A 55,755-nucleotide genomic window follows, 5' to 3' on the forward strand; every position below is an offset into this window, starting at 1 on the left:
GGTGTGGTCGGTCAGACCTTCAAGGATCGCGATCCTCGAGCGACGCTTCGGGGACTCGGCCCGCGACGACGCACCGTATTCATCGCAACCGCCCGCATCGGCGATGTCCTCGAACTCGACGACACGACGGGCGTCCGCCAGCACCTCGGCGACCGGACGCGGCGCCGGCCGGTGCATGCTCGCGAGCAGACCGCGGTGCACGGCGTATCCAGTCACCTGCTCGGCGACCTCGTTCGGCACGATATAGAGCGGCACGCCGGGATCGGTGCCGACGAGCAGCTCGGCCGCATCCTCGACCCACTTCTGCTGCACGAGCACGGAGCGGGGGCGGTGCCCCGCCGCCAGTGCGCGCGCGAACACCTTCGCCGACTCCGCGATGTACAGTCCGCCTTCCGGTTCGACGGTCCGCCGCAGCGCCACATCGGTGAGGTCGCGGTAGTCGGACAGGCGCGGGTCGTCGGCGTCGTCGATCTCGTAGCGGATCATCGGACCATCGTCGCATCTGCCGCTCCCGGCACCGGCCGCGCACCTAGACTCGGCCGCGGGGGAACCGACCGACCACGGTCGACTCGGGTGGACCAGCAGAAGGAGCTCGCATGACTGCCGTGCAGCGGGGGCGCATCGCCCGTCTCGTCGGTCCCTACCTCGGCGACGAACGGTCCGCCCGCCTTGCGTGGGCACGCACGCTCGCCCTCAGCCACCTCGTGCTGGATGACCTCACCGGCGATCGCGACGACGAGGGCGTGCGCATCCTCTCCCACCAGCTGGCCCTCGCGGCCGTCATCACGCTCTCCTGCGGAGGAGACCTCGATGTCGCCGCCACTCATCACGACCGCCTCGCCGCGGACCTGGATGCCGTGCGTCCGGGAGAGGATGCCCGGAGCGCGCTCGGCAGCGCCGTGCTCGCCCATCGTCTCGCGGCGCAGATCTGCCGAGGCGACCTCGCGCGCCTGCGGCGGTTCGCCTCCCATCGCCGGGACGGCGAGGACTACGCCGCCGAGCTGGGGCTGCCGCCGGTTTGATCCTCGGGCGGCGTACGACCTCGAGGACGGAAGCGGGGCAGGGCTGATGTCGAGTCGCCGGAAACAATCCCGACACCTGCGACGTTTACGCTGAGGTGGAAGGGCTCGGAGGTGCCATGACGACGGTCGGCAGTGGATCGGTCGTGCTTCCCGAGCGCGACCGCGCGGCGCAGCCCGCGATCGACGAGGCGGTCGACCTCTTGCGCGGTCGCACCGTGGCGGTGCTCACCGGCGCCGGGGTCAGCACCGACTCCGGAATCCCCGACTACCGCGGCGAGGGCGCCCCGGTGCGCACGCCGATGACGTTCCAGCAGTTCCTCGCCGATGCGGACTACCGCCGCCGCTACTGGGCCGGCAGCCACCTCGGATGGCGCACCTTCAGCACGACCGAGCCGAACGTCGGGCACCGGATGCTCGCGGAGCTCGAGCAGGCGGGCGTCGTCAACGGCATCGCCACGCAGAACGTCGACGGCCTGCACCTGCGCGCGGGCTCCCGGCGTGTCGTCGACCTGCACGGCAGCATGGACCAGGTGCGCTGCCTCGAGTGCGGGCAGGTGTACGCCCGCGGCGGCATCGCCGAGCGCATCGAGCGCGAGAACCCGTGGCTCGACGACCCCGGCGCGGTCGAGCTCGCCCCCGACGGCGACGTCGAGGTCACCGATATCAGCCGGTTCGTGCCCCCGGTCTGCAGCGTCTGCGGCGGGGTACTCAAGCCCGACATCGTGTTCTTCGGGGAGTTCGTGCCGACCGAGAAGTTCGCCGAGGCGGCGGCGCTCGTGCGCTCGGCCGACGCGCTGCTCATCGCCGGCTCGTCCCTCGTGGTCAACTCCGGCATCCGGCTGCTCGAGCAGGCCCTGCGGCGCCGGCTGCCGGTGGTCATCCTCAACCGCGGTGTCACGAAGGGCGACGGTCGGGCGACGATTAAGATCGATGCGGGCACGTCGGAGACACTGACCGCGCTGCGAGACCGACTCGTCTGAGCCGTCGTCGCCCTTCCCCGGAAGGACACCATGACGTACCTGTACCTCGTGCGCCACGGCGAGACGGACTGGAACCGCGCGCGACGCATCCAGGGCGCCACCGACATCCCGCTCAACTCGACCGGCCGCGAGCAGGCGGCTGCGACCGGCCGGCTGCTGAGCCGCCGCCGCTGGAGCGCCATCGCCGCGAGCCCGCTCTCGCGGGCGGCCGACACGGCGCGACTCATCGCGCGGGAGATCGGACTCGGCGAGCCGGAACTCGTCGCCGACCTCGTGGAGCGGAACTACGGCGAGGCGGAGGGGCTCACCTGGCCGGAGGTCGAGGAGCGCTTCCCGCACGGGGCGACCGTGCGCGGGCGCGAGACGCGTGAGCAGGTCGCCGAACGCGTCGTGCCGGCGCTGCTCGGACTCGCCGCGGAGCACGAGGGCGAGTCGGTCGTCGTGGTGAGCCACGGCGGCGTCATCCGCGCGGTGCTCGACGCCGTCGAACCGGGTCGGCACACGGAGCCGATCAGCAACGGCTCGGTGCACAGCTTCCGGGTGGAGGACGGGACGCTGCGGCTGATCGCCTTCGACGACCCGATCGAGGAGAGGTCCGTGCTTCCCGGCGCCGACGACCTCGACGAGCAGAACGCGCTGGAGCGCCGGTGAGCGAGAAGGGCACCCGGCGCTTCCTCGACCGCGCCGCCGAGCTCGGTGTGGACGATCTCGACGTGCGCGTGCTCGACGACTCCGCGCACACGGCCGCCCAGGCCGCGACCGCCGTCGGCACCGAGGTCGACGCGATCGTGAAGAGCCTCCTGCTGCTCGTGGGCGGCTCCCCCACGCTCGCTCTCGTCTCCGGCGGTCACCGTCTCGACACGGCGGGCCTCGCCGCGACGCTCGGCGCGGAGGTCGCCCTCGCCGACGCGCGCACCGTGCGCGAGCACGCCGGCTACTCGATCGGCGGGGTGCCGCCGTTCGCCCACCCGGCGCCGCTGCCGACGCTGTTCGACGAGACGCTCCTGCGGTTCGACACGGTGTGGGCCGCGGCCGGCAGCGCCCACGCGGTCTTCCCCATCGCCGTCGACCGACTGCGGGCGATCACCGGCGCGCGCGTCGTGGCGCTGGCCGAGCGCTGACCTTCCGCAGCACGTCGAGCAGGATGTCCGCCGAGCGGTCCCAGTCGTAGAACTCCGCCCGGGCGCGGCTCGCGGCCGACCGCGCGGGCCAGTCCGCGTCGAGTTCACGGATGCGCGCGGCGAGCGCGTGCGCGTCGCCGGCGGGGAAGAATGCGGCGGCGGAGCCACCGATCTCACGGAAGATCGGGATGTCGGTCACGACCACCGGCGTGCCGTGCCCCATCGCCTCCACGAGCGGGATGCCGAACCCCTCGTCGCGTGACGCGCTCACGAGGGCCGTGGCGCGGGCCAGCAGCGCGCGGTACTCGTCGTCGGTGACGCCGTCGTGCACGACGATGCGGGCCTCCGGCGCGAGCGCGAGCAGACGGTCCCGTTCGGCGGGGGCGATGCGGCTGAGCAGGTGCAGCTCGTGGCCGGGCAGTTCCCGCATCGCCCGCACGACCGTGTCCACGTCCTTGTAGGGCATGAAGGAACCCATGTAGACGAGCACGCCGTCGGTCGGGCGGTCGCGCTCGACGCGCGGCGGCAGGTCGCTCGCGTTCGGCACCACGACGATGTCGCGCCGGGTGAGCCGGTGCTCGCGCATGAGCCGCTTCGTGGTCTCCGAGACGGTCACCACGAGGTCGGCACCGTTGAGCAGCAGACGTTGCGGCCACCACGCGCGGTGGTACAGGCGCCAGGCGACCCGCACGAACCAGGGCAGGTCACGCGGCGGCGTCGGGTGGGCGTAGTAGATGAGGTCGTGCAGGGTCGACACGAACCGGTACCGACGGCCGAGCGAACCCATGGTCTGCATCGGCGTGTAGACGACGTCGGGTTCGAGCCGGTTCACGTGCCGCGCGACGAACGGCTCCCCCGGGCTCGTCGGCGACGGGATGCGGTGCCACGGCAGCTCCGGCAGCTTCGTGAGCTGCCGTTCGTCGGAGATCAGCAGCTCGAGCCGCAGATCGGGCAGCTCGCGCGCCGCGAGGGCGGCGACGAGCGAGGCGGTGAATCGGCTGATGCCGTCGTGGTGCCCCACCCGCACATAACGGCAGTCGATGAGCACCTTCACGAGGGAAGGAACTCCGCGATCGCGTGGGCCGCCTCGACCGGCTTCTCGTAGTGGATGAGGTGGCCCACTCCCGTGAGCACCTCGAGTCGCGCATCCGGGAACCGCTTCAGCAGGGCGTGCTGCGCCTCGATCGGGGTGATGTCGTCGCGATCCGCCGCGACGAGCAGGGTGGGCACGGCGATGCGGGCGGCGAAGTGGCTGACGTCGCTCGACACCGAGGCACGGAACGCCTCGAGCACCACGCGGCGGTCGGCGAAACGGCTGAAGTAGCGGTCGTGCTGCCCGTGGATCCAGCGACGCAGGCGCGGTTCCCGGGTCTTGGCCATGGCGACGCTCATGATCCGCACGATCGCGCGGTTGCGCAGCAACGCGAAGCCGAGCCGCTCGGGAAGGAGCGCCGCGATCCGGTAGTAGAGCACCGCGAGGCGGGTGAGCACGCCCCGGGGTCCGGCGAGAGCCGGTGCGGCGATGGGGTTCACGAGCACGAGCCGCGGGGTCGCGAGCCCGTCGGCGACGGCACCCGAGGCGACGATGGAGCCGAAGGAGTGCCCGAGCACGACCGCACGTCCGGTGAGCCCGAGCGCCTCGACGAAGTCGCGCAGCCACCGCCCGTAGCCGGGCACGTCGTGACGGGTGCCGCTCATCGGCGTCGACTCGCCGAAGCCGGGCAGGTCGGGGGCGACGAACCGCACGTCGGGGAGGTAGGCGATCACGGGCTCGAGGCCGTGGTGCTCACCGCGGAATCCGTGCACCACGACGATCGTCGTCGCGGCGTCGGCGGGGCCGTACTCCCAGTATCGGGTGGTCGACCCGAGCACCTCGATCTCGCCCGCGCGAACCGGGCGATCGGCGAGTGCGGCGGCGTACGGCGAGGAGTCGTGCATCCGCACCAGTCTACGTCTGGGCAACCTCCCAGCCGCTGTGCCGAGCGCCCGCGACGCGACTCTAGACTTGCGTGCGTGACCTTCACCGCGCCGATCACCTTGCCCGGCCTCACGCTCGATCCGCAGTGGTACCGCCGCAGCGTCTTCTACGAGGTGATGATCCGTTCCTTCGTCGATTCCAACGGCGACGGCACGGGCGACCTCGGCGGGCTGATCTCGAAACTCGACTACCTGCAGTGGTTGGGTGTCGATGCGCTGTGGCTCCCGCCGTTCTACGCGTCGCCGATGCGCGACGGCGGCTACGACGTGTCGGACTTCCGCTCGATCCTGCCGGAGTTCGGCACCCTCGACGAGTTCCGCGAGCTCGTCACGAAGGCCCACGAGCGCAACATGCGCGTCATCATGGACTTCCCGCTCAACCACACCTCCGATCAGCACGAGTGGTTCCAGCAGTCCCGCAGCGACCCCGAGGGTCCCTACGGCGACTACTACGTGTGGAGCGACACGGACGAGAAGTACGAGAACATCCGCATCATCTTCGTCGACACCGAGGACTCGAACTGGACGTTCGACTCGGAGCGCCGGCAGTTCTTCTTCCACCGGTTCTTCTCCCACCAGCCCGACCTCAACTTCGAGAACCCGGCGGTGCAGGAGGAGATTTTCGACATCATCCGGCACTGGATGGACATGGGTGTCGACGGGATGCGCCTCGACGCGATCCCCTACCTGTTCGAGTCCGAGGAGGGCAACGGCGAGGGCGAGCCGCCCACCCACGAGTACATCAAGCGCATCCGCGAGATGGTCGACCGCGAGTACCCGGGCCGCATCCTGGTCGCCGAGGCGAACCAGTGGCCGCGTGAGGTCGCCGCGTTCTTCGGCACCGAGGAGGAGCCGGAGTGCCACATGGCGTTCGACTTCCCGGTGATGCCGCGCATCTTCTACTCGCTGCGGTCGCAGCGCGCCGACGAGCTCGTGCGCATCCTGTCGGAGACGACGGATGTGCCCGAAGGCGCCGCGTGGGGGGTCTTCCTGCGCAACCACGACGAGCTCACGCTCGAGATGGTGAGCGAGGAGTACCGCCAGGCGATGTACGGCTGGTACGCCTACGACCCGCGGATGCGGTCGAACATCGGCATCCGGCGCCGGCTCGCTCCCCTGCTCGACAACTCGCGTGCGGAACTCGAACTCGCGCACGCGCTGCTGTTCTCCCTGCCGGGCAGCCCGTTCCTCTACTACGGCGACGAGATCGGCATGGGCGACAACATCTGGCTGCCCGACCGCGACAGCTCGCGCACGCCGATGCAGTGGACCCCCGACCGCAACGCCGGCTTCTCGACGGCCGACCCGGGCAAGCTGTACCTGCCCGTCGTGCAGTCGCTCGTGTACCACTACAACCAGATCAATGTCGAGGCGCAGCTCGCGCAGTCGCGGTCGCTGCTGCACTGGGTGCGCAACGTCATCCACGTGCGCAAGGCGCACCCGGTCTTCGGCCTCGGTTCGCTGCGCGTGCTGAAGACCGACCACGATTCGGTGCTCGCGTTCGTGCGGGAGTATGAGGGTGAAGGCAGCCAGTTCGGCGATTCGCCCGAGAAGGTGCTCTGCGTGTTCAGCTTCGCCCACAACCCGGTGTCGGTCACGATCGACACCGAGGATCTGGGAACGTCGCCGCTGTACGACCTGTTCGGCGGCGGCGAGTTCCCGTCGGTCGGTGAGGACGGCAAGATCACCCTCACGCTCGCGACGCAGTCGTTCTATTGGTTGCACGTGGGCGAACCGCGCATCATCGTGGGGATCGTCTGAGCGACGCCTCCGGGATCCCGGCCCGCGAGGCGCGACGGCGTCGCGACGCCGACGCTGTCGAGCGGCTGCGCGCCGCCGGCTGCGTCTTCGCCGAGGACGAGGCGGCGCTCCTGGCCGCGGAAGCGCGCTCGGACGAGGAGTTCGAGCGGATGCTGCGCGAGCGTGTCGACGGACGCCCCCTCGAGATCGTGGTCGGCTGGGCCGGGTTCGACGGTCTGCGGGTGATCGTCGACGAGCAGGTGTTCGTGCCGCGGCGTCGCACCGAGCTGCTCGTCGAACTGGCGGCGGAGCACGGCGGTCGGGTCGTCGTCGACCTGTGCTGCGGCTCGGGCGCGATCGGTCTCGCCCTCGCCCGGCGGCTGCCCGGCCTCGAGCTGCACGCGGCCGACATCCATCCCGCGGCCGTCTCGACCGCCCGGCGCAACCTCGCGGGAATCGGCGAGGTGCACGAGGGCGATCTGTTTGACGCGCTCCCGCGCCGGTTGCGCGGCAAGATCGACCTGCTCGCCGTCAACGCCCCCTACGTGCCCACCCGGGCGATCGCCGACATGCCGCCCGAGGCGCGGAACCATGAGCCGCTCGTGACGCTCGACGGCGGAGCCGACGGGCTCGACCTGCACCGGCGTGTCGCCGCGGAAGCCGGGTCGTGGCTCGCCCCCGGCGCGGCGCTCCTCATCGAATGCGGGGAACCGCAGGCAGCCGCGTCGGCGGCCCTCTTCGCGGCGCGCGGCTTCACGGCTCGGATCGAGCACGACGAGGATCGCGCCGCGACCGTCGTCGTGGCGATCGCGCCCTGACCTGTCCGCGGGCACGCCGCGTCGCCTGCCCGCCCGTGTCGGACGGCCGGGATAGTTTGCCGTCATGCCCCGCCCCTGGTCACACGAGCTCGCGGTGTTCGATCTCGAGACCACCGGCATCGACGTCGAGACGGCGCGCATCGTCACCGCTCACGTGGGAATCCTCGACGGCACCGGCGCCGTGGTCGACCAGTGGCAGTGGCTCGCCGACCCCGGAGTGGAGATCCCGGAGGGCGCGAGCGCCATCCACGGCATCACCACCGAACGGGCGCGAGCCGAGGGCCGACCCGCCCGTGCGGTCGTCGGCGAGATCGTCGCCACGCTCGACACCCTCGTCGCCGCGGGCCTCCCGCTCGTGATCTACAACGCCCCGTACGACCTCACGGTGCTCGCACGCGAGTCCCGCCGTCACCGTGTGCGGCCGCTCGTCGAGCCCCGCCCCGTGATCGACCCTCTCGTCATCGACAAGCACGTGGACCGGTACCGGCGCGGCAAGCGCACCCTGTCGGTCACGAGCGAGTTCTACGGCGTGCGGCTCGACGCCGCCCACGACGCGAGCGCCGACGCCGTCGCGGCCGGACGTGTGGCACTCGCCCTCGCCGCCGCGTACGGAGACTGGCTCGGCGACGACGGCCACGCCCTGCACGACCGTCAAGCCCGCTGGTGCCGGGCCCAGGCCGCGAGTTTCCAGGAGTACATGCGTCGCGAGAAGGATCCGGAGTTCGTCGCGTGCGGCGAGTGGCCGGAGCGGATGCCGCCGGCGGTCGAACTCACCCCCCGGCTCGAGACCCCGGCGCCCGAAGTGGCCGACTCCCGCGACGTCGCCTGAGCATCCGAGACCGTTCGCCCGGCCGGAACTCCCGCGTGGCCCGGGCGATCCGGTGCCGCCAACGACGACGGGCGGCCCGCCGAAGCGGACCGCCCGTCAGAAGAAGCGTGGGATCAGGCGCCGAAGCCCTTGAAGCGCTGGTTGAACTTCTCGACACGACCGGCCGAGTCGAGGATGCGCTGCTTGCCCGTGTAGAACGGGTGCGACGCCGACGAGATCTCGACGTCGATGACGGGGTAGGTGACGCCGTCGAGCTCGATCGTCTTGTCGCTCGTCGCGGTCGACCGCGTGAGGAAGGTCTCGCCGGACGCCAGGTCGCGGAAGACCACCGGAGCGTACGTGGGGTGGATGTCAGTCTTCATGGGTGTGTCCTCAGGAGGTTTCCGGGGAGAGATCAAAGCGGATGGGCGCTCAGGCCCGACCATCGAGAATAGCACGGCGGAGGCCCGCAGCGCGGGACTTCACGCCGCGCGCGCCGTGAACCGGCCGTCGTCCTTGCCGACGACGAGTTCGAGACCGAAGGTCTCCCCCAGCCGCTCCGCCGTGATGACCTCGTCGACGGGACCCTGCGCCGTGACGCGACCGTCGGCGAGCAGGAGGGCGTGCGTGAAGCCCGTGGGGATCTCTTCGACGTGGTGCGTGACCATGACGATCGCGGGAGCCTCCGCAGCACTGGCGTAGCCGCCGAGCAGTTGCACAAGCTCCTCGCGGGCCCCGAGGTCGAGGCTCGCGGCGGGCTCGTCGAGCAGCAGGATCTCCGGGTCGGTCATGACCGAGCGGGCGATCTGCACGCGCTTCTGCTCGCCGTCGCTCAACCGGCCGAACGGCCGGTCGGCGAGGTGGTCGAGTTTCCACTCCGCGAGCACGCGCTGCGCGCGGCGCACGTCGATGTCCTCGTAGTCCTCGTTCCAGCGGCCGGTCACCGAGTACGCAGCGGTGAGCACGGCATCCAGCACCGTCTCCGCCGCGGGGATGCGCCGGGCGAGAGCCGTCGAGGCGAAGCCGATGCGGGTGCGCAGCTCGAACACGTCGACGCGACCGAGCGTGTTCTCGAGCACCGTCGCGGTGCCCGAGGTCGGGTGCATGTTCGCCGAGGCGATCTGCAACAGCGTGGTCTTGCCCGCCCCGTTCGGACCGAGGACGACCCAGCGCTGGTCGGGTTCCACCGCCCACGAGACGGAGTCCAGGATGGCGGTGCCGTCACGCACCACGGAGACGTCGGAGAGCTCGAGAACGCTGGCCATGATGGGCTCCAGCCTACGGCACCGGGTCAGGCGAGCAGGGACTCGTAGACCTCGCGCGTGCGTGTCGCGATCTGCGACCAGGCGAACTCCGCTTCGGCCCGGGCGCGGCCCTCCGCACCCATCCGGCGGGCCGTCTGCGGGTCGGTGACGACCTCGGTGAGCGCCGCTGCGAGGTCCGCGACGAAGCGCTCCTCGTCGAGCGGCGTGCCCGTGCCGTCGTCGGCCTGCTCGATCGGCACGAGGCGTCCCGTCACACCGTCGGCGACGACCTCGGGGATGCCGCCGGTCGCGGTCGCGACCACCGGCGCACCGCACGCCATCGCCTCGAGGTTCACGATGCCGAGCGGCTCGTAGACGCTCGGGCAGACGAAGGTCGTCGCGTGCGACAGCACAGCGGCGAGCTGATGCTGCTCGAGCAGTCGGTCGATCCACACGACACCACTGCGCTCCTCCTGCAGCGCGGCGACGCCGGCCTGCACCTCCGCGAGGATCTCCGGGGTGTCCGGCGCGCCCGCGCACAGCACGAGCTGCACGTCGGCGGGCAGTCGCGAGGCGGCGCGCAGCAGGTACGGCAGCCCCTTCTGCCGCGTGATCCGACCGACGAAAACGACGGAGGGCCGGTCGGGGTCCACCCCGAGAGAACGCACGAGCTCCGCATCCTCGCGGCGGGTCCACTTCTGCAGGTCGATGCCGTTGTGCACCACCTGCACGCGCGACTCGTCGAGCGAGGGATACGAGCGCAGGATGTCGCGACGCATGCCGTGGCTCACGGCGATGACCGCATCCGCCGATTCGAACGCGTCGCGCTCGATCCAGCTCGACACGCGGTATCCGCCGCCGAGCTGTTCGGCCTTCCACGGACGCAGCGGCTCGAGGCTGTGGGCGGTGACGACGTGCGGGATGTCGTGCAGCAGCGCCGCGAGGCGACCGGCGGCGTTCGCGTACCAGGTGTGCGAATGCACCAGGTCGGCACCGCCGGCATCCTGCGCCATCTGCAGGTCGACGCCGAGGGTCGCGAGGGCGGGATTGGCACCGGTGAGCTGAGCGGGCACGAGATATCCGTACACACCGGGCTCGTCGCGCGGGTTGCCGAAGCAGCGCACGAGCACGTCGATCTCGGTGCGCAACGCCTTCACGAGCTCGGCGACATGCACCCCGGCGCCTCCGTAGACGTCCGGCGGGTATTCACGGCTGAGAAGATCCACGCGCACGGGAGTCGACGCTACTCCATCGGATACCGTGGTCCCATGGCGTCAAAGAAGATCTTCGGCATCGTGTTGGCCGGTGGCGAGGGCAAGCGCCTCATGCCGCTCACCGCGGACCGGGCCAAGCCCGCCGTGCCGTTCGGGGGCGGATACCGACTCATCGACTTCGCCCTGTCGAACCTGGTCAACTCGGGACTGCGCCAGATCGTCGTGTTGACGCAGTACAAGTCGCACAGCCTCGACCGCCACGTGTCGCAGACGTGGCGCCTGTCCGGACTGCTGGGCTCCTACATCGCCTCGGTGCCCGCCCAGCAGCGGCTCGGCAAGCGCTGGTTCGCGGGCAGCGCCGACGCCATCCTGCAGAGCCTCAACCTGCTGCGCGACGAGAAGCCCGACATCGTGGTCGTGGTCGGCGCCGACCACGTCTACCGCATGGACTTCACCCAGATGATCGACGCCCACATCGCCTCCGGCGCGGGAGCGACCGTCGCCGCGATCCGGCAGCCGTTGTCGCTCGCCGACCAGTTCGGCGTCATCCAGATCGACGAGCAGAACCCCGACCGCATCGCCGCCTTCCTCGAGAAGCCGAAGGATGCGGTGGGCCTCGCCGACTCCCCCGACGAGATCCTCGCCTCGATGGGCAACTACGTCTTCGACGCCGACGTGCTCATCGAGGCCGTGCGCCGCGACGGGGAACGCTCCGATTCGAACCACGACATGGGCGGCGACATCATCCCCGACTTCGTGAAGCGGGGCGAGGCCGGCGTGTACGACCTCAACCGCAACCACGTGCCGGGCTCCACCGATCGCGACAAGTTCTACTGGCGTGACGTGGGGACCATCGAGTCGTTCTTCGACGCCCACCAGGATCTCGTCTCCGCGCTGCCGGTGTTCAACCTCTACAACCGCGAATGGCCGATCTTCAGCCAGCAGCTCAACTCCCCGCCGGCGAAGTTCGTGCGCGACGCCAACAACAACGTCGGCACCGCGATCGACTCGATCGTGTCGCTCGGCTGCGTCGTGCAGGGCTCGCACATCGAACGCAGTGTTCTCGGACCGTGGTCGATGATCGAGTCGGGAGCGAAGATCGTGAACTCGGTCGTGTTCGAGCGCGCCCACATCGGTGCGGGGGCCACGATCTCGATGGCTATCCTGGACAAGGATGTGGTCGTCGCGCCGGGAGCGACCGTCGGTGTCGACCACGACCTCGACCGCACCCGCGGGTTCACCGTCACCGACTCGGGCATCACCGTCGTCGGCAAGGGCGTGCGGGTCGACTGATCCCGTTCCCCGTTCCGAGGAGACGCGCGTGCCCCGGTTCCTCGTCGTGCTCGACGTCGACTCCACCCTCATCGAGGATGAGGCGATCGAGCTCCTCGCCGCCGAAGCGGGTTCGCTCGACCGGGTCGCCGACGTGACCGCGCGGGCGATGAACGGCGAGCTCGATTTCGCGTCGAGCCTGCGGGAACGCGTCGCCACGCTCGCGGGTCTGTCGACCGACGTCTTCGCCCGGGTGGGCGAGCGCATCCGCCTCACCGACGGCGTGCCCGAGCTGATCGCCGGCGTGCAGGGCGCCGGCGGCGCGGTCGCCGTCGTCTCCGGCGGGTTCCACGAGCTGCTCGATCCCCTCGCCTCCCGCCTGGGCCTCGACCGGTGGGAGGCCAACCGCCTGGAGACCGCCGGCGATGTGCTCACGGGCCGGGTGGACGGGCCCGTCGTCGACGCCCGCGCGAAGGCGACCGCGGTCGACCGGTGGCGCGCGGAGCTCGGCGCCACGACCGTCGTGGCGATCGGCGACGGCGCGAACGACCTGCTCATGATGGAGCGGGCCGAGCTCTCCATCGCGTTCGACGCGAAGGCGCCCGTGCGCGAGCGCGCCGACCTCGTGCTCGACGAACGCGACCTGTCGCGGGTGCTGCCGCTACTCGGACTCTGACCGGGAGGCCGGCGAGACGAGGAGCGCGTCGCCGAGGGCGGCGACGACACCCTTCCAGTGCCCGCGCTGCAACTCGCGCTCGGCCGCATCCGCGAGTCGTTCCTGGTGCACGGTGATCCGCGCACGACCGGCGCCCGCCGACCGCACGACGAGCTGGAGCGTGGTGTCGTGGTCCCAGTTCCGCGGGCGCCAGGTGAGACGCACCCGGTCGAGTTCGTGGAGGCTGCGTGTCTCGCCGCGCACCCCCGCGGTCGTCTCGAACGGCGAGCCACGATCGGGGATGCTCGCGACGCCCTCCCCCAGCCAGATCGCGATGCCGTCGGGCGACGTGAGAAAGCGCCACACCTCCTCGGCCGAGCGCTCCACCGTGCGGGAGACGCCGATCTGCCACCCGGCATCGCGGGTGAGTCCGACCGGACCGCTCATCGCATCACCGCGGCGACAGCGTTCACCTCGACGAGCGCACCGGGAACGGCGAGTCCCGCCACCCGAGCGACCGTGACGGTGGAGACCGCTCCGTCGAGCACCGCAGCGGCCTCGGCGTACGCCGCCCCGAGATCGACCCCGTCGACGACGAGGATGGTCATCGACACGATGTCCGCGACGCGCGCGTCGGCAGCCCGGAGGGCGACGAGGAGGTTCTCCATGACGCGGCGGGTCTGCGCGGCCGCATCGCCGGCGCCGATGAGACGCCCGTCGGCGTCCACCGCGTTCTGACCTCCGATGTAGACCGTGGTCGCTCCGGGCGGCACGACCGCGACGTGGCTGAAGGCGGGCGAGGTGACGAGACCCTCGGGGCGGAGCAGAGTGATGGTGTCCATGCCGTCAGGATCGCGCATGACCCGGTCGAATAGTGTCCGGGTCCAGCGGCAGAATGCGTGGCATGAGCACCGCACAACGCCGACTCGAGACGCTCGCGCTCCTGCAGTCACATCCGGGCGTCTCCGCGCCGCGCCTGGCGCGCATGCTCGGTGTCACCGAGCGCACCGCACGTCGGGACGTCGCGCACCTGCGAGAACTCGGCTACCGCATCGACGCCGAGGCGGGACCGGCCGGCGGGTACCGGCTCGCCCACGGCAGCACCATGCCGCCGCTGCTGCTGGATGCCGACGAGGTCGCGGCGGTCGCACTGGGCCTGCGGACCGCGGCGACCGCGGACGGCCTGGAGACGGCCGCGGTGACCGCGCTCGCGAAGCTCACCCAGGTGGTCCCCGCGCGGTGGAGGTCCCGACTGGACGCCTTCGTCGACGTGCAGGCGGCGGCGCCGCCACCGAGATGCCCGGGGCTCGACGTGCTCGTTGCGACGGCGCTCGCGTGCCGGGCTGAGGAGGCGCTCCGCATCCGCCATCGCCGCAGCGACACGGCGCCTGCCGTGCCGATCGACGTGCAACCGCATCGTCTCGTGGCGGTGCGTCGCCGCTGGTATCTGGTCGCTGCCCCTCGAAACGCCGACCAGTGGCACGTCTACGCGCTCGACCGCGTCGACTCGGTGCAGCCGCTCACCGCGCGGCTGCCCGCCCCCGAGGCGCCGCTCGATGCCACCGCGCTCGTGATCGACACACTCGCGAACGGCCCGTGGCGGTACCGGATCCGCGTCGCCGTGCACACCTCGGGCGACCTCGTGCGCGAACGGGTGGACCCGGCGGTCGCGACGGTCGTCAACGGTGAGGACGACGAATGCGAACTGCGGTTCAGCACCGACGACCTCGATTGGGCCGCCCGCTGGATCGCCCACCTCGAATTCGACATCGACGTCATCGAACCGGCCGCTCTCACCGAGCGTCTGCGGGCGCTCGGCCGGTGGTTGCTCGAGCGGTACTGATGCGATCGAGGGGTGTCAGTGCCCCATGCCGAGGCCGCCGTCGACCGGGATCACGGCGCCGGAGATGTACCCGGCGTCGTCGCTCGCGAGCCACGCGATGACTTTGGCGACCTCTTCGGGAGAGGCGAAACGGCCGGCCGGGATGCTCTTCTTGTACTCCGCCTGCTGCGCCTCCGGCAGCTCGGCGGTCATGTCGGTCTCGATGAAACCGGGCGCGACGACGTTCGCGGTGATGCCGCGGGCTCCGAGCTCGCGCGTGATCGAGCGGGCCATGCCGACGAGACCGGCCTTCGACGAGGAGTAGTTGACCTGTCCGGCGCCGCCGAGCAGACCGACGACGCTCGAGACGAGGATGACGCGCCCGAACCGGGCCTTCAGCATCCCCTTCGACGCGCGCTTGACCACACGGAAGGAGCCGCCGAGGTTGGTGTCCACGACCGTGTCGAAGTCGTCCTCGGACATCCGCATGAGCAGCATGTCGCGGGTGATGCCGGCGTTGGCGACCACGACCTCCACCGGTCCGAGCTGCTGCTCGACCTCGGTGAACGCCGCATCGATCGCCGCGGCGTCGGTGACGTCGGCACGCACGGTGAGTGCGCCCTCCGGCCCGGATCCGCTGCGCGCGGTGACCGCGACGCGGTGGCCCTGTGCGAGGAACTCCTGGGCGATGGCGAAGCCGATGCCGCGGTTTCCGCCGGTGATGAGAACGGTGCGTGGAGTGGTCACGATCCTCCAGCCTAACGCTCGGTTTCGCGGACGTAGGCTGGGACCCTCATGAACCATCCGGCCGACATCACCTCCCTCCCGGAATCACCGGTGGAGGAACGACGCCGCCGGATGATCCGCTACAGCGTCACGATGCTGATCCGACTGATCTGCCTCGCCGCGTGCTTCTTCGTCGAGGGCTGGTGGCTGCTGCTGCCCGCATCCGGCGCGGTGGTGCTGCCCTATATCGCCGTCGTGCTCGCCAACGCGGGCGACGGCAGCGCGCCCCGGCGGGTGACCCGACCCGGCTCGATCGTGCGATCCCGTCCCGAGGACCGTCCGTGACCGTCGACACCGAGTGCTCGCGCGCGGGCTGTCGTGAACGCGCGCCATGGGCCGTGAACTGGCGCAACCCCCGCATCCATGGTCCGGAGCGGGTGAAGATCTGGACGGCGTGCGACGAGCACCGGGACTGGCTGCGAGACTACCTCGCGACCCGCGGGTTCCCTGTCGTGGTCACGCCCGTCGACGCTCCGCTCGAGCGGCTCCCGGAGACCGCCGGATGAGCGGCGGCTGGCGCTTCGCCCTCTCGCGGCGCTGGGTCGGTTACCTCGCACTCACGGTCGTGTTCGCCGTGGCGTGCGCGCTGCTGGGCAACTGGCAATGGTCGCGCAACGAGCAACGCCTCGCCGAGATCGAGCTCGTCGAGCGCAACTACGACGCCCCGCCCGTGGACCTCGCGGATGCCCTCGCCGATCCGGCCGCGTTCGATGAGGACGAGGAATGGCAGCCGGTGCTGCTGCGCGGCCGCTACCTGACCGAGGAGCAGGTCGTCGTGCGGAACCGTCCGCGCTCGGGGAGCCCGGGTTTCGAGGTGCTCGTGCCGTTCCGTACCGACGACGGCGAGGTGTTCGTCGTCGACCGCGGCTGGGTGCCGGTGTCGGGCGACGACCAGAACCAGCCGGACGCGGTGCCCGAGGCGCCCACCGGCGACGTCGAGGTCGTCGCGCGGCTGAAGCCGGGCGAGCCGGAGATCGCCGGGCGCTCCGCGCCCGACGGGCAGCTCGCGACCATCCATCTGCCCGCTTTCGCCGACCGCATCCCGGGCGAGGTCTACACGGGCGCCTACGGACTGCTCGTCTCGGAGGACCCGGCGCCCGTCGAGCGTCCGTTGCCGAACTTCAAGCCGGAACCCGATCCCGGGCCTCACCTGTCGTACACGTTCCAGTGGTTCATCTTCGGCCTGCTCGCGTTCATCGGACTCGGCTGGGCGGTGCGCCAGGAGTACCGCGCCCGCAACGCGGACGACCCGGACGAGCAACGCCGCGCGGCCGAACGTGAACGCCGCCGCTCGACGAAGGTCGATGACGCCGACGTCGAGGACGCCCTGCTCGACCGCCGCTGACCCGCGCCGCGCGCCATCCGCGGTGCCGCGTCGGAAACTCAGGAGTTGCGCCCTCGAGGCGCGCGGTCGCCGCGCCGAGCACTCAGGAGTCCGCGCTCGGACGTTGCGCGCCATCCATGTCGGAAATTCAGGACTCGAGCGGTCGATCCAGCTATTCACCGCGCCGAACCCGCGGGATTCCGCGCTCCGCGGCGACCGATGCCGCTGCCTCTCCTGAATTTCCGACGATAGCGACGGCGTCAGTCGGTCAGGGCATCTCCTGGATGGTCGACGGCACTCGAGCGCGCCCGGGTGCGATCTCCTGAATTTCCGACGCCCGGACCGCGTCGGGAATGGCACGGGCGCCAGGCGCAGGGCGCCGGGGGTTCAGGCGAGGGAGATGAGGTCGGCGTAGTCCTTGTTCCAGTGGTCCTCGACGCCGTCGGGGAGGATCAGCACGCGCTCGGGGTTGAGCGCCTCGACCGCGCCCTCGTCGTGGCTGACGAGCACGACCGAGCCCGCGTAGTGGGCGAGGGCGTCGAGGATCTCCTCGCGGCTCGCCGGGTCGAGGTTGTTCGTCGGCTCGTCGAGCAGCAGCACGTTCGCGCCCGACACGACGATCATCGCGAGCGCCAGTCGCGTCTTCTCCCCACCGGAGAGCACCCCGGCGAGCTTGTGCGCGTCGTCACCGGTGAACAGGAACGAGCCGAGCACCTTGCGCGCCTCCGTCTCGTTGAGCGACGGGGACGACGACATCATGTTCTGCAGCACGGAGCGCTTGACGTCGATCGTCTCGTGCTCCTGCGCGTAGTACCCGATCTTCAGGCCGTGGCCGGGCTCGACCTGGCCCGTGTCGGGCTTGTCGACGCCGGCGAGGATGCGCAGCAGGGTCGTCTTGCCCGCACCGTTGAGTCCCAGCACGACGACCTTCGAGCCGCGGTCGATCGCGAGGTCGACCGCGGAGAAGATCTCCAGCGAGCCGTAGCTCTTGCTGAGACCGGACGCCATGAGCGGCGTGCGTCCGCACGGTGCGGGATCCGGGAACCGCAGCTTCGCGACCCGGTCGACCTGGCGCACCTCCTCGAGCCCGGAGAGCAGCCGCTCGGCGCGCGCGATCATCTGGTGCGCTGCGGCCGCCTTGGACGCTTTCGCGCCGAAGCGGGCCGCCTGCAGCTGCAGCGAGGTGGCCTTCTTCTCGGCGTTGGCGCGTTCCTTGCGGCGACGTTCCTCGTCGGCCTCGCGCTGCCGCAGGTAGTGCTTCCAGCCCATGTTGTAGACGTCGATCACCTGACGGTTGCCGTCGAGGTAGAAGACCTTGTTGACGGTCTCCCCCACGAGGTCGACGTCGTGGCTGATGACGATGAACCCGCCCTGGAAGCTCTTGAGGAATTCGCGCAGCCACACGACCGAGTCGGCGTCGAGGTGGTTGGTCGGCTCATCGAGGATCATCGTGTCGGCGTCGCTGAACAGGATGCGGGCGAGTTCGATGCGTCGCCGCTGCCCGCCGGAGAGGGTCTTCAGAGGCTGGTCGAGGATGCGGTCGGGCAGATTGAGGTTGCTCGCGATCGACGCGGCCTCCGCTTCGGCGGAGTATCCGCCGAGGGCCTGGAAGCGGTCGGTGAGGTTGCCGTACCGCTTCATCGCCGCCGCGCTCACCGCGTCATCCGTGCTCGCCATCTCGAGCGTGGCCTCCTGCATGCCGAGCACGATGGAGCCGAGCCCGCGAGCGTTCAGGATGCGCGTGCGGGCCAGCTCCTCCGGGTCACCGGAGCGCGGGTCCTGGGGCAGGTAGCCGATCTCGCCGGTGCGTTCGATCTTGCCCGCGGTGGGCTGGGTCTCCCCCGCGAGGGTCTTCGTGAGGGTCGTCTTGCCGGCACCGTTGCGGCCGACGAGGCCGATCTTGTCGCCGCGGTCGACGCGGAAATCGACGCCCTGCATGAGCAGCCGGGCACCTACCCGGATCTCGAGGTCGTGCACGCTGAGCACAGGCGTCATCCAATTCTTCGGTCGGGTTCGTACAACCCGGGGAGGGGGGATCAGCCCACTAGTCTAAACCGCATGACCAGCGCTGCCCTCGCCCCGACTCTCTCCGACCGCGTCTTCGGCCGAAGCCTCGTCATGGACGCGACTCTCGTGGCCGCCGGAGCCGCGCTCACCGCGATCCTGGCCCAGGTCGCCGTACCGCTGTGGCCGGTGCCGATCACGGGTCAGACGCTCGCGGTGCTGCTCGTCGGCAGCTCGCTCGGTGCCGTGCGCGGTGCCCTCTCGATGGTGCTGTACGCCGTCCTCGGCGTCGTCGGCCTTCCCGTGTTCAGCGACGCGTCGTCGGGCTGGCAGGTCATCGGCGGTCCGACCGGCGGGTACATCGTCGGCTTCATCTTCGCCGCCGCCCTCACCGGATGGCTCGCGCAGCGCAGCTGGGACCGCAAGATGCTCAAGGCGCTCGCGGTGTTCCTCGCCGGCACCGGCGTGACCTTCGTCTTCGGTCTGCCCTGGCTCGCTCTCGTGCTGGGTCTCGACCTGGCGGGCACGCTCGAGGGCGGCCTGTACCCGTTCATCGTCGGCGGCATCGCCAAGTCGGTGCTCGCGGCGGGCCTCATGCCGCTCGCCTGGCGCGCGATCGAGCGTGCCGACGCGGCCGCCCCGCACCGCGACTGACCGCATCCGCACTCAGGATCCGAGAGCCCCGCACCACCCGGTGCGGGGCTCTTCTCTTCGGTCCGTCAGGCACGGAGCCGTGCCGCCCGCAATCCGAGGTAACGCTGCTCCTGCACGCTCCGGGTGAGTCGCGCGGCGGTCTCGAAGCACTCCACCGCGGCGGGGATGTCGCCGACGCGCTCGAACAGGTGCGCCCGCACGGCGTGCAGGCGGTGGTTCCCTGTCATCCGCGTGTCCGCGTCGAGGGTATCGAGCAGGTCTAGCGCCGCACGCGGTCCGTGAACGCGGGCGAGCGCCACGGCTCGGTTGAGCGTCACGACGGGTCCCGGGGCCACCCGCTCGAGCACGTCGTAGAGGGCGAGGATCTGCGGCCAGTTGGTGTCGGCATCGCTCGCAGCCTCGTCGTGGAGCGCGGCGATCACGGCCTGCAGCTGGTACGGACCGACGGGGCCGCGCCCGAGCGTGCCGCCGACGAGCTGCACGCCCTCGGCGATCATCGCGGCGTCCCACAGTCGCCGGTCCTGCTCGTCGAGCGGTACGAGCGACCCGTCCGCGTCGATCCGTGCCGCGCGGCGCGCGTCGGTCAGCAGCATGAGGGCGAGCAGACCCGCGACCTCGCCGTCGTCCGGCACGCTCGCGCGCAGCAGGCGCGCCAGCCGGATGCCCTCGAGGGTCAGTTCGGAGCGGTGCACGAGCTCGCCGGCCGTGGCGGCGTACCCCTCGTTGAACACGAGGTAGAGCACGCGCGTCACCGCGGGGAGGCGCGCCGCGAGCTCGCCGGCGCCCGCCTGTCCGAACTCGGCCCCCTCGGCCGCGATGCGCTGCTTCGCGCGGCTGATGCGCTGGGCCATCGTCGCCTCAGGCACGAGGAACGCCGCGGCGATCTCGGCCGTCGTCAGTCCACCCACCGCCCGCAGCGTCAACGCGATCTGGGAGGGCACCGACACGCTCGGATGACAGCACAGCACGAGCAGGTCGAGCGTGTCGTCCCGCTCGGGCACATCCGGTACCGTCGCCGCCTCGAGCAGTGCCGACTCCCCCTCGCGGCGACGTCGGGCGCTCTCGCTGCGCCACTCGTCGATCAATCGGCGTTGCGCCACCGCGAGGAGCCACGCACGCGGATGCTCGGGGATGCCTTCGTCGTGCCAGGCGCGCGCGGCGGCGATGAGCGCCTCCTGGGTCGCGTCCTCACACGCCTCGAACTGGCCGTGCCGCCGCACGAGGATGCCGAGCACCTGCGGCGCGCACGCGCGCAGCAGGTCCTCGACGGCCCGCGACGTGCCCATCGGGGAGTCGCTCACACCTCCGGAGGCCGCTCACCGAGCGGCCGGACCTCGACGACCCCTGCATAGTTCGCGATCGAGCGCGCGATCTCGTGCACGCGGTCCTCGCTCGCGACATCGAGCACCCAGTAGCCGATGAGCGACTCCTTCGCCTCGGCGAAGGGCCCATCGGTGACGAGGCCGTCGGCGTGGACGAGCTTCGCCGCGCTCCCGTCGGCGAGCCCGGCGTTGAAGACCATCTCGCCGCTCTCGCGGAGCTCCTCGTCGATGTTCACCATGAAGGCGGTCATCTCGTGGATCCATTCGGGCGACTTGGTCTGCATCATCTCGCCCGCCGACCCGAACATCATCAGCATGTACTTCATCGTTCCGCTCCTCACGTGGCGCCCGGGCGGGCGCTCTCATCAGTGAGTCGGAGCGGTCGACGTGTTCTCGACATGCCGCCGAGAACTCATCCTGCTAGATGCTGAACCCGATCGCACGCATCATGTCGCGACCGTCGTCGGTGATCCGCTCGGGACCCCACGGCGGCATCCACACCCAGTTGATGCGGAAGCGTTCGACGAGCCCGTCGAGCGACTCCCCCACCTGCTCCTCGATCACGTCGGTCAGCGGGCAGCCGGCCGAGGTCAGCGTCATGCTGATCACGAGCGCGTCGTGCTCGTCATCCCAGCTGAGGTCGTAGATGAGACCCAGGTCGACGATGTTGACGCCGAGCTCGGGATCCATGACGTCTTTGAGTGCCTCTTCGAGCTTGTCGAAGAGCTGCGGCTCGAGTGCGGTGGGCATCGTCAGACCGCCTCGACGTCGGCGAGGAAACGGTCGTAACCCTCGTCCTCGAGACGGTCCGCGAGCTCCGGGCCGCCCTCTTCCGCGACCCGGCCGTTCACGAAGACGTGCACGAAGTCGGGACGGATGTAGCGGAGGATGCGCGTGTAGTGCGTGATGAGCAGCACGCCGAGCCCGGTCTCGTCCTTCACCCGGTTGACGCCCTCGGAGACGATCTTGAGCGCGTCGACGTCGAGGCCGGAGTCGGTCTCGTCGAGCACGGCGATCTTCGGCTTGAGGAGCTCCATCTGCACGATCTCGTGACGCTTCTTCTCACCGCCGGAGAAGCCCTCGTTCACGTTGCGGGCGGCGAAGCCCGAATCCATGCGGAGCTTGGTCATCGAGTCGCGGAGGGTGGCGGACCAGCCGCGGATGGCCGGCGCCTCGCCGTCGATCGCGGTCTTGGCGGTGCGGAGGAAGTTGGCGACCGTGACACCGGGGATCTCCACCGGGTACTGCATCGCGAGGAAGAGGCCGGCGCGGGCGCGCTCGTCGACGCTCATCGCGAGCACGTCCTGACCGTCGAGCGTGATGCTGCCGCTGTCGACGGTGTATCGCGGGTGACCGGCGATCGTGTAGGCGAGGGTGGACTTGCCGGAGCCGTTGGGCCCCATGATGGCGTGGGTCTCGCCCTGCGAGATGGTCAGGTCCACGCCGCGCAGGATCTCCTTGGACCCCTGTTCGGTCTGGATGCTGACGTGCAGGTCACGGATGTCGAGGGTCGACATGGTGGTGTCTCCTTGGAAGTCTCAGTCGACCGCGACGGTCACGTCGGGGTCGAGGTACACGTCGCCGTCCTCGACGGTGACGGCGTACACGGGAACGGGTTCGTAGGCGGGCAGCGTGAGCGGCTTGCCCGTGGTGAGCGAGAACTTCGACCCGTGGGCCCAGCACTCGAGCGTGTCGTCCTCGACGAATCCTTCGGTGAGCGAGATGTCGCCGTGGGTGCACGTGTCGCCGATGGCGTGCACGTCCCCGGAGGAGTCGATCACGACGGCGATGGCCTTGCCGTCGACGACGACGCGCTGAGCCGCACCCGGGGAGAGCTCGGCGACGGCGCACACACGCTGGCGGCTCATCGCGCGATCACTTCCGCGAGCTCGGCCTCGATCGCGGCCATGAGCCGCTGCTCGAGCTCGGTCACGCCGATGCGCTGCACGATCTCGCCGAGGAATCCGATGACGACGAGTCGTCGGGCCTCGTGCTCCTCGATGCCGCGCGACTGCAGGTAGAAGAGCTGCTCGTCGTCGAAACGCCCGGTCGCGCTCGCGTGGCCCGCGCCCTCGATCTGCCCGGTCTCGATCTCGAGGTTCGGGATCGAGTCGGCGCGCGTGCCCTCGGTGAGCACGAGGTTGCGGTTCGATTCGTAGCTGTCGGTTCCGGCCGCATCGCGGCCGATCAACACGTCGCCCACCCAGACGGTGCGGGCGCCGGCGCCCTGCAGTGCGCCCTTGTAGGCGACGCGGCTGCGGGTCTTCGGGGCGACGTGGTCGACGTAGACCCGCTGTTCGAGGTGCTGCGAGGCGTCGGCGAAGTAGGCGCCGAGCAGTTCGACGTCCCCGCCGGGCTCGACGAGATGTGCGGAGGGGTTCACGCGCACGATCCGACCGCCGAGGGAGACCTGGATGTACTTGAGCTGGGCGTCGCGGCCGACGCGGGCGAAGTGGCTCGCGAGGTGCACCGCGTCGTCATCCCACTCCTGCAGGCTCACGACGGTGAGCTTCGCGCCGTCGCCGACGACGATCTCGACGTTCTCGCTCAGCCGGGCGGCGCCGCGCCCGCCGAGCACGACGAGGCCCTCACTGTTCGGCGTGGCCTCGATGACCGTGTGGGCGGCGCGCGGAGCGGCCCCGAGGCCGTCCCGTTCCACCGACGCGGTCGCGAGACCGTCGACGCGCACGTGCAGCGCCTTCTCGAACGAGCTCCACGCGTTGGCCGCGGCGCGATCCTCGGGAATGCCGGCGCGGCCGATCAGGGCGTGGTCGCGGTCGATCCAGGCGACCGTCGCGCTCCCGGTCGCCGTGTACGGCAGCGGGGAGCCGTCGAGCCCGCCGTCGATGAGGTCGCCGAGTTCGCGTACCGGGGTGAGCTTCCACTCCGCCTCGAGCCCGGTCACGGGCGGGAAGGCCGAGTGGTCGACCGAGGCGAAGCGCTCGGCACGGGACTGCACGGGGACCGGCGAGCCGGGTCCGTGGCTGTGCTCGGTGAGTCCGTGCTGGGCGGGTGCCTGTGCTGTGGGGGTGGCGGCGGGCATCTAGCCGACGGATCCTTCCATGCTCATCTCGATGAGCTTGTTGAGCTCGAGGGCGTACTCCATGGGCAGCTCGCGGGCGATGGGTTCGATGAACCCGCGCACGATCATGGCCATGGCTTCGTCTTCGGGCAGACCCCGCGACTGGAGATAGAACAGCTGCTCCTCGCTCACGCGCGACACCGTCGCCTCGTGGCCGAGCTGCACGTCGTCGACGCGGATGTCGATCGCCGGATAGGTGTCCGACCGCGAGATCGTGTCGACGAGCAGGGCGTCGCAGCGCACGGTGTTCGCCGAGTGGTGGGCCTTCTCGTCCACGCGCACCTCGCCACGGTATCCGGCTCGACCGCCACCGCGCGCGATCGACTTCGAGACGATCGACGACGTCGTGTACGGCGCCATGTGGATCATCTTCGCGCCGGCGTCCTGGTGCTGGCCGGGGCCCGCGAAGGCGACGGAGAGCGTCTCCCCCTTGGCGTGCTCGCCCATGAGGTAGATGGAGGGGTACTTCATCGTCACCTTGGAGCCGATGTTGCCGTCGATCCACTCCATGGTGGCGCCCTCGGCCGCGGTGGCCCGCTTGGTGACGAGGTTGTACACGTTGTTCGACCAGTTCTGGATCGTCGTGTACCGCACGCGGGCGTTCTTCTTCACGATGATCTCGACGACCGCGGAGTGCAGCGAGTCGCTCTTGTAGATCGGCGCCGTGCAGCCCTCGATGTAGTGCACGTAGCTGCCCTCGTCGGCGATGATCAGCGTGCGCTCGAACTGGCCCATGTTCTCGGTGTTGATGCGGAAGTAGGCCTGCAGCGGGATGTCGACGTGCACGCCCTTCGGCACGTACACGAAGGAACCGCCCGACCAGACGGCCGTGTTGAGCGCGGCGAACTTGTTGTCGCCGGCCGGGATGACCGTGCCGAAGTACTCCTCGAAGAACTCCGGGTGCTCCTTGAGCGCCGTGTCGGTGTCCATGAAGATGACGCCCTGGTCCTCCAGCTCCTTCTGGATCTGGTGGTACACGACCTCGGACTCGTACTGCGCGGCGACGCCGGCGACGAGACGCTGCTTCTCCGCATCCGGGATGCCGAGGCGGTCGTACGTGTTGCGGATGTCCTCCGGCAGGTCTTCCCAGCTCTGGGCCTGCTTCTCCGTCGACCGCACGAAGTACTTGATGTTGTCGAAGTCGATGCCCGAGAGGTCGGCGCCCCACGTCGGCATGGGCTTGCGCTCGAAGAGCTGCAGTCCCTTGAGCCGGTTGCGCAGCATCCACTCGGGTTCGTTCTTGAGCCGCGAGATGTCGGTCACGACCTCCGGGTTGATCCCACGTCGCGCGGATTGACCCGCGGCGTCGGAATCGGCCCACCCGAACTCGTACTGGCCGAGACCGGCGAGCTCCGGACGGTCGATGAGCACGTCTGACATGTGTACCTCGCTTCCTGTGGGGACAACCATCGCGGCCGTTCCCGCATTCCCCACGACACGTGCTGAGTGCCGGGTCCGGGCTGGATTATCGCTGTCCGACGCGCCTGCCTAGACTGGTCGGGCCGGGGATCCACCGGATCCCCCGGACGTCTCCATCGACCCGGCGGGACTTGCGTTCATTGAACCAGCTGAGTCTACAGGGTGACCCTCCGAATCAGCAGGAAAGGCCAGGTGCTCCGTGACGACCACGGTGCCCGAGCAGCGCACTCTTCTCCGTCGGCTGCACGACCGACTGCCCACGACCGTCGATCGGCGCGTGCGCATCGCCGCCTGGGCGTCGCTCGTCGCGCAGATCGCCATCGTCGGCACGGGCGGCGCGGTGCGGCTCACCGGATCGGGTCTCGGCTGCCCGACGTGGCCGCGGTGCACGGTCGACTCCTTCGTCGCGACGCCCGAGATGGGCATCCACGGCGTCATCGAGTTCGGCAACCGCCTGCTCACCTTCGTGCTCGTCGCGATCGCGATCGTCACGTTCCTCTTCGTGCTGCGGCTGCGCCGCGACCGGCCGGAGCTCTTCGGCCTCGCGCTCGCGCTGGGCCTGGGCATCCCGTTCCAAGGCGTGCTCGGCGGCCTCACGGTGCTCAGCAACCTCAACCCGTGGATCGTAGGGCTGCACTTCATCCCGTCCGTCGTGCTCGTCTCCCTCGCGACGGTCCTCGTGTACCGCGTCATGCAGGGTCCGCGGGGCGACACGGCGACCGCGCCGCGCTGGTACATCGTGCTCGCCCACGTCGCGTCGGCCCTCGTCGCGATCACCGTTCTGGTGGGCATCCTCACCACCGGGTCGGGCCCGCACGCGGGCGACCACGGTGCCGCGCGCAACGGGCTCGACTCCGCCCTGCTGCAGCACGTGCACAGCTGGCCCGCGTACGCCGCATTCGCCGCGGTGGCCCTGCTCGTGCTCGCTTCGCTGCCCGGGCGCATCCGCACCCCCCGCCCGTTCGTGCTCGGCCTGCTCGGCGTCATGCTCGTGCAGATCGTCGTCGGAGTGACGCAGGCCCGACTCGGCCTGCCCGAGCTGCTCGTGGGGATGCACATGGTGCTCGCGGTGTGCACGGTCTCGCTCACGACCGCGTCGGTGCTCTCGCTGCGCAAGTAGCCCGGGCGTCCGCCGCTCGGTCCGCGTGCGCGGCTCCGACGCCTTCCCCGATCCGTCGCCGATCCGTCGCCCGGCGGTTTTCCGTCGGTAGATGCCCTTTCGCGCTGCTCAGAAGGGCATCTACTGACGGGAAACCGACCTAGGGGGTCGCGCGCCCGCGACGCGGCGCCGCGCCTCTAGAACGGAAGGAGCGGGTCGACGCCGACGGCGACGAAGAGCAGGCTCAGGTAGCTGATGCTCGCGTGGAAGACGCGCATCGGCTTGACCTCGTCGCCGCGCAGGGACGAGGAGTAGAGACGGTGCGCCTCGACGATGAACCAGCCGCCCGTGCCGACCGCCGCGAGCGTGTAGACGATGCCCATCCCGGCGACCGGGATCAGCAGCAGCGAGCACGCGACCGTCGCCCACGCGTAGAGGATGACCTGCAGGCCGACGACGACGCGGCCGCGCACGACGGCGAGCATCGGCACGCCCACCGACTCGTAGTCGTCGCGGTACTTCATCGACAGCGGCCAGTAGTGCGGCGGCGTCCAGAGGAACACGACGCCGAAGAGGATCCACGCGGGCCAGTCGAGCGAGCCGGTGACGGCCGCCCATCCGATGAGCACGGGAGCGCAGCCGGCGATGCCGCCCCAGATGATGTTCTGCTCGGTGCGGCGCTTGAGCCACAGCGTGTAGACGAAGACGTAGAAGAGGATCGCGCCGAGCGAGAGCGCGGCGGCCAGCCAGTTGGTGGTGAGGCCGAGCCAGAGGATCGAGAGCGCCCCCGTCCCCCAGGCGAAGGCGAGCGCCTCCCCGTCGCGGAGTTCGCCGGTGACGAGCGGACGCCGCTTCGTGCGGTTCATCACGCGGTCGATGTCGCGGTCGATGTAGCAGTTGAACGAGTTCGCACTGCTCGCGCTCAACGCTCCGCCGATGACGGTCGCGAGCACGAGCCACGGGTTCGGCAGTCCCCCCTGGGCGAGGATCATCACCGGGATCGTCGTCACGAGCAGCAGCTCGATCACCCGCGGCTTGGTGAGGGCGACGTAGGCGCGGAGCTTGCGGGAGAACCCGATGCGGGTCTCGCGCGCGCGGGGCGGTGCGACTACGTTCATTGCTCCTCTTCGCGACCGGGTCAGGCTCATCCAGTGTAGGCGACGGTCGGATGACCCTCGTCCGGGGGCGCCGCCGCCCGCGCGCGGATCGCCGAACGAATGTGACGCCGCGTTCCCAGCCGGACCACAGCGGCAGACGGCGGGGGCTCAGCCTTCTCTATACTTGGCCCTGCTTGCCGACCGCGCTGCGCGGACATCGTTCCCACGAGATCCGCCGACGCGCGCGGTCATGCCGATGATGTCAGTGGCGAGTATGTCCGCGCGGCCGCCCCGTTCCATCGGGCTCCGGTTGCCCTGCGTTACGAAGGGTCGACAATCCAGTGGCAGCTCTGCAATGGGATCCCATTGACAACAAGGCGGTAGACACCGCACGAGTGCTCGCGGCAGATGCCGTGGAGAAGGTGGGCAACGGGCATCCCGGCACGGCGATGAGCCTCGCGCCGCTCGCCTACCTGCTCTTCCAGAAGGTGATGCGTCGCGACCCGAGCGACAACGAATGGATCGGCCGCGACCGCTTCATCCTCTCGGTCGGTCACAGCTCGCTCACCCAGTACGTGCAGCTCTACTTCGGCGGCTACGGTCTCGAGCTCGATGACCTGAAGGCCCTCCGCACGTGGGGGTCGAAGACCCCCGGTCACCCCGAGTACGGCCACACCGACGGCGTCGAGATCACCACCGGCCCGCTCGGCCAGGGACTCGCCTCGGCGGTCGGTTTCGCCTACGCGCAGCGCTTCGAGCGCGGCCTGTTCGACCCGGATGCCGCCCCCGGCACGAGCCCGTTCGACCACCACGTCTACGTGATCGCCGGCGACGGCGACATGCAGGAGGGCGTCACGAGCGAAGCCGGTTCCCTCGCGGGCCACCAGCAGCTCGGCAACCTCATCGCCTTCTACGACAGCAACCAGATCTCGATCGAGGACGACACCAACGTCGCCTTCACCGAGGACGTCGCCGCCCGCTACGAGGCCTACGGATGGCACGTGCAGACGGTCGACTGGAAGAAGTCGGGCGAATACGTCGAAGACGTGCACGAGCTCTACGCCGCGATCGAGGCCGCGCAGGCCGAGACCGGCAAGCCGTCGCTCATCATCCTCAAGACCATCATCGGCTGGCCGGCGCCCAAGAAGCAGAACACGGGCAAGATCCACGGATCGGCGCTCGGCGCCGAGGAGCTCGCCGCCGTCAAGCAGGTGCTCGGATTCGACCCCGAGCAGACCTTCGAGGTGCCCGAGGGCGTCATCGAGCACACCCGTCAGGCGGTCGAGCGCGGTCAGCAGGCGCACGCCGAATGGAACGAGCAGTTCGAGGCGTGGGCATCCGCGAACCCCGAGCGCAAGCAGCTGCTCGACCGCATCCTCTCCGGCGAACTCCCCGAGGGCGTCGAGGAGGCGCTGCCGGTCTTCGAGCCCGGCAAGGCCGTCTCGACCCGCGCCGCGAGCGGCAAGGTGCTCAACGCCCTCGCCCCGGTGATCCCCGAGCTGTGGGGTGGCTCCGCCGACCTCGCCGAGTCGAACAACACCACGCTCGAGGGCGGCGGCTCGTTCATCCCCGCCGAGCACTCGACGCGCGAGTGGACGGGCAACCCCTACGGCCGCGTGCTGCACTTCGGCATCCGCGAGCACGCGATGGGTTCGATCCTCAACGGCATCGTGCTGCACGGCAACACGCGTCCGTTCGGCGGCACGTTCCTCATCTTCAGCGACTACATGCGCCCCGCGGTGCGTCTCGCCGCCCTCATGAAGGCGCCGTCGATCTTCGTCTGGACGCACGACTCCGTCGCCCTCGGCGGTGACGGACCGACGCACCAGCCGGTCGAGCAGCTCGTGTCGCTGCGCGCCATCCCGGGTCTCGACGTCGTGCGCCCCGCCGACGCCAACGAGACGGCGTGGGCGTGGAAGACCATCCTCGAGCGTCGTGAGGGTCCGGCCGGCATCGCACTCAGCCGCCAGAACCTGCCGGTGTTCGAGCGCGGCGAGGGCGACGCCTCCGGCGACACGCTCGCTTCGGCGCGCAACGTCTCGAAGGGCGCCTACGTGCTCGCGGACGCCGCGAACGGCTCCCCCGACGTCATCTTCATCGCGACGGGATCCGAGGTGCAGTACGCACTCGAGGCGCGTGCCGAGCTGGCGAACGAGGGCATCCACGCCCGCGTCGTCTCGGCTCCGTGCCTCGAGTGGTTCGCCGAGCAGTCGCAGGAGTACCGCGATTCCGTGCTGCCGAAGAACGTGAAGGCACGAGTTTCGGTCGAGGCGGCATTGTCGCTGGGCTGGGAGCGTTACATCGGCGAGGCCGGACGATCGGTCTCGATCGAGCACTTCGGTGCCTCGGCTGATGAGAAGACCCTGTACCGCGAGTTCGGTATCACCACCGAGGCGGCCGTAGCCGCCGCCAAGGAATCGCTGGCCGTCGTCTCGGCCGCGTGAGAGAAGAGAAGAAGCATGACCGACAGCACCTCCCCCACCGCACAGCTCTCCGCTGCGGGCGTCAGCATCTGGCTCGACGACCTCTCCCGTGAGCGCATCAAGGCCGAAGGCCTGCAGAAGATCATCGCCGAGCGCAACGTCGTCGGCGTGACCACCAACCCGACGATCTTCGCGTCGGCTCTCGCCAAGGGCGAGGCCTACGACCAGCAGGTCGCCGAGCTCGCGAAGGCCGGCACCAACGTCACCGACGCGGTCTTCGAGATCACCACCGACGACGTCGGCGACGCCGCGGACGTGTTCCGCGCGATCTACGACGAGACGAACGGCTACGACGGCCGCGTCTCGATCGAGGTGGAGCCGGGCCTCGCGCACGACGCCGCCGGCACGATCGCCGAGGCGAAGCGCCTGTGGGCGAAGATCGACCGCCCGAACGTGATGATCAAGATCCCCGCCACCAAGGAGGGCCTCGAAGCCATCACCGAGACGATCGCGGCGGGCATCAGCGTCAACGTGACGCTGATCTTCAGCCTCGAGCGTCACCGTGAGGTCATCGACGCCTACCTGACCGGTCTCGAGCGCGCTCAGGCCGACGGCATCGACCTCTCGACGATCCACTCGGTCGCCTCGTTCTTCGTGTCGCGCGTCGACACCGAGATCGACAAGCGCCTCGAGGCGATCGGCACGGACGAGGCCCGCGCCCTCAAGAGCAAGGCGGGCATCGCGAACGCCCGCCTCGCGTACGAGGTGTACGAGAAGGCCTTCGCCACCGACCGCGCCCAGGCGCTCCTGCAGGCCGGCGCGAACAAGCAGCGTCCGCTGTGGGCGTCGACCGGCGTCAAGGACCCCAACCTGCCCGACACGCTCTACGTGACGGAGCTCGCCGTCGCCGACACGGTCAACACCATGCCGGAGAAGACGCTCGAGGCCACGTTCGACCACGGCGTCATCGAGGGCGACAAGGTCTCCGGCAGCTACACCGAGGCGCGCGAGGTGCTCGACGCGATCGCCGGCCTCGGCATCTCGTACGACGAGGTGACCGCCCTGCTCGAGAAGGAGGGCGTGGAGAAGTTCATCGTCAGCTGGAACGAGCTGCTCGACACCGTCACCGCCGCTCTCGAGGCCGCCAAATGAGCATCCGCGTCCACGCGACGGGTGCCGCCGCTGAGGCGGTCGACCGCCTCGTCCCGCAGCTCGTGAGCGACCTCGTCGCGAGCCGCATCGCCGGTCAGGACCCCACCCTGTGGGGCCCGGATGCGGAAGAGGAGTCCGCCAAGCGTCTCGGCTGGACCGAGGCGAGCTCCATCTCGGAGCCGCTCGTCGACGAGATCATCGCTCTGCGCGACCGCCTCCGCGCGGCCGGCGTCGATCACATCGTGCTCGGCGGCATGGGCGGATCCTCGCTCGCGCCCGAGGTGATCACGCGCACCTACGGCGTCGAGCTCACCGTGCTCGACTCCACGGAGCCGAGCCAGGTGCTCGCCGCCCTGCGCGATCGTCTCTCCTCGACCGCGGTCGTCATCTCGTCGAAGTCGGGTTCGACCGTCGAGACCGACAGCCAGAAGCGCGTCTACGAGAAGGCGTTCCGCGACGCGGGCATCGAGCCGACCGAGCGCATCGTCGTCGTCACCGACCCGGGCTCCCCGCTCGACCAGGCGGCGCGCGCCGACGGCTACACGGTCTTCAACGCCGACCCGAACGTCGGCGGGCGCTACTCGGCGCTCACGGCCTTCGGCCTCGTGCCGTCCGGGCTCGCCGGGGTGGACATCCGTCAGCTGCTCGACGAGGCGGCCGCGGTCGGCCTCGAGCTCGCCCAGGACGCCCCCGACAACCCCGCGCTCGTGCTCGGTGCCGCCATCGGCGGCACGACGCCGCTCAAGGACAAGCTCGGCATCATCGCCGACGGCACCCACATCGTGGGCTTCGCCGATTGGGCCGAGCAGCTGATCGCGGAGTCGACCGGCAAGCTCGGCAAGGGTCTGCTGCCCGTCGTGCTCGAGACCGACTCCCCCGAGCTGTCGCTCGGCCTCGGCGACCTGCAGATCGTGCGCCTCGTCGCCGACGAGGAGGAGACCCGCGAGGTCCGCGATGGCGAGATCGAGGTCACCGGCACGCTCGGCGCCCAGCTGCTGCTGTGGGAGTACGCCACGGCGATCGCCGGCCGTCTGCTCGGCATCAACCCGTTCGACCAGCCCGACGTCGAGTCGGCGAAGATCGCCGCGCGCGGCCTGCTCGACGCCCGTCCCGAGCCGGCCCCTGCCGTCTTCTCGGCCGACGGCATCGAGGTGCGCGCCTCGGCCGGTCTGCTCGACGGCGTCGACACGCTCGACGGCGCCCTGCGGGCGCTCTTCACGCAGCTCGGCTCCGACGGCTACGTCGCGGTGCAGGCCTACCTCGACCGCGTCGCCCACCCCGAGTTCGCCGAGTTGCGCGACCTCGTCGCGTCGCGGGTGAGCCGCCCGGTCACGTTCGGCTGGGGTCCCCGCTTCCTGCACTCGACGGGTCAGTTCCACAAGGGCGGCCCCGCCGTCGGCGTGTTCCTGCAGCTCCTGTCGACGCCCGAGGAGGACCTCGAGGTGCCCGAGCGCCCGTTCACCTTCGGTCAGCTGATCCAGGCGCAGGCCGCCGGTGACGCGAGCGTGCTCGCCGAGCACGGTCGACCGGTGCTGACGCTGACGCTCACCGATGTGCGCGCGGGGCTGACCGCCCTGCGGTCCGCTCTCGCCTGACGGAGGCTCACGCACCATGGCACCCGTGGAGATCACTCCCGAGTTCAACCCGCTGCGCCTTCCGTCCGACCGACGGCTGAACCGCATCGCGGGCCCGTCCGGGCTCATCATCTTCGGCGTGACGGGCGACCTGTCGCGCAAGAAGCTGATGCCGGCCGTGTACGACCTGGCCAACCGCGGCCTGCTCCCTCCCGGATTCGCGCTCGTCGGCTTCGCCCGGCGCGACTGGGAGGACCAGGACTTCGAGAAGGTCGTGTACGAGGCCGTCAAGAAGTACGCCCGCACCCCGTTCGATGAGGACGTCTGGCGCCAGCTCGCGCAGGGCATCCGCTTCGTCCAGGGCGAGTTCGACGACGACGATGCCTTCGCCCGACTCAAGGAGACGATCGAGGAGCTCGACGCCCACCGCGGCACGATGGGGAACCACGCGTTCTACCTGTCGATCCCGCCGAAGGCGTTCCCCGTCGTCACCGAGCAGCTGAAGCGCAGCGGTCTCGCCGACCCGCAGGACGGTCAGTGGCGCCGCGTCGTCATCGAGAAGCCGTTCGGCAGCGACCTCAAGACGGCTCGCGAGCTCAACGATGTCGTCGAGTCGGTGTTCCCCGCCGACTCGGTGTTCCGCATCGACCACTACCTCGGCAAGGAGACCGTCCAGAACATCCTGGCGCTCCGGTTCGCGAACATGCTCTACGAGCCCATCTGGAACGCGAACTACGTCGACCACGTGCAGATCACGATGGCCGAGGACATCGGCGTCGGCGGCCGGGCCGGCTACTACGACGGCATCGGCGCGGCGCGCGACGTGATCCAGAACCACCTGCTGCAGCTGCTCGCCCTCACGGCCATGGAGGAGCCGGTCTCGTTCGACGCGGCCGACCTGCGTGCCGAGAAGGAGAAGGTGCTCTCGGCGGTGCGTCTGCCGAAGGACCTCTCGCTCGCCACGGCGCGCGGACAGTACTCCGGCGGGTGGCAGGGTGGCGAGAAGGTGCGCGGCTTCCTCGAGGAGGAGGGCATGGATCCCGCCTCCACGACGGAGACCTACGCGGCCATGCGGCTCGACATCGGCACGCGCCGGTGGGCCGGCGTGCCGTTCTATCTGCGGGCGGGCAAGCGCCTCGGCCGACGGGTGACGGAGATCGCGGTCGTCTTCAAGCGGGCTCCGCAGTACCTCTTCGCCGAGAGCCAGACCTCCGCCCTCGGGCAGAACGCGCTCGTCATCCGTGTGCAGCCGGATGAGGGGGTCACCATCCGCTTCGGCTCGAAGGTGCCCGGCGCCGGCATGCAGGTGCGCGACGTGACGATGGACTTCGGTTACGGTCACGCGTTCACCGAGGCCAGCCCCGAGGCGTACGAGCGGCTCATCCTCGATGTGCTGCTCGGCGACCCGCCGCTGTTCCCGCGCCACCAGGAGGTGGAGCTGAGCTGGAAGATCCTCGACCCGATCGAGGAGTTCTGGGCCACGCAGGGGCAGCCGGAGCAGTACAGCCCCGGGACCTGGGGCCCGTCATCCGCGGACGAGCTGCTCGCCCGCGACGGCCGCGTCTGGAGGCGCCCGTGATCGTCGATCTGCCCGACACGACGAGCAGTGCCATCTCGAAGGCGCTCGTCAAGATCCGCGAGGAGGGCGGCGCCGTCGCCCTCGGCCGCGTGCTCACCCTCGTGATCTCGACCCAACTGGGCGAGGAGGAGGAGGCCATCGAGGCCGCCAACGACGCCTCGCGGGAGCACCCGATGCGCGTCATCGTGCTCTCCACCGAGGCGCCCGACCAGCGCAAGACCGGCAGCGCCCGGCTCGACGCGCAGATCCGTGTCGGCGGCGACGCCGGCGCGAGCGAGGTCATCGTGCTGCGGGCCTACGACGACACCGCGAGCGAGCAGGAGGGCCTCGTCACGGGGCTCCTGCTGCCCGACGCGCCCGTCGTCGCGTGGTGGCCCCGTCACGCCCCGGATGTGACGGCGCAGAGCGCGATCGGACGGATCGCACAGCGCCGGATCACCGACGCCGCCGCGGCACCGAACCCGCAACTGGCGCTGCAGCACCTCAGCGAGACGTACACACCCGGGGACACCGACTTCGCGTGGACGCGCCTCACGCTGTGGCGCGCGCAGCTCGCCGCCGTGCTCGACCAGCCGCCGTACGAGCCCATCACCGCGGTGACGGTGCACGGATCGTCGGACTCCCCCTCGACCGCGCTGCTCGCCGCCTGGCTGCAGCTGCAGCTGCAGGTGCAGGTCGACCTCGTGGTGACGACGCCCGGCAACGGCGCGAGCGGCATCCACGGGGTCACGCTCGTGCGTGGATCCGGCGAGATCCACCTCGAGCGGGAACTGCCGAACGTGGCGACGCTCACGCAGCCGAACCAGCCCACGCACGACATCTCGCTGCCTCGCCGCAGCCTGCGTGACTGCCTGGCCGAGGAGTTGCGTAGGCTCGACCCCGACGACCTCTTCGGGGTGGTCATCCAACGGGGTCTGCCCGACCTCGGTGCACCGTCGCGATCGAAGCGCCCGGGCGCCGCGGGCGACTCCCCCGAGCAGAGCGGAGCGACCGACCGGTGACGGTGACGAACGAACGACGGGTGCTCGTGCACCCCGACAAGGCGACACTCGCGGGCACGGTCGCCGCCCGCTTCATCACGAAGATCACCGACGTGATCGACTCGGAGGGCGACGCGAACGTCGTGCTGACCGGCGGCACCATGGGGATCGCGGTCCTCGAGGCCATCAACGCGTCCGCCGCACGCGACAGCGTCGACTGGTCGCGGGTGAGCTTCTGGTGGGGCGACGAGCGGTGGCTGCCGCGCGACGACGACGAGCGCAACGAGAAGCAGGCCCGCGCCGCGCTGCTCGACCACATCGCGATCGACGAGGCGCACGTGCATCCGTTCGCCGCGTCCGACTCGGGGCTCACCCTCGAAGAGGCCGCCGACGCCTACGAGCGCGAGCTGGCGGATGCGGCACGCGAGGGCACCCGTGCTCCGCGCTTCGACATCACCTTCCTCGGTGTGGGGCCCGACGGTCACATCGCGTCGTTGTTCCCCGGCCGCGAGGGGATCCGCGAGACGGAGCGCAGCGTCATCTTCGAGCGCAACTCCCCCAAGCCGCCGCCCGAGCGCTTGAGCCTGACCCTTCCGGTGCTCAACGCCTCCGAGCGTCTCTTCATGGTGCTCGCCGGCCCCGACAAGGCGTCGGTGTTGGGTCTCGCACTCGCGGGCGCGAGCTTCGAGGAGGTGCCGGTCGCCGGGCTGCAGGGTCGTCGTCGCACCGTGTTCTTCGTCGACCAGGACGCCGCGGCCGAGGTGCCCGAGAACCTCATCGCCCCCGTCAACTACTGGACGGCCGCCGACGCCAACTGACGCGGACCGCACACGAAGAAGGCCGACCGGGAATCCCCGGTCGGCCTTCTTCGTCGTCGCTGTGCGTCAGACGGCGGTCGTGGTGCCGCGTCGCGCGCGGAGCTGCTGCAGCGCCTCCTCGAGGAGCTGAGCCGCCTCCTCTTCGGTGCGGCGCTCCTTCACGTACGCGAGGTGCGTCTTGTACGGCTCGAGCTTCGCCACCTGCGGCGGGTTGTTCTTGTCGCGCCCGGCGGGGAGCCCCGTCGACGGCGAGTCGATGACCTCGGGGATCTCCTCCGGCGGCAGACTGGCCGCGAAGTAGCGGACGGTCTCGTTGCCGAGCTCGTCCCAGTACGACACGGCGATGCGCTCGGCGTGATAGCCGCGGTCCTGTTCGCCCATGGGGCCCGCGCCGACGCGCGAGCCGCGGATGGCGCTACCGCCAGATGCCACGAGTGATCCCGTTCCTCTCGTTGGTGCCGGCTCAGATGCCGGCGTCGAACTTCGTGATGAGCCCGAGGATGATGATGGACGTCACCCACACCAGGGCGAGGATCACCGTGATGCGGTTGAGGTTGCGCTCCGCGACGCCCGAGGCGCCGAGGTTCGAGGTGACGCCGCCGCCGAACATGTCGGACAGACCGCCACCGCGACCGCGGTGCAGCAGGATCAGCAGGGTGAGCAGGAGGCTCGTGATGCCGAGCAGCACCTGCAGCACGACCTGGAGAATTTCCACGGGAGACCTTTCGAGACGGCCTGACGGCCGGTGAACAGTATAACCTCAGCCTGTCGTGGTAGCAGGCGGAGCGCCGCGCGTCAGACGGTGCCGACGTGCTTCTGGTAGCGCACGATGCTCGAGAACTCGGGGATGTCGAGGCTCGCCCCGCCGACCAGCGCGCCGTCCACATCCGGCTGCGCCATGAAGCCGGCGATGTTCCCCGCCTTCACCGAGCCGCCGTAGAGGATGCGCGTGCGGGCGCCCAACTCGGCGTCGCGTTCGGCGAGCTCCGCGCGCAGCGCCGCAGCGACCTGCTGGGCCTGCTCCGCGGTGGCTGCTTGACCGGATCCGATCGCCCACACCGGCTCGTACGCCACGACGATGTCGGGGTTCGCTCCGGCGTTCTCGAGCGCGGCCCGCAACTGCGCGACCGGCACGGCGCTCGGTCCGTGCTGCTCGAGATCCTCGGCGGTCTCACCGACGCAGATCACCGGCACGAGCCCGTGACGCAGCGCCGCCGTGACCTTCGCCGCGACGACCTCGTCGGTCTCCGCGTGCATCGTGCGACGCTCGGAGTGGCCGATGAGCACGTAGCCGCATTCGAGGGCCGAGAGGAAGGCGCCGGAGATCTCCCCGGTGTACGCCCCCGAGTCGTGCGCCGACAGGTCCTGCCCGCCGTAGCCGAGCTCGAGCTTGTCGGCCGAGATGAGGGTCTGCACCGACCGCAGGTCGGTGAAGGGCGGGAAGACCGCGACCTCGACGGCGCCGAAGTCGTGGTTCGCGTCCTTGAGCGTCCAGGCGAGCTTCTGCACGAACGCGATCGACTGCAGATGGTCGAGGTTCATCTTCCAGTTGCCGGCGATGAACGGGGTGCGCGTGGTCACTGCTGCCATCCGAGGACCTCCAGTCCGGGGAGTCGGCTGCCCTCGAGGAACTCGAGGCTCGCGCCGCCGCCCGTCGAGATGTGGCCGAACTGTTCGTCGCGGAAGCCGAGCTGGCGCACGGCGGCCGCGGAGTCTCCGCCGCCGACGACCGAGAGGCCGTCGACCTGCGTCAGGGCCTCGGCGACGCTGCGGGTGCCCGCCTCGAACGCCGGGAACTCGAACACGCCCATCGGGCCGTTCCAGAACACGGTGCGCGATCCGCGGATGACCTCGGCGAACCGGGCCGCGGTCTCGGGCCCGATGTCGAGTCCGATGCCGGACGACCCGAACCGCGTCGAGGCGATCCCGTCGATCGGAGCGACCTCGTGTTCCGCGTCCGCGGCGAACTTCGACGCGACCACGACGTCGGTGGGCAGCACGATCTCGACACCGAGCTCCTCGGCGCGCGCGAGGTAGCCGCGCACCGCGTCGAGCTGGTCCTCCTCGAGCAGGCTCGACGCGACGTCGTGTCCCTGCGCCTTGAGGAAGGTGAAGAGCATGCCGCCGCCGATGAGGAGCGTGTCCACACGGGGCAGCAGATGGCCGATGACGCCGAGCTTGTCGCTCACCTTCGACCCGCCGAGCACGACCGCGTAGGGGCGCTCCGGCGACTCGGTGAGGCGGTCGAGCACGTCGAGCTCGCGGGCGATGAGGGAGCCCGCGGCGCTCGGCAGCAGCTCGGCGAGCTCGTAGACGCTCGCCTGCTTGCGGTGCACGACGCCGAATCCGTCGGAGACGAAGCGGTCCCCGAGGTCGGCGAGACGCTGCGCGAACTCGCGTCGGGTGGCGTCGTCCTTGCTCGTCTCCCCCGGGTTGAACCGGAGGTTCTCGAGCAGTGCGACGCCGCCGTCGGCGAGGCCGTCGATCGCGGTCTGGGCGCCCGCTCCCACGGTGTCGCGGGAGAAGGTGACCGGCTTGCCGAGCAGCTCGCTCAGCCGTTGGGCGACCGGCGCGAGGCTGTACTTGGCGTCGGGCGCGCCGTCGGGACGCCCCAGGTGGGACATCGCGACGACGTTCGCGCCGGCGTGCAGGAGCTGGTCGATCGTCGGGACGGACGCGCGGATGCGTCCGTCATCGGTGATATTGCCGTCTTTCAGCGGGACGTTCAGGTCGCAGCGGAGCAGGACCGTCTTGCCCGCCAACGACCCCAGCGAGTCGATGGTGCGCAGAGCCATGTCGGCGACCGTCAGAGGCGATCGGCGACGTACTCGGTGAAGTCGACGAGGCGGTTGGAGTAGCCCCACTCGTTGTCGTACCACGCCGAGAGCTTCACCTGGTTGCCGAGCACGCGCGTCAGGCCCGCGTCGAAGATCGACGAGTGCGGGTCGGTGACGATGTCGCTCGAGACGATCTCGTCCTCGGTGTACTTGAGGATGCCCTTGAGCTTGCCCTCGGCGGCCTCGCGGTACGCGGCCTTGACCTCGTCGACGGTCACCTCGCGCGAGGACTGGACGGTGAGGTCGGTGATCGAGCCGGTGGGCACCGGCACGCGGAGCGCGAAACCGTCGAGCTTGCCGACGAGCTCGGGCAGCACGAGGCCGAGCGCCTTCGCTGCACCGGTGCTCGTGGGCACGATGTTCAGGGCGGCGGCGCGGGCACGGCGCAGGTCGCTGTGCGGGCCGTCCTGCAGGTTCTGGTCGGCGGTGTAGGCGTGGACCGTGGTCATGAGACCGCGCTCGATGCCGAACGTGTCGTTGAAGACCTTCGCGAGCGGCGCGAGGCAGTTGGTGGTGCACGACGCGTTGGAGAGGATGTGCATCGTCTCCGGGTCGTAGCTCTCGTGGTTCACGCCCATGACGAACGTGCCGTCCTCGCCCTTGGCGGGGGCCGAGATGATGACCTTCTTCGCGCCGGCGTCGAGGTGCTTGCGCGCGTCGTCGGCGTTGGTGAAGCGACCGGTCGACTCGATGACGATGTCGACACCCAGGTCGCCCCAGCCGAGCGCGGCGGGGTCGCGCTGCTCGAGCACGGTGATCGGCTTGCCGTTGACGACGATCTTGTCGCCGTCGAGCTCCACGGTCGCGTCGAGGCGGCCGGTGATGGAGTCGTACTTCAGCAGGTGCGCCAGCGCCGCGTTGTCGGTGAGGTCGTTGACCGCGACGATGTCGATGTCACTGCCCTTGGCGAGAGCGGCGCGGAAGTAGTTGCGGCCGATGCGGCCGAAGCCGTTGATGCCGATCTTGACGCCCAATGGATCTCCTGGTGTTCGAGCGCTGAGCAGCGCAGGGTGGTGGTAGATGCGGGGTTTGATGCCGGGTGACCGGTCGCCGGACCGGCCACCCGAGCAGGGGTCAGTCCGCTACGACAGTAGCAGCAGGCCGTCCGTCTTCTCACGGGCGGCGAGGAAGCGCTGCTGCGCGTTCTCCCAGTTGACGATGTTCCACCAGGCCTTCACGTAGTCGGCCTTGACATTGTGGTAGTCGAGGTAGAAGGCGTGCTCCCACATGTCGAGCTGCAGCACCGGGATCGTGCCGAGCACGGTGTTGCCCTGCTGGTCGAAGAGCTGGTGGATGAGCAGCTTCTGGCCGATCGGATCCCAGCCGAGCACCGCCCATCCGGAGCCCTGCAGGCCGGTCGCGGCCGCGGTGAAGTGGGCCATGAAGCCGTCGAACGAGCCGAAGAACTCGTCGATCGCCGCGGCGAGCTCACCGGTGGGCTTGTCGCCGCCGTCGGGCGACAGGTTGGTCCAGAAGATCGAGTGGTTGACGTGACCGCCGAGGTTGAAGGCGAGGTCCTTCTCGAGCTTGTTCACGTTGCTCAGGTCGCCGCCGGCACGAGCCTCGGCGAGCTTCTCGAGCGCCGTGTTGGCGCCCGCCACGTAGGTCGCGTGGTGCTTGTCGTGGTGCAACTCCATGATCTTCGCGCTGATGTGCGGCTCGAGCGCCGCGTAGTCGTACGGCAGATCCGGGAGGGTGTAGTCAGCCATCGAAATGTCTCTCCTTGCGAGTTTGGTCCCCGACAGGCCCATCCGTGACTGTGCCGCCGGGGCGACTTCGGTCAGTCTATCGAGGCAACCGGAGGCCCCGACGGATGCTTCCCGGAATTCAGACCTCTTGCAGTTCAGGCGGGAGGTTCGCGTCGGTTCCGGGGATCCCGAGCTCTTCGGCGCGCTTGTCGGCCATCGCGAGCAGGCGGCGGATGCGGCCGGCGACCGCGTCCTTCGTCATCGGGGGGTCGGCGTGGTGGCCGAGCTCGTCGAGACTCGCGTCGCGGTGGGCGAGGCGCAGGGCGCCCGCGTAGCGGAGGTGCTCGGGCACGTCGTCGGCGAGGATCTCGAGCGCGCGCTCGACCCTCGCGCACGCAGCGACGGCGGCCTGCGCGCTCCGGCGGAGGTTGGCGTCGTCGAAGTTGACGAGGCGGTTGGCGGTGGCGCGCACCTCGCGGCGCTGGCGCAGCTCCTCCCAGGCGGTGACCTGCGCGGCCGCCCCCATGTGGCCGAGCATCGCGCTGATCGCCTCGCCGTCGCGGATGACGACGCGGTGAACTCCGCGCACCTCGCGCGCCTTCGCGGCGACCCCGAGTCGTCCCGCCGCTCCGACGAGCGCCATCGCGGTCTCGTTGCCGGGGCAGGAGACCTCGAGCGCGGCCGAGCGGCCCGGGTCGGTGAGCGAACCGGCGGCGAGGAACGCGCCGCGCCAGATCGCCCGCAGGTCGTCGAGGGAACCGGTGGTGAGCCGGTTCGGCAGGCCGCGTACGGGGCGACGGCGCGCATCGAGCAGTCCGGTCTGGCGGGCGAGAGTCTCGCCGCCCTCCATGACGCGCACGAGGAAGTGGTTGGTACGTCGCATCCCCGAGGCGGGGATCACGGCGACGTCGCTCCGCACCCCGTAGATCTCGGCGAGGTCCTTGCGCACGCGGCGGGCGAGCTGCTGCGAGTCGAGTTCGGCCTCGACGGCGATGCGGCCGGAGATGACGTGCAGTCCGCCCGCGAAGCGCAGGATCGTCGCGAGCTCCGCGGCCCGCACGGTGGTCTTGCCGGCCTGCACGGTCAGCAGCTCGTCCTTCACATCCGCGGTCAGCGGCACACGATCACACTTCTCTCATTCACGCCCGAGGTCCCGGTGCTTCACGTTCACGGCCACTCCCGGCAGACCCCGAAGGCGGCTGGCGAGTTCCTCCGCCATCGCCACGGACCGGTGCTTCCCCCCGGTGCACCCCACGGCGATCGTAGCGTGCCGCTTGTTCTCGCGCTGATAGCCGGCGAGCACCGGCGCGACGGCGTGGGAGTAGCCGTCGAGGAAGTCGGTCGCGCCGTCCTGGGCCAGCACGTAGGAGCTCACCTGCTCGTCGAGACCGGTGTGCGCCCGCAGTTCCGGGATCCAGAAGGGGTTGGGCAGGAACCGGCAGTCCGCCACGAGATCGGCGTCGGCGGGCAGCCCGTACTTGTAGCCGAAGCTCAGGATCGTCACGTGCACCCCGGCGGCGTCTTCGGCGGAGAACTTCTCGGTGATCGACGTGGCGAGCTGGTGGATGTTGAGATCCGACGTGTCGATGATGATGTCGCTCGAGGCGCGCAGTTCGCTCATCCGCGCACGCTCCGCGGCGATGCCGTCGAGCACGGTGCCGTCGCCCTGCAGCGGATGCGGCCGGCGCACCTGTTCGAAGCGGCGCACGAGCGCGGCGTCGGAGGCGTCGAGGAAGAGCACCCGCACGGGCGCGGTGGCGCGGAGCGTCTCGACCGCCTGCTGCGCGTCGGCGAAGAGCTTGCCACCGCGCACGTCGACGACGGCGGCGATCTTCGGCAGGGTGTCCCCCGCGCGGGCGGCGAGGTCGACGAGCGGACCGAGCATCTGCGGCGGCAGGTTGTCGACGACGTACCAGCCGAGGTCCTCGAGCGCGTTGCCGACGGTCGATCGACCCGCCCCCGACATGCCGGTGACGATGAGCAGCTCCTGGGCGGGTGTTCCATCGCTCATGACGGGAGCTTCCTCCTGGCGTTGCGGGCGGACTTCCACCCTACTCGCGCGGCGCGTGCAGTCGCTCCACGATCGCGGCGGCGAGGGTCGGACCGATGCCCTTCACTTCGGCGATCGCGGCCGGCTCGGCCGCCTTGAGCCGGGTGACGGAACCGAAGTGGCGCAGCAGCTCGCGCACGCGTGAGGGCCCGAGTCCGGGGATCTCGGAGAGCTGGGAGTTGATGTCGCGCTTACGCCGCTGCCGCTGGTGGGTGATGGCGAACCGGTGCGCCTCGTCGCGGATGCGCTGGATGAGGAACAGCGCGTCGCTGTTGCGCGGCAGGATGATCGGGAAGTCGGAATCGGGCAGCCAGATCTCCTCGAGGCGCTTCGCGATGCCGGCGAGCTGGATGCCCGTGACCCCGCTCTCCTCCAGGGCGCGAGCCGCCGCCTGCACCTGGGGCTGACCGCCGTCGACGATGAGCAGGTTCGGGCGGTAGGCGAACTTCCCCGGCCGGGTGCCGCTCGCCGCGTCGGGACCGGGGTCTCCGTCGAGGGCGGCCGCGTCGATCGGCGTGCCGGCGTCGAGCGCCGTCTCGTCCCCCGACTGTTCCTCCGTCGCGTCGCCCGTCGAGACGGGGATGACGGCGTCCCGGTCCTCCGGCGACCCGGCCGCCGTGGGCTCATCCTTCAGATACGCGAGACGCCGGGTGAGCACCTGGTACAGCGACTCGGTGTCGTCGGTCGAGTCGGCGACGTTGAACCGGCGGTACTGGTCCTTGCGCGGCAGGCCGTCCTCGAAGACGACCATCGACGCGACGATGTTGGTGCCGGAGAGGTGCGAGACGTCGTAGCACTCCATCCGCAGCGGTGCCTCCGGCATGCCGAGCGCCTCCTGCAGATCCGCGAGGGCCTGCGAGCGGGCGACGAAGTCGCCGCTGCGCCGCGTCTTGTAGAGCGCGAGCGCGTTCTTCGCGTTCATCTCGACCGTCTTCGCGAGCGACGCCTTCTCGCCGCGCTGCGCGACCCGCAGATCGACCTTCGATCCCCCGCGCAGCTGGCCGAGGAAACGCTCGAGGTCGGTCGCGTCGTCGGGAAGGGCGGGCACGAGCACCTCGCGGGGCGGGGTGTCGTCGCCGTCGTACGCGTTCTGCAGCACCGTCTCGACGAGCTCGCCGAGTTCGACGTCGAGCTCCTTGTCGACGACCCACGAACGCACACCGCGGATGCGGCCGCCGCGCACGATGAACTGCTGCACCGCGGCGGCGAGCTCGTCGTGGGCGATGCCGAAGACGTCGGCGTCCACGCGATCTCGCAGCACCACGGCGCTCTTCTCGAGGGCGTTCTCGAGCGCGGCGATCTGGTCGCGGTACCGGGCCGCGGACTCGTAGTCGAACTCGGCGGCCGCCTCGCGCATCCAGCGCTGCAGATCGGCGATGTAGCGGGAGTCGTTGCCGCCCATGAACGAGACGAAGTCGTCGGCGATCCGGCGGTGCTCGTCGAGGCTCACGCGGCGCACGCACGGGGCGGCGCACTTGCCGATGTCGCCGAGCAGACACGGTCGGCCGGTCTGCTGAGCCCGTTTGTAGACGCCTTCGCTGCAACTGCGCATCGGGAACGCCTTGAGCATCTGGTCGACCGTCTCGCGGATCGCCCAGACCTTGGTGTACGGGCCGAAGTACTTCGCCCCCGGGATCTTGCGGTTCCGGGTGACCATCACCCGCGGCACCTCGTCGCCGAGGGTCACCGCGAGGTACGGGTAGGTCTTGTCGTCGCGGAACTTGACGTTGAACGGCGGCTCGAATTCCTTGATCCAGGTGTATTCGAGCTGCAGCGATTCGAACTCGCTCGCGACGACGGTCCACTCCACGCTGCGCGCCGTCAGCACCATGCGCCGGGTGCGCTCGTGCAGCGTGTGCAGCGGCGCGAAGTAGTTGCTCAACCGGGCGCGCAGGTTCTTCGCCTTGCCCACATAGAGCACGCGGTTCTTCTCATCGCGGAACCGGTACACCCCCGGCTGGGTCGGGATCTCCCCCGCCTTCGGCCGCCAGGTGAGCGTGTCGCTCATCTCGACTCGTCGCTCATGGTCACTGGGCGAGGATCTCCCGCAGGAAGACCGCCGTGTGGCTGTCAGGGCTCTTCGCGAGCTGCTCAGGGGTCCCCGTCGCGATCACCTGACCGCCGCCGGCTCCCCCCTCGGGTCCCATGTCGATGAGCCAGTCCGCCGACTTGATGACGTCGAGGTTGTGCTCGATCACGACGACGGTGTTGCCCTTGTCGACGAGCCCGTTGAGCACGAGCAGCAGCTTGCGCACATCCTCGAAATGAAGACCCGTGGTGGGCTCGTCGAGCACGTAGATGCTGCGGCCGTTCGACCGCTTCTGCAGCTCGGTCGCGAGCTTCACCCGCTGCGCCTCACCGCCGGAGAGGGTCGTCGCGCTCTGACCGAGCCGCACGTAGCCGAGGCCGACGTCGACGAGCGTCTTGAGGTAGCGGTGGATCGCGGTGATCGGCTCGAAGAACTCCGCCGCCTCGGCGATCGGCATGTCGAGCACCTCGGCGATGTTCTTGCCCTTGTAGTGAACCGAGAGGGTGTCGCGGTTGTACCGGGCTCCCCCGCACACCTCGCACGCCACGTAGACGTCGGGCAGGAAGTTCATCTCGATCTTGATGGTGCCGTCACCGGCGCAGTTCTCGCACCGGCCGCCCTTGACGTTGAAGCTGAAGCGTCCGGGCAGGTAGCCGCGGGTCTTCGCCTCCATCGTCTCGGCGAAGAGGGTGCGGATGCGGTCGAAGACGCCCGTGTAGGTCGCGGGGTTGGAGCGCGGGGTGCGGCCGATCGGCGCCTGGTCGACGTGCACGACCTTGTCCAGGTTGTCGAGCCCGGTGATCCGGCGGTGCTTGCCCGGGATTCGGCGGGCCCCGTTGAGCCGGTTGGCGAGCACCTTGTAGAGGATGTCGTTCACCAGCGACGACTTGCCCGATCCGCTCACGCCGGTGACGGCGACGAATGCGCCGAGCGGGAAGCTCACGGTCACATCGCGCAGGTTGTTGGCGCGCGCGCCTTCGACGGTGAGCTGCCGCTTCTTGTCGATCTTGCGCCGCTTCTTCGGCGTGGCGATGGACTTGCGGCCGGAGAGGTAGTCGCCGGTGAGGGAGTGCTCGTTGGCCATGAGTGCCCGGTAGTCACCGGAGTGCACGACGGTGCCGCCGAGCTCGCCGGCGCCGGGGCCGATGTCGACGATCCAGTCGGCGGTGCGGATGGTGTCCTCGTCGTGCTCGACGACGATGAGCGTGTTGCCGAGGTTCTTGAGCTTGACGAGCGTCTCGATGAGCCGGCGGTTGTCGCGCTGGTGCAGGCCGATGCTCGGCTCGTCGAGCACGTACAGCACGCCGGTGAGACCCGAACCGATCTGCGTTGCGAGCCGGATGCGCTGGGCCTCGCCGCCTGAGAGGGTCGCCGCGGCGCGGGCCATCGACAGGTAGCCGAGGCCGACCTCGATGAGGAACTCGAGGCGTACACGGATCTCGCGCAGCACCTGCGCGGCGATGCGCGCCTCACGCGCGGTGAGTTCGAGCCGCTGCATGAACTGGTAGGAGTCGAGCAGGCTGAGCTCGGCGACGTCGGAGATGCTCTGCGAGTGCACGAGCACGGAGAGCACCTCGGGCTTGAGGCGCTTGCCCTCGCACACCGGGCACGGGATCTCGCGCAGGTACTCGCCGTGCCGCTGCTGCGACCAGTCGCTCTCGGCCTCGTGGTACTTGCGCTCGATGTAGGGCATGACGCCCTCGAAGCCGGTGGAGTACTTCATCTCACGGCCGTAGCGGTTGCGCCAGCGCACCTGCACTTCGAAGTTGTTGCCCTCGAGGATCGCGGTGCGCACTTCGTCGCTCAGGTCGCCCCACGGGGTGTCGAGTGAGAAGCCCATGTCGCGCGCGAGCCCCTCGAGCAGACGCTGGAAGTAGTTGTAGAGGCCCTTGCCCTGCTGCTGCCACGGCAGGATGACGCCTTCGTTGAGGCTGAGGTCCGGGTCGCCGATGACGAGCTCGGGGTCGACCGACATCTTGGTGCCGAGGCCGGAGCATTCGGGGCACGCGCCGAACGGCGCGTTGAACGAGAAGGTGCGCGGCTCGATCTCGGTGAGCTGCAGCGGGTGCCCGTTCGGGCAGGAGAGCTTCTCGCTGAAGGTGCGGAACGCCTGCGGACCCTCGAGGTCGACGTAGTTGATGGTCACGAGCCCGTCGGTGAGCCGGAGGGCGGTCTCGAGGGAGTCGGTGAGGCGGGTGAGGATGTCGTCGGAGGCGACGAGGCGGTCGACGACGACGGAGATGTCGTGCTTGACCTGCTTCTTGAGCTTCGGCGGGTCGCTCAGCTGGATCATCTCGCCGTCGACGATCGCGCGCGAGTAGCCGCCGGCCGCGAGTTCGCGGAAGAGGTCGACGAACTCGCCCTTCTTCTGGCTCACCACGGGGCTGAGCACCTGGTAGCGGGTGCCGCTCTCGAGCGTCATCAGCTGGTCGGCGATCTGCTGCACCGTCTGCTTCTCGATCTTCTCCCCGCAGACGGGGCAGTGCGGCACGCCGATGCGCGCCCAGAGCAGACGCATGTAGTCGTAGATCTCGGTGATCGTTCCGACCGTCGACCGCGGGTTGCGGTTCGTCGACTTCTGATCGATCGAGACGGCGGGGCTCAGCCCTTCGATGAAGTCGACGTCGGGGCGGTCGACCTGGCCGAGGAACTGGCGGGCGTAGGCCGAGAGCGATTCGACGTAGCGGCGCTGGCCCTCGGCGAAGATCGTGTCGAACGCGAGGGACGACTTTCCGGAACCGGACAGGCCGGTGAAGACGACGAGGGAATCACGTGGAATCTCGAGGTCGACGTCCTTGAGGTTATGGACTCGAGCGCCCCGGACACTGAGCTTGGGGACATCCTCTACGAACGAAATCGACACTCCATCTATTGTATGGCGACCACCGACATCGACCTTCCGCGTTCGCTGTGGGCGCGGGTCGGAGCGCTCAGGACCGCGCGAACGGGGCGCGGGCCACTCGTCCTACGGCGTGCCCCGCTCGGGTGAACACCCGCACGGTGGCGCGCCACACGCGGGTGAACGGCCCTCCGCGAGCCGCGTCTGCCGCGGGGACCGGTCCTGCGGCGGTCCCCTCGACACCCGGCGTCGTGGGCGCCTCCGGGGTGGGGTGGCCCGACGCGCCGGCGGAGGCGCGGAGGGCGCGCAGCACGTCGCGGTCGATGGTCTCCTCGGCGTTCACGCGCGCGTGCGCGAGCATCCGCTCGGTGATGACGCGGCGGGGCACGGTCTCGACGAGTGCCTGCGGGTTGAACGGAGGTGCGGGACGGCGGCGCTCGGACATGGACCTCCTCGAGGCGCCCGGGCGACGCCGTGTCGTCACCCTACGTGCACCGCGGCCGGGCGGGCGATGGGGAGCACTCCCCTGCCGCCCGCCCGGTACGCGTCATCGCACGTGGCCGACGGTCTCCATCTGCCGCAGCTCCTTCTTGAGCTCCGACACCTCGTCGCGCAGCCGCGCGGCGAGTTCGAACTTGAGCTCGGCGGCCGCATTGAGCATCTGCTCGTTGAGGTCGGCGATGATCGTCTCGAGTTCGCCGGCGCCTTGCGCGGCGAGTCCCTCGCGGCGCAGCCCGGGGGTGGGCGAGCGCTTCTTGCCGTCGCGACCCTTGAGCAGCGCCGCCGTGTCGGCTCCCTCGCGCGCGAGCACATCGGTGATGTCCGCGATCTTCTTCCGCAGCGGCTGCGGGTCGATGCCGTGCTCGGTGTTGTAGGCGACCTGCTTCTCGCGACGCCGGTTCGTCTCCTCGATCGCCATCTTCATCGAGTCGGTGAGCACATCGGCGTACATGTGCACCTGACCGGAGACGTTCCGCGCGGCGCGGCCGATCGTCTGGATGAGCGACGTCGACGAGCGCAGGAAGCCCTCCTTGTCGGCGTCGAGGATCGCGACGAGCGACACCTCGGGGAGGTCGAGGCCCTCGCGGAGCAGGTTGATGCCGACGAGCACGTCGTAGACGCCGGCGCGCAGCTCGGTGAGCAGCTCGACGCGCCGCAGCGTGTCGACGTCGGAGTGCAGATAACGCACGCGCACGCCGGCCTCGCCGAGGTAGTCGGTGAGCTCCTCCGCCATCTTCTTCGTGAGCGTCGTGACGAGCACGCGTTCGTCGCGCTCGACCCGCAGCCGGATCTGCTCGAGCAGGTCGTCGATCTGCCCCTTCGTCGGCTTGACGACGATTTCGGGGTCGATGAGGCCGGTCGGGCGGATGATCTGCTCGACGATGCTGTCGGTGATGCCGAGCTCGTACTTGCCCGGTGTCGCCGAGAGGTACACCTTCTGCCCGACGCGCTCGAGGAACTCCTCCCACTTGAGCGGACGGTTGTCCATCGCGCTCGGCAGGCGGAAACCGTGCTCCACGAGGGTGCGTTTGCGCGACGCGTCGCCCTCGAACATCGCGCCGATCTGCGGCACGGTCACGTGCGACTCGTCGATGACGACGAGGAAGTCCTCGGGGAAGTAGTCGAGCAAGCAGTGCGGCGCCTCACCGGGGGCGCGGCCGTCGATGTGCCGCGAGTAGTTCTCGATGCCGTTGCAGAAGCCGATCTGCTCCATCATCTCGAGGTCGAAGGTCGTGCGCATCCGCAGCCGCTGCGCCTCGAGCAGCTTGCCCTGACGTTCGAGTTCGGTGAGCCGTTCGCCGAGCTCGACCTTGATCGTCTCGATGGCGCGCTTCATCGTGTCGGGGCTCGCGGCGTAGTGGGTCGCCGGGAACACCGACACCGCGTCGAGCTTCTGGATGACCTCGCCGGTGAGCGGGTGCAGCGAGTACAGCGCCTCGATCTCGTCGCCGAACATCTCGATGCGGATGGCGTGCTCTTCGTACACCGGGATGATCTCGACCGTGTCGCCGCGCACCCGGAACTTGCCGCGCGAGAAGTCGAGGTCGTTGCGCTGGTACTGCATGTTGACGAACTTGCGCACGAGCTGGTCGCGCGGGATGCGATCGCCGACCTGCAGGGCGACCATCGCCTCGAGGTACTCCTCCGCGGCACCGAGGCCGTAGATGCACGAGACGGTCGAGACGACCACCACGTCACGCCGGCTGAGCAGCGAGTTCGTGGTCGAGTGGCGCAAGCGCTCCACCTCGGCGTTGATCGAGCTGTCCTTCTCGATGAAGGTGTCGGTCTGCGGCACGTACGCCTCGGGCTGGTAGTAGTCGTAGTACGACACGAAGTACTCGATGGCGTTGTTCGGCATCAGGTCGCGGAACTCCGTCGCGAGCTGCGCGGCGAGCGTCTTGTTGTGGGCGAGCACGAGCGTGGGCCGTTGCACCTGCTCGATGAGCCACGCGGTGGTCGCGGACTTACCGGTACCGGTCGCGCCGAGCAGCACGACGTCGGTCTCGCCGGCGTTGATGCGGGCGGCGAGCTCGTGGATCGCCTGCGGCTGGTCGCCGCTCGGCTGGTACTCGCTGATGACCTCGAACGGGCGCACGGAACGGGTCGTCTGCATGCCTCAAGCGTAAGCAGCACCACCGACATCAGGGGGCGGTGTTCGCCCAGGGCACGACGAGCGGGCTCAGCGGCCCCTGGCGCGCTCCCACAGCGCGTCGACCGCGGCGATCGTCTCGTCCATCGTGCCGTTCGTGTCGATGACCACGTCGGCGACCGCGAGCCGTTCGGCGTCGCTCGCCTGCGCGGTGACGCGGCCCTCCGCCTCCTGTGGCGACATGCCGCGCACCTCGACGAGGCGGCGGATGCGTTCGGCCCGGTCGGCGTGCACGACGACCACGAGGTCGAACCCGAACGAGCGTTCGCGCATCGCCTCGACGAGCAGCGGCACGTCGTAGACGACGACCGCGTGCGGGTCGCGTGCCTCGGCCTCGGCGAACAGCTCGCGCGCCCGCCGCCAGACGGCCGGATGCGTGATGGCGTTGAGATCCGCGCGTGCGGCGTCGTCGGAGAAGACGATGGCCCCGAGGGCGGGTCGATCGAGGCTGCCGTCGGCGGCGAGCACTCCGGGGCCGAACCGCTCGGCGATCGCGGCGAGTCCGGGCGTGCCCGGCTCGACGACCTCGCGCGCGAGCACGTCGGCATCCACGTGCACGGCACCGAGCTCGACGAGGCGACGGGCGACGACCGACTTGCCCGCGGCGATGCCGCCGGTGAGCCCGAGAAGGAACATGCAGCCAGCCTAGGCGGACCCCCACGGGCTACCATGCCAGCATGCTCGAGGCCCTCGCCGGTACCGGGCTCGCGGCGGCCGCGGGCCTCAACGCCTATATCCCGCTGCTCGCGCTCGGGCTCGCCGGCCGCTTCGTCGACGTGGTGCAGTTGCCTATTGGGTGGGCGTGGTTGAGCAACGAGTGGGTGCTCGTGGGTCTCGGAGTGCTGCTCGTGATCGAGTTCGTCGCCGACAAGGTGCCGGCCGTCGACACGGTGAACGACTGGATCCAGACCCTCGTGCGGCCGGCGTCCGGCGGCATCGTCTTCGGGGGCGGCGCTCTCACCGAGACGGCGGTCGTCACCGATCCGGCGGAGTTCTTCGAGTCGAACCAATGGGTGCCGATCGTCACCGGCGTCGCCGTCGCCCTCGCGGTGCACCTGGCCAAGATGGCGTTGCGGGCCGTCGCGAACACGCTCACGTTCGGGGCCGCGGCGCCGGTGCTCAGCACGGTCGAGGACATCGGGAGCGTCTCGCTGAGCGTGTTCGCGCTGCTGTTCCCGCTGTTGGTCGTCGTGGTGCTCGCGGCCCTCGTCGTGGCGCTCGTGCTCGTCTTCCGGCGCTTGCGCCGACGTCGTGCCGAGCGGGCGGTCGCTCCCGCGTAAGAACCGTCAGGGCGACCAGACGTAGGGCGTCGTCGTGGTGAGCGCCTGGAAACCGAGTCGCTCGAGCACGGGGCGACTCATCTCCGAGGCGTCCACCTGCAGATACCAGTAGCCGCGTTCCGCGGCGATCCGGGCGCGCCGCGCCACGAGCGCCCGGTAGATCCCGCGCCGCCGCCATTCCGGCAGGGTCGACCCTCCCCACAGTCCCGCGAACGGGGCGGCCGGTCGCATGACGAGCCAGGCGGCGGAGACGAGCATCCCGTCGGCCTCGGCGAGGAGGATCCGGATGCGATCGGCGCCGGCCACGATCCGCCCGGCCAGGTCGTCGGCGATCCAGCTCCAGTCCGCGTTCCAGACCTCGGTGTGCAACCGGCCGATGGCAGCGAGGTCCGCGGCGTCCGTCGTCTCGCGGAAGACGACGCCGTCGACCTCCGTGGGCAGACCCGCGAGCGTGGCGGTCGGTGCGACGAGAAGGGTCTCCTGCTCTTCCGGCACGAATCCCGCGGCCCGCAGCCGCTCGGTCAGATCGTGCGGACGGTCGTAGCCGTACGTCTTCCACTCCACCGGCAGACCGCGCGCCGCGAAGTGTTCGCGCTGCCGGGCGATGAGCGCGTCGAGGCGGGCGCCGCGGTAGCCCGTGTCCGCGGGGGTGCCGATGAATCCGGAACCCGGGAACGTGACGCGCACGACGGGGCCGTCGCGCTCGGCCGGCGCGCCGTCCGCCATGGCGTCGAGGTCGCCGCGCACGCGGCGGTCGAACAGATCGAGCAGTTCGCGCGAGTCGGTCACGGTTCCTCCGGATACAGCGATGGCCGGGCGCTCGCGCGCCCGGCCATCATTCGGTACTGCTTAGTTGTTGCTCGACAGACGCTCACGCAGAGCGGCCAGCGACTCGTCGTCGGCGAGCGTTCCGCTGCCGGCCGACTCGCTCGAGAAGGTCGAGCCGCCGATCTCGGCAGGCTCCTCGTTGGCAGCAGCGGCGACCTGCGCCTTGTGCGCCTCCCAGCGCGACTGCGCGGCGGCGTACTCCTGCTCCCACTTCTCGCGCTGAGCCTCGAAGCCCTCGAGCCATTCGCCCGACTCCGCGTCGAAGCCCTCCGGGAACTTGTAGTTGCCCTGCTCGTCGTACTCGGTGACCATGCCGTAGAGCGCGGCGAGGCCGGAGTCGAACTCGGTGTTCTCCGGGTCGATCCCGTCGTTCGCCTGCTTGAGCGACAGCGAGATGCGGCGACGCTCGAGGTCGATGTCGATGATCTTGACGAACACCTCGTCACCGACCGACACGACCTGCTCGGCGAGCTCGACGTGCTTGCCCGAGAGCTCCGAGATGTGCACGAGGCCCTCGATGCCGTCGGCGACACGCACGAACGCACCGAACGGCACGAGCTTCGTGACCTTGCCCGGCGCGATCTGACCGATCGCGTGGGTGCGGGCGAAGACCTGCCACGGGTCCTCCTGCGTCGCCTTGAGCGACAGGGAGACGCGCTCGCGGTCGAGGTCCACCTCGAGGATCTCGACGGTGACCTCCTGGCCGACCTCGACGACCTCGCTGGCGTGCTCGATGTGCTTCCAGCTGAGCTCCGAGACGTGCACGAGGCCGTCCACGCCGCCGAGGTCGACGAACGCACCGAAGTTGACGATCGACGAGACGACGCCCTTGCGGACCTGCCCCTTCTGGAGGTTGTTGAGGAACGTGGTGCGGGACTCGCTCTGCGTCTGCTCGAGCAGGGCACGGCGCGACAGCACGACGTTGTTGCGGTTCTTGTCGAGCTCGAGGATCTTCGCCTCGATCTCCTGACCCAGGTACGGGGTCAGGTCGCGCACGCGGCGCAGCTCGATGAGCGAAGCCGGGAGGAAGCCGCGGAGTCCGATGTCGACGATCAGGCCGCCCTTGACGACCTCGATGACCGAACCGGTGACCACACCGTCGGCCTCCTTGATCTTCTCGACGTCTCCCCAGGCGCGCTCGTACTGCGCACGCTTCTTGGAGAGGATCAGACGGCCTTCCTTGTCCTCCTTCTGGAGAACGAGGGCCTCGACACTGTCGCCGACGCCGACGACCTCACTGGGGTCGACGTCGTGCTTGATGGAGAGTTCGCGGGAGGGGATGACACCCTCGGTCTTGTAACCGACGTCGAGGAGGACCTCGTCACGGTCGATCTTGACCACGGTGCCTTCGATGAGGTCACCGTCGTTGAAGAACTTCAGAGTCTTCTCGACCGCGGCCAGGAAGTCGTCGGCAGATCCGATGTCGTTGATCGCGACCTGCTTCGCGGCCTTGTCGGTCGTTGCGATTGTCATGTAGTTGTTGCTCCGTAATGGACATGGTTCGGGCCATGGTCGACGCGGCGCCTGTGGAGGTTCCGGGATTTTGCCGCCATGGCAGGCGGATAGGAGTCGCGAGAATGCGACGGTCCAGCTTACCCGCCCGTTCGAGCCGGGAGCAACCGTCACCTCCGCGCGTCGACATCAACGACGCGCGGAGGGGACGTATTCCGTGTTCGGCTACTCAGCCCAGCAGGGTTGTGCGCAGCGTGTCGAGGCCGACGCCGCCGAGATCGAGCGCCGTGCGGTGGAACCGCTTCATCGAGAAGGCGTCGCCCTCGCGGGTGCGGTACTCGTCGCGGATCTGCTCCCAGATCCGCTGACCGACCTTGTACGACGGCGCCTGCCCCGGCCACCCGAAGTACCGGTTCACCTCGAACCGCACGAACGGCTCGTTCATGTTCACGTTGCTCTTCATGAACTCGAACGCGTAGTCGTAGTCCCACGTGCCGGTGCCGTCGAGGCGCGGCTTGCCGAGGTGCACGCCGATGTCGAGCACGACGCGCGCGGCGCGCATCCGCTGCCCGTCGAGCATGCCGAGCCGGTCGGCCGGGTCGTCGAGGTAGCCGAGGTCCTGCATGAGCCGCTCGGCGTAGAGCGCCCAGCCCTCGGCGTGCCCGCTCGTGCCGGCGAGCTGACGGCGCCAGGTGTTCAGCGTCGCCCGGTTGTAGACGGCCTGACCGAGCTGCAGGTGGTGACCGGGCACGCCCTCGTGGTAGACGGTCGTGGTCTCGCGCCAGGTGTCGAACTCGGTGACGCCCTCGGGCACCGACCACCACATCCGCCCGGGACGCGAGAAGTCGTCGCTCGGGCTCGTGTAGTAGATGCCGCCCTCCTGGGTCGGCGCGATCATGCACTCGAGACGCTTGACCGGGTCGGGGATGTCGAAGTGCGAGCGCGACAGCTCGTCGACGGCACGGTCGCTGAGCTGCTGCATCCACTCGCGGAGCGCCTCGGTGCCGCGGAGCTTGCGGCTCTCGTCCTTCTCCAGGTGCGCGATCGCCTCCTCGACGGTGGCGCCGGGCAGGATCTCGTTCGCGATCGCCGTCTGCTCCTCGACCATGCGGGCGAGTTCCTCGATGCCCCACTCGTAGGTCTCGTCGAGGTCGATCTCAGCCCCGAGGAAGTGGCGTGAACGCAACGCGTAGAGGTCGCGACCGACGCCGTCCACGTCGGGGGCGGCGGACTGCAGCTCGGTCGTGAAGAACTCGGCGAGGCGGCCATAGGCGGCGGCCGCGGTCTCGGCACCGCGACGCAGGTCGGATCGGAGGGACTCGGGCAGCTCCTGAGCGTCCCCCTCGACGGCCGCCTCGGCGGCGAGGGTCGCGAAGAACCCGTCGGGGGCGGCGTAACGGGTGACCTGCTCCCCCACCTCGCGCACCTGGCGACGCGCCGGCATGACGCCCTCGGCGATGCCGGTCCGCAGCGTCTCGATGTAGCCCTCGATGGCGCCGGGCACGTTCGTCATGCGACGGGCGATCGTGCCCCAGTCGTCGACGGATGCACGCGGCATGAGGTCGAAGACCTCGCGGATGCTCTGGGCGGGCGAGGCGATGACGTTGACGTCGCGCATCCACAGTCCGGCGTCCGAGCCCTCGAGGTCGAGGCGGAGCGTCGACGAGAGGTCGGTCTTCGTGACCTCGTCGACCGTGTCGGTCGGCTGCGCGGCGTCGAGCTCGGCGAGCACCTTCTTCGCCTCGTCGATGTACCGGGCGTGCCCCGCGGGCGACAGGTCGGCGTACTCGTCGAGCCGCCCCGGGATGCCGATCCAGATGGCGATGTCGGGGTCGAGGTCGGCGAGGGTCGACACCCAGCGCTCCGCGATCCCGTCGATCTCGGACGGCGTGCGGGAGGGGGCGGACGGCTGCTGCTCGGCGTTCGAGTCGGTCATGATCCGACCCTAGCGTCGCGCCCGCGCCGGACGGAATGCACGACGCCGCCGCCGTCGCGGGAAGGCGGGGGCGGCGGCGCGGCCGTCGGGTCGGGGACTACGCGGAGCGCGTCACTCCTTGTCGAGGTCGGTGCCCAGCAGCTCGACGAGCGAGTCGAGCGCGGCATCCGCGTTCTCCCC

General features: G+C 69.8%; 57 protein-coding genes (2 of these 57 cut by a window edge). 22 read left to right on the plus strand and 35 right to left on the minus strand.

Annotated elements, in window-relative coordinates:
• Window positions 1-486, minus strand: partial view of a TrmH family RNA methyltransferase gene (locus tag CLV46_RS08700; RefSeq protein ID WP_100364403.1) — the 5' portion only. Its footprint begins 408 nt before the window's first position; the window shows 486 of its 894 coding nt (coding positions 1-486); it begins with the start codon at window positions 484-486; its stop codon lies beyond the left edge, outside the window.
• Between the two features lie 110 nt (window positions 487-596).
• On the opposite strand from CLV46_RS08700, the gene CLV46_RS08705 reads away from it, so the two are divergent.
• The 4 genes from CLV46_RS08705 to CLV46_RS08720 all read left to right on the plus strand — a co-directional run bounded on the left by CLV46_RS08705 (window position 597) and on the right by CLV46_RS08720 (window position 3,123).
• Window positions 597-1,022 (plus strand): hypothetical protein, encoded by a 426-nt coding sequence (locus CLV46_RS08705; RefSeq protein WP_100364404.1) that lies wholly within the window; start codon window positions 597-599, stop codon window positions 1,020-1,022.
• A gap of 116 nt (window positions 1,023-1,138) precedes the next feature.
• Window positions 1,139-2,002, plus strand: coding sequence for a Sir2 family NAD-dependent protein deacetylase (locus CLV46_RS08710; RefSeq protein WP_100364405.1), 864 nt, complete (start codon window positions 1,139-1,141; stop codon window positions 2,000-2,002).
• Between the two features lie 30 nt (window positions 2,003-2,032).
• A complete protein-coding gene (locus CLV46_RS08715; RefSeq protein WP_100364406.1) occupies window positions 2,033-2,653 on the plus strand; it encodes a histidine phosphatase family protein in 621 nt (206 codons plus the stop codon).
• Window positions 2,650-3,123, plus strand: a complete 474-nt coding sequence (locus CLV46_RS08720) for a YbaK/EbsC family protein (protein WP_100364407.1) — start codon at window positions 2,650-2,652, stop codon at window positions 3,121-3,123. Before CLV46_RS08715 ends, CLV46_RS08720 begins: the two co-directional genes overlap by 4 nt.
• Here CLV46_RS08720 and CLV46_RS08725 read toward each other — a convergent pair.
• Complete coding sequence (locus tag CLV46_RS08725; protein WP_100364408.1) at window positions 3,086-4,177, minus strand: glycosyltransferase family 4 protein; 1,092 nt, start codon at window positions 4,175-4,177, stop codon at window positions 3,086-3,088. The genes CLV46_RS08720 and CLV46_RS08725 overlap by 38 nt on opposite strands.
• Window positions 4,174-5,061, minus strand: coding sequence for an alpha/beta fold hydrolase (locus CLV46_RS08730; RefSeq protein WP_100364409.1), 888 nt, complete (start codon window positions 5,059-5,061; stop codon window positions 4,174-4,176). The genes CLV46_RS08725 and CLV46_RS08730 overlap by 4 nt, the downstream gene beginning before the upstream one ends.
• A 75-nt stretch (window positions 5,062-5,136) precedes the next feature.
• On the opposite strand from CLV46_RS08730, the gene treS reads away from it, so the two are divergent.
• The 3 genes from treS to CLV46_RS08745 all read left to right on the plus strand — a co-directional run bounded on the left by treS (window position 5,137) and on the right by CLV46_RS08745 (window position 8,487).
• Entirely contained in the window at window positions 5,137-6,861 is a 1,725-nt protein-coding gene (gene treS, locus CLV46_RS08735; RefSeq protein ID WP_100364410.1) for a maltose alpha-D-glucosyltransferase, read from the plus strand.
• A gap of 14 nt (window positions 6,862-6,875) precedes the next feature.
• Complete coding sequence (locus CLV46_RS08740) at window positions 6,876-7,658, plus strand: putative protein N(5)-glutamine methyltransferase (RefSeq protein ID WP_100365976.1); 783 nt, start codon at window positions 6,876-6,878, stop codon at window positions 7,656-7,658.
• A gap of 64 nt (window positions 7,659-7,722) precedes the next feature.
• Window positions 7,723-8,487, plus strand: a complete 765-nt coding sequence (locus CLV46_RS08745; RefSeq protein ID WP_100364411.1) for an exonuclease domain-containing protein — start codon at window positions 7,723-7,725, stop codon at window positions 8,485-8,487.
• A gap of 113 nt (window positions 8,488-8,600) precedes the next feature.
• Here CLV46_RS08745 and CLV46_RS08750 read toward each other — a convergent pair whose 3' ends face one another.
• The 3 genes from CLV46_RS08750 to glgA all read right to left on the minus strand — a co-directional run bounded on the left by CLV46_RS08750 (window position 8,601) and on the right by glgA (window position 10,942).
• Window positions 8,601-8,849 (minus strand): type B 50S ribosomal protein L31, encoded by a 249-nt coding sequence (locus CLV46_RS08750; RefSeq protein ID WP_100364412.1) that lies wholly within the window; start codon window positions 8,847-8,849, stop codon window positions 8,601-8,603.
• 99 nt (window positions 8,850-8,948) lie between these two features.
• Window positions 8,949-9,731: an ABC transporter ATP-binding protein gene (locus CLV46_RS08755; RefSeq protein WP_100364413.1), complete on the minus strand. Its 783-nt coding sequence runs from the start codon at window positions 9,729-9,731 to the stop codon at window positions 8,949-8,951.
• 26 nt (window positions 9,732-9,757) lie between these two features.
• Entirely contained in the window at window positions 9,758-10,942 is a 1,185-nt protein-coding gene (glgA, locus tag CLV46_RS08760; RefSeq protein WP_100364414.1) for a glycogen synthase, read from the minus strand.
• 36 nt (window positions 10,943-10,978) lie between these two features.
• Here glgA and glgC point away from each other — a divergent pair, with 36 nt between their 5' ends.
• Window positions 10,979-12,217: a glucose-1-phosphate adenylyltransferase gene (gene glgC, locus CLV46_RS08765; RefSeq protein ID WP_100364415.1), complete on the plus strand. Its 1,239-nt coding sequence runs from the start codon at window positions 10,979-10,981 to the stop codon at window positions 12,215-12,217.
• 28 nt (window positions 12,218-12,245) lie between these two features.
• Complete coding sequence (gene serB, locus CLV46_RS08770; protein WP_100364416.1) at window positions 12,246-12,872, plus strand: phosphoserine phosphatase SerB; 627 nt, start codon at window positions 12,246-12,248, stop codon at window positions 12,870-12,872.
• On the opposite strand, the gene CLV46_RS08775 is transcribed toward serB, so the two are convergent.
• Both CLV46_RS08775 and CLV46_RS08780 read right to left on the minus strand, forming a co-directional pair.
• On the minus strand, window positions 12,858-13,298 hold the full coding sequence (locus tag CLV46_RS08775; protein ID WP_100364417.1) for an SRPBCC domain-containing protein: 441 nt from the start codon (window positions 13,296-13,298) through the stop codon (window positions 12,858-12,860). The genes serB and CLV46_RS08775 overlap by 15 nt on opposite strands.
• Window positions 13,295-13,693 carry a RidA family protein gene (locus tag CLV46_RS08780; protein WP_100365977.1) on the minus strand — a complete coding sequence of 133 codons (399 nt, stop codon included), beginning with the start codon at window positions 13,691-13,693 and terminating at the stop codon, window positions 13,295-13,297. Before CLV46_RS08780 ends, CLV46_RS08775 begins: the two co-directional genes overlap by 4 nt.
• A 62-nt stretch (window positions 13,694-13,755) precedes the next feature.
• Between CLV46_RS08780 and CLV46_RS08785 the strand changes: the two genes are divergently transcribed.
• Complete coding sequence (locus tag CLV46_RS08785; protein ID WP_100364418.1) at window positions 13,756-14,694, plus strand: helix-turn-helix transcriptional regulator; 939 nt, start codon at window positions 13,756-13,758, stop codon at window positions 14,692-14,694.
• A gap of 15 nt (window positions 14,695-14,709) precedes the next feature.
• Here CLV46_RS08785 and CLV46_RS08790 read toward each other — a convergent pair whose 3' ends face one another.
• Window positions 14,710-15,420, minus strand: a complete 711-nt coding sequence (locus CLV46_RS08790) for a beta-ketoacyl-ACP reductase (protein ID WP_100364419.1) — start codon at window positions 15,418-15,420, stop codon at window positions 14,710-14,712.
• Between the two features lie 48 nt (window positions 15,421-15,468).
• On the opposite strand from CLV46_RS08790, the gene CLV46_RS08795 reads away from it, so the two are divergent.
• Genes CLV46_RS08795 through CLV46_RS08805 form a run of 3 tightly spaced genes read left to right on the plus strand, consistent with a single transcriptional unit; the run spans window position 15,469 to window position 16,804 of the window.
• On the plus strand, window positions 15,469-15,744 hold the full coding sequence (locus tag CLV46_RS08795; RefSeq protein WP_100364420.1) for a DUF3099 domain-containing protein: 276 nt from the start codon (window positions 15,469-15,471) through the stop codon (window positions 15,742-15,744).
• Window positions 15,741-15,965 carry a hypothetical protein gene (locus CLV46_RS08800; protein WP_100364421.1) on the plus strand — a complete coding sequence of 75 codons (225 nt, stop codon included), beginning with the start codon at window positions 15,741-15,743 and terminating at the stop codon, window positions 15,963-15,965. The genes CLV46_RS08795 and CLV46_RS08800 overlap by 4 nt, the downstream gene beginning before the upstream one ends.
• The gene (locus CLV46_RS08805; protein ID WP_100364422.1) at window positions 15,962-16,804 is read left to right on the plus strand and encodes an SURF1 family cytochrome oxidase biogenesis protein; all 843 of its coding nucleotides are present in this window, start codon (window positions 15,962-15,964) and stop codon (window positions 16,802-16,804) included. Before CLV46_RS08800 ends, CLV46_RS08805 begins: the two co-directional genes overlap by 4 nt.
• Before the next feature lie 366 nt (window positions 16,805-17,170).
• Here CLV46_RS08805 and CLV46_RS08810 read toward each other — a convergent pair whose 3' ends face one another.
• Window positions 17,171-18,769, minus strand: coding sequence for an ABC-F family ATP-binding cassette domain-containing protein (locus tag CLV46_RS08810; RefSeq protein WP_100364423.1), 1,599 nt, complete (start codon window positions 18,767-18,769; stop codon window positions 17,171-17,173).
• A gap of 72 nt (window positions 18,770-18,841) precedes the next feature.
• Here CLV46_RS08810 and CLV46_RS08815 point away from each other — a divergent pair, with 72 nt between their 5' ends.
• Window positions 18,842-19,441, plus strand: coding sequence for a biotin transporter BioY (locus CLV46_RS08815; protein WP_100364424.1), 600 nt, complete (start codon window positions 18,842-18,844; stop codon window positions 19,439-19,441).
• A gap of 65 nt (window positions 19,442-19,506) precedes the next feature.
• Here the strand turns inward: CLV46_RS08815 and CLV46_RS08820 are convergent, their stop codons facing one another.
• The 7 genes from CLV46_RS08820 to sufB form a co-directional block, all read right to left on the minus strand.
• Complete coding sequence (locus CLV46_RS08820) at window positions 19,507-20,742, minus strand: RNA polymerase sigma factor (protein ID WP_342746110.1); 1,236 nt, start codon at window positions 20,740-20,742, stop codon at window positions 19,507-19,509.
• The gene (locus CLV46_RS08825; RefSeq protein WP_100364426.1) at window positions 20,739-21,089 is read right to left on the minus strand and encodes a YciI family protein; all 351 of its coding nucleotides are present in this window, start codon (window positions 21,087-21,089) and stop codon (window positions 20,739-20,741) included. The genes CLV46_RS08820 and CLV46_RS08825 overlap by 4 nt, the downstream gene beginning before the upstream one ends.
• A 94-nt stretch (window positions 21,090-21,183) precedes the next feature.
• The gene (locus CLV46_RS08830; protein ID WP_100364427.1) at window positions 21,184-21,513 is read right to left on the minus strand and encodes a metal-sulfur cluster assembly factor; all 330 of its coding nucleotides are present in this window, start codon (window positions 21,511-21,513) and stop codon (window positions 21,184-21,186) included.
• Window positions 21,514-21,515: 2 nt separating this feature from the next.
• Entirely contained in the window at window positions 21,516-22,280 is a 765-nt protein-coding gene (gene sufC, locus CLV46_RS08835; RefSeq protein WP_100364428.1) for a Fe-S cluster assembly ATPase SufC, read from the minus strand.
• Between the two features lie 21 nt (window positions 22,281-22,301).
• Window positions 22,302-22,631 (minus strand): non-heme iron oxygenase ferredoxin subunit, encoded by a 330-nt coding sequence (locus CLV46_RS08840; protein ID WP_100364429.1) that lies wholly within the window; start codon window positions 22,629-22,631, stop codon window positions 22,302-22,304.
• Complete coding sequence (gene sufD / locus CLV46_RS08845) at window positions 22,628-23,806, minus strand: Fe-S cluster assembly protein SufD (RefSeq protein WP_100364430.1); 1,179 nt, start codon at window positions 23,804-23,806, stop codon at window positions 22,628-22,630. Before sufD ends, CLV46_RS08840 begins: the two co-directional genes overlap by 4 nt.
• Window positions 23,807-25,225: a Fe-S cluster assembly protein SufB gene (gene sufB, locus CLV46_RS08850; RefSeq protein WP_100364431.1), complete on the minus strand. Its 1,419-nt coding sequence runs from the start codon at window positions 25,223-25,225 to the stop codon at window positions 23,807-23,809.
• A gap of 238 nt (window positions 25,226-25,463) precedes the next feature.
• Between sufB and CLV46_RS08855 the strand changes: the two genes are divergently transcribed.
• Window positions 25,464-26,384 (plus strand): COX15/CtaA family protein, encoded by a 921-nt coding sequence (locus CLV46_RS08855; RefSeq protein WP_100364432.1) that lies wholly within the window; start codon window positions 25,464-25,466, stop codon window positions 26,382-26,384.
• Between the two features lie 176 nt (window positions 26,385-26,560).
• Here the strand turns inward: CLV46_RS08855 and CLV46_RS08860 are convergent, their stop codons facing one another.
• Entirely contained in the window at window positions 26,561-27,481 is a 921-nt protein-coding gene (locus CLV46_RS08860) for a heme o synthase (RefSeq protein ID WP_245866671.1), read from the minus strand.
• A gap of 320 nt (window positions 27,482-27,801) precedes the next feature.
• On the opposite strand from CLV46_RS08860, the gene tkt reads away from it, so the two are divergent.
• From tkt to pgl, 6 genes are read left to right on the plus strand one after another with little or no spacing between them, the layout of a single operon-like run.
• Window positions 27,802-29,904 carry a transketolase gene (tkt, locus tag CLV46_RS08865; RefSeq protein WP_100364434.1) on the plus strand — a complete coding sequence of 701 codons (2,103 nt, stop codon included), beginning with the start codon at window positions 27,802-27,804 and terminating at the stop codon, window positions 29,902-29,904.
• Window positions 29,905-29,919: 15 nt separating this feature from the next.
• Window positions 29,920-31,035 (plus strand): transaldolase, encoded by a 1,116-nt coding sequence (gene tal, locus CLV46_RS08870; RefSeq protein WP_100364435.1) that lies wholly within the window; start codon window positions 29,920-29,922, stop codon window positions 31,033-31,035.
• Window positions 31,032-32,630, plus strand: a complete 1,599-nt coding sequence (locus tag CLV46_RS08875) for a glucose-6-phosphate isomerase (RefSeq protein ID WP_100364436.1) — start codon at window positions 31,032-31,034, stop codon at window positions 32,628-32,630. The genes tal and CLV46_RS08875 overlap by 4 nt, the downstream gene beginning before the upstream one ends.
• 16 nt (window positions 32,631-32,646) lie before the next feature.
• Window positions 32,647-34,188, plus strand: a complete 1,542-nt coding sequence (gene zwf / locus CLV46_RS08880) for a glucose-6-phosphate dehydrogenase (RefSeq protein ID WP_100364437.1) — start codon at window positions 32,647-32,649, stop codon at window positions 34,186-34,188.
• Complete coding sequence (locus CLV46_RS08885) at window positions 34,185-35,189, plus strand: glucose-6-phosphate dehydrogenase assembly protein OpcA (RefSeq protein WP_100364438.1); 1,005 nt, start codon at window positions 34,185-34,187, stop codon at window positions 35,187-35,189. The genes zwf and CLV46_RS08885 overlap by 4 nt, the downstream gene beginning before the upstream one ends.
• Window positions 35,190-35,191: 2 nt before the next feature.
• On the plus strand, window positions 35,192-35,986 hold the full coding sequence (gene pgl, locus CLV46_RS08890; protein WP_100365978.1) for a 6-phosphogluconolactonase: 795 nt from the start codon (window positions 35,192-35,194) through the stop codon (window positions 35,984-35,986).
• Between the two features lie 66 nt (window positions 35,987-36,052).
• On the opposite strand, the gene CLV46_RS08895 is transcribed toward pgl, so the two are convergent.
• The 13 genes from CLV46_RS08895 to coaE form a co-directional block, all read right to left on the minus strand.
• Window positions 36,053-36,418, minus strand: coding sequence for an RNA polymerase-binding protein RbpA (locus CLV46_RS08895; protein WP_100364439.1), 366 nt, complete (start codon window positions 36,416-36,418; stop codon window positions 36,053-36,055).
• Window positions 36,419-36,449: 31 nt separating this feature from the next.
• Window positions 36,450-36,701, minus strand: a complete 252-nt coding sequence (secG, locus tag CLV46_RS08900; RefSeq protein ID WP_100364440.1) for a preprotein translocase subunit SecG — start codon at window positions 36,699-36,701, stop codon at window positions 36,450-36,452.
• An 80-nt stretch (window positions 36,702-36,781) separates the two neighbouring features.
• Window positions 36,782-37,567, minus strand: a complete 786-nt coding sequence (gene tpiA / locus CLV46_RS08905) for a triose-phosphate isomerase (RefSeq protein WP_425430407.1) — start codon at window positions 37,565-37,567, stop codon at window positions 36,782-36,784.
• Window positions 37,564-38,781 carry a phosphoglycerate kinase gene (locus tag CLV46_RS08910; protein ID WP_100364442.1) on the minus strand — a complete coding sequence of 406 codons (1,218 nt, stop codon included), beginning with the start codon at window positions 38,779-38,781 and terminating at the stop codon, window positions 37,564-37,566. The genes tpiA and CLV46_RS08910 overlap by 4 nt, the downstream gene beginning before the upstream one ends.
• An 11-nt stretch (window positions 38,782-38,792) precedes the next feature.
• Window positions 38,793-39,797, minus strand: coding sequence for a type I glyceraldehyde-3-phosphate dehydrogenase (gap, locus tag CLV46_RS08915; protein WP_100364443.1), 1,005 nt, complete (start codon window positions 39,795-39,797; stop codon window positions 38,793-38,795).
• A 108-nt stretch (window positions 39,798-39,905) separates the two neighbouring features.
• Window positions 39,906-40,532 carry a superoxide dismutase gene (locus CLV46_RS08920; RefSeq protein WP_100364444.1) on the minus strand — a complete coding sequence of 209 codons (627 nt, stop codon included), beginning with the start codon at window positions 40,530-40,532 and terminating at the stop codon, window positions 39,906-39,908.
• Between the two features lie 118 nt (window positions 40,533-40,650).
• Window positions 40,651-41,631, minus strand: a complete 981-nt coding sequence (gene whiA, locus CLV46_RS08925) for a DNA-binding protein WhiA (RefSeq protein WP_100364445.1) — start codon at window positions 41,629-41,631, stop codon at window positions 40,651-40,653.
• Window positions 41,632-41,646: 15 nt separating this feature from the next.
• Complete coding sequence (rapZ, locus tag CLV46_RS08930; protein WP_100364446.1) at window positions 41,647-42,522, minus strand: RNase adapter RapZ; 876 nt, start codon at window positions 42,520-42,522, stop codon at window positions 41,647-41,649.
• 40 nt (window positions 42,523-42,562) lie between these two features.
• Window positions 42,563-44,569 carry an excinuclease ABC subunit UvrC gene (uvrC, locus tag CLV46_RS08935; RefSeq protein ID WP_100364447.1) on the minus strand — a complete coding sequence of 669 codons (2,007 nt, stop codon included), beginning with the start codon at window positions 44,567-44,569 and terminating at the stop codon, window positions 42,563-42,565.
• Window positions 44,570-44,588: 19 nt separating this feature from the next.
• Window positions 44,589-47,453 (minus strand): excinuclease ABC subunit UvrA, encoded by a 2,865-nt coding sequence (uvrA, locus tag CLV46_RS08940; protein WP_100364448.1) that lies wholly within the window; start codon window positions 47,451-47,453, stop codon window positions 44,589-44,591.
• A gap of 67 nt (window positions 47,454-47,520) precedes the next feature.
• Window positions 47,521-47,874, minus strand: coding sequence for a hypothetical protein (locus tag CLV46_RS08945; protein ID WP_100364449.1), 354 nt, complete (start codon window positions 47,872-47,874; stop codon window positions 47,521-47,523).
• A 102-nt stretch (window positions 47,875-47,976) separates the two neighbouring features.
• Window positions 47,977-50,043, minus strand: coding sequence for an excinuclease ABC subunit UvrB (gene uvrB, locus CLV46_RS08950; RefSeq protein WP_100364450.1), 2,067 nt, complete (start codon window positions 50,041-50,043; stop codon window positions 47,977-47,979).
• Window positions 50,044-50,109: 66 nt separating this feature from the next.
• Window positions 50,110-50,715 (minus strand): dephospho-CoA kinase, encoded by a 606-nt coding sequence (gene coaE / locus CLV46_RS08955; protein WP_100364451.1) that lies wholly within the window; start codon window positions 50,713-50,715, stop codon window positions 50,110-50,112.
• 41 nt (window positions 50,716-50,756) lie between these two features.
• Here coaE and CLV46_RS08960 point away from each other — a divergent pair, with 41 nt between their 5' ends.
• Window positions 50,757-51,359: a DUF4126 domain-containing protein gene (locus CLV46_RS08960; RefSeq protein WP_100364452.1), complete on the plus strand. Its 603-nt coding sequence runs from the start codon at window positions 50,757-50,759 to the stop codon at window positions 51,357-51,359.
• A gap of 6 nt (window positions 51,360-51,365) precedes the next feature.
• Here the strand turns inward: CLV46_RS08960 and CLV46_RS08965 are convergent, their stop codons facing one another.
• The 4 genes from CLV46_RS08965 to CLV46_RS08980 form a co-directional block, all read right to left on the minus strand.
• Window positions 51,366-52,148, minus strand: a complete 783-nt coding sequence (locus CLV46_RS08965; RefSeq protein WP_100364453.1) for a GNAT family N-acetyltransferase — start codon at window positions 52,146-52,148, stop codon at window positions 51,366-51,368.
• Window positions 52,149-52,208: 60 nt separating this feature from the next.
• Window positions 52,209-53,660 (minus strand): 30S ribosomal protein S1, encoded by a 1,452-nt coding sequence (rpsA, locus tag CLV46_RS08970; RefSeq protein WP_100364454.1) that lies wholly within the window; start codon window positions 53,658-53,660, stop codon window positions 52,209-52,211.
• A 208-nt stretch (window positions 53,661-53,868) separates the two neighbouring features.
• The gene (locus CLV46_RS08975) at window positions 53,869-55,575 is read right to left on the minus strand and encodes a DUF885 domain-containing protein (protein WP_100364455.1); all 1,707 of its coding nucleotides are present in this window, start codon (window positions 55,573-55,575) and stop codon (window positions 53,869-53,871) included.
• Between the two features lie 111 nt (window positions 55,576-55,686).
• Window positions 55,687-55,755, minus strand: the 3' portion of a protein-coding gene (locus CLV46_RS08980) for an HPr family phosphocarrier protein (protein ID WP_100364456.1). The gene runs 201 nt beyond the window's last position; only the last 69 of its 270 coding nucleotides appear in the window; its start codon lies off the right edge, out of view; the stop codon is at window positions 55,687-55,689.

This window comes from Diaminobutyricimonas aerilata (assembly GCF_002797715.1).
GTDB classification, from domain to species: Bacteria; Actinomycetota; Actinomycetes; order Actinomycetales; family Microbacteriaceae; genus Diaminobutyricimonas; species Diaminobutyricimonas aerilata.

Bases quoted from the DNA above. Each gene is read 5' to 3' on its own strand.
- CLV46_RS08705 (WP_100364404.1), top strand. From the start codon at position 597: ATGACTGCCGTGCAGCGGGGGCGCATCGCCCGTCTCGTCGGTCCCTAC.
- CLV46_RS08710 (WP_100364405.1), top strand. From the start codon at position 1,139: ATGACGACGGTCGGCAGTGGATCGGTCGTGCTTCCCGAGCGCGACCGC.
- CLV46_RS08715 (WP_100364406.1), top strand. From the start codon at position 2,033: ATGACGTACCTGTACCTCGTGCGCCACGGCGAGACGGACTGGAACCGC.
- CLV46_RS08730 (WP_100364409.1), bottom strand. From the start codon at position 5,061: ATGCACGACTCCTCGCCGTACGCCGCCGCACTCGCCGATCGCCCGGTT.
- CLV46_RS08745 (WP_100364411.1), top strand. From the start codon at position 7,723: ATGCCCCGCCCCTGGTCACACGAGCTCGCGGTGTTCGATCTCGAGACC.
- CLV46_RS08750 (WP_100364412.1), bottom strand. From the start codon at position 8,849: ATGAAGACTGACATCCACCCCACGTACGCTCCGGTGGTCTTCCGCGAC.
- CLV46_RS08755 (WP_100364413.1), bottom strand. From the start codon at position 9,731: ATGGCCAGCGTTCTCGAGCTCTCCGACGTCTCCGTGGTGCGTGACGGC.
- glgC (WP_100364415.1), top strand. From the start codon at position 10,979: ATGGCGTCAAAGAAGATCTTCGGCATCGTGTTGGCCGGTGGCGAGGGC.
- CLV46_RS08775 (WP_100364417.1), bottom strand. From the start codon at position 13,298: ATGAGCGGTCCGGTCGGACTCACCCGCGATGCCGGGTGGCAGATCGGC.
- CLV46_RS08780 (WP_100365977.1), bottom strand. From the start codon at position 13,693: ATGGACACCATCACTCTGCTCCGCCCCGAGGGTCTCGTCACCTCGCCC.
- CLV46_RS08785 (WP_100364418.1), top strand. From the start codon at position 13,756: ATGAGCACCGCACAACGCCGACTCGAGACGCTCGCGCTCCTGCAGTCA.
- CLV46_RS08795 (WP_100364420.1), top strand. From the start codon at position 15,469: ATGAACCATCCGGCCGACATCACCTCCCTCCCGGAATCACCGGTGGAG.
- CLV46_RS08805 (WP_100364422.1), top strand. From the start codon at position 15,962: ATGAGCGGCGGCTGGCGCTTCGCCCTCTCGCGGCGCTGGGTCGGTTAC.
- CLV46_RS08815 (WP_100364424.1), top strand. From the start codon at position 18,842: ATGACCAGCGCTGCCCTCGCCCCGACTCTCTCCGACCGCGTCTTCGGC.
- CLV46_RS08825 (WP_100364426.1), bottom strand. From the start codon at position 21,089: ATGAAGTACATGCTGATGATGTTCGGGTCGGCGGGCGAGATGATGCAG.
- CLV46_RS08830 (WP_100364427.1), bottom strand. From the start codon at position 21,513: ATGCCCACCGCACTCGAGCCGCAGCTCTTCGACAAGCTCGAAGAGGCA.
- sufC (WP_100364428.1), bottom strand. From the start codon at position 22,280: ATGTCGACCCTCGACATCCGTGACCTGCACGTCAGCATCCAGACCGAA.
- CLV46_RS08840 (WP_100364429.1), bottom strand. From the start codon at position 22,631: ATGAGCCGCCAGCGTGTGTGCGCCGTCGCCGAGCTCTCCCCGGGTGCG.
- sufD (WP_100364430.1), bottom strand. From the start codon at position 23,806: ATGCCCGCCGCCACCCCCACAGCACAGGCACCCGCCCAGCACGGACTC.
- sufB (WP_100364431.1), bottom strand. From the start codon at position 25,225: ATGTCAGACGTGCTCATCGACCGTCCGGAGCTCGCCGGTCTCGGCCAG.
- CLV46_RS08860 (WP_245866671.1), bottom strand. From the start codon at position 27,481: ATGAACGTAGTCGCACCGCCCCGCGCGCGCGAGACCCGCATCGGGTTC.
- tal (WP_100364435.1), top strand. From the start codon at position 29,920: ATGACCGACAGCACCTCCCCCACCGCACAGCTCTCCGCTGCGGGCGTC.
- CLV46_RS08875 (WP_100364436.1), top strand. From the start codon at position 31,032: ATGAGCATCCGCGTCCACGCGACGGGTGCCGCCGCTGAGGCGGTCGAC.
- zwf (WP_100364437.1), top strand. From the start codon at position 32,647: ATGGCACCCGTGGAGATCACTCCCGAGTTCAACCCGCTGCGCCTTCCG.
- CLV46_RS08910 (WP_100364442.1), bottom strand. From the start codon at position 38,781: ATGGCTCTGCGCACCATCGACTCGCTGGGGTCGTTGGCGGGCAAGACG.
- CLV46_RS08920 (WP_100364444.1), bottom strand. From the start codon at position 40,532: ATGGCTGACTACACCCTCCCGGATCTGCCGTACGACTACGCGGCGCTC.
- rapZ (WP_100364446.1), bottom strand. From the start codon at position 42,522: ATGAGCGATGGAACACCCGCCCAGGAGCTGCTCATCGTCACCGGCATG.
- uvrC (WP_100364447.1), bottom strand. From the start codon at position 44,569: ATGAGCGACACGCTCACCTGGCGGCCGAAGGCGGGGGAGATCCCGACC.
- CLV46_RS08945 (WP_100364449.1), bottom strand. From the start codon at position 47,874: ATGTCCGAGCGCCGCCGTCCCGCACCTCCGTTCAACCCGCAGGCACTC.
- uvrB (WP_100364450.1), bottom strand. From the start codon at position 50,043: ATGCAGACGACCCGTTCCGTGCGCCCGTTCGAGGTCATCAGCGAGTAC.
- coaE (WP_100364451.1), bottom strand. From the start codon at position 50,715: ATGTTCCTTCTCGGGCTCACCGGCGGCATCGCCGCGGGCAAGTCGGTC.
- CLV46_RS08960 (WP_100364452.1), top strand. From the start codon at position 50,757: ATGCTCGAGGCCCTCGCCGGTACCGGGCTCGCGGCGGCCGCGGGCCTC.
- rpsA (WP_100364454.1), bottom strand. From the start codon at position 53,660: ATGACAATCGCAACGACCGACAAGGCCGCGAAGCAGGTCGCGATCAAC.
- CLV46_RS08975 (WP_100364455.1), bottom strand. From the start codon at position 55,575: ATGACCGACTCGAACGCCGAGCAGCAGCCGTCCGCCCCCTCCCGCACG.